This window comes from Kitasatospora sp. NPDC059673 (assembly GCF_042734215.1).
GTDB lineage: Bacteria > Actinomycetota > Actinomycetes > Streptomycetales > Streptomycetaceae > Kitasatospora.
Genome location: NZ_JBHWEN010000003.1, coordinates 57,011 through 114,681, shown reverse-complemented (window position 1 = coordinate 114,681; position 57,671 = coordinate 57,011). Strand labels below are relative to the sequence as shown.

The following is a 57,671-nucleotide window of genomic DNA, read 5'->3' as shown; positions in this document are numbered from 1 at the left end:
CCAGATACGCCAGCACCGCGAGAACCCGCCGGTGATCCTCCTGGCTCGGACCCAAACGCAATTTCTGGAAGATGTTCGACACATGCTTCTCGACCGCACCGTCGGACACCACCAGTTGCTTGGCTATCGCCGCGTTGGTCCGGCCCTCCGCCATCAGCCCCAGCACCTCGCGCTCACGGGGCGTCAGGTTCGCCAGCGTGTCCACCTGCCGGCTGCGGCTCAGCAACTGCTGCACCACCTCCGGGTCCAGCGCCGTACCGCCCTCCGCGACCCGGGTCACCGCATCCACGAACTCCCGCACCTCGGCGACCCGGTCCTTCAGCAGGTACCCCACCCCGCGGGTCGAACCCGCCAGCAGCTCACCCGCGTACTGCTCCTCCACGTGCTGCGACAGCACCAGCACACCCAGCTGCGGGTGCCGCTTGCGCAACTCCACACACGCCCGCACCCCCTCATCGGTGTGCGTCGGCGGCATCCGCACATCCGCCACCACCACATCCGGCAACGAGCCCTCCCCGTGCAGGCCGTCCACCGCCCGCAACAGCGCCTCCCCGTCACCGACCCCCGCCACGACCTCCATCCCCCGGTCCGTCAGCAACCGCGTCAGCCCCTCCCGGAGCAGCACGGAATCCTCGGCGATCACCACACGCAACATGAGACGAACCCTAGCGGGCGCAAAGGCCGGCGGGCGCGAAAGCTGGCGGGTGCGAATCCAGGGGCGCGTGGGGGTACCTCCCGGCCCGCCAGGGCTGGGGGAGAACTGCGCGACAAGCGCCGACGCAACGGTCAGGTCGCGTCCACATGCAAGCCATTGTCCCGCGTCGCGATCTTGCGGTGGGGCGCCTCCCGCTTCGGAGCCGCTACATCGTGCGGATGGCCACCGTGTCGCACAGATCCTGCAACGCCGCCTTCGCCGGCCCGTCCGGCAGCGGGCCCAGCAGCGCCCGTGCCTCCTCGGCGTAGCGCAGCGTCTCGCGGCGGGCCCGCTCCAGCGCCGGGTGCCGGCGCAGCAGGCGCAGCGCTTCCGCGTGGGCGGCGTCGTCGGACGCCAGATCGGTGTCGAGGAGCTCGCGCAGCCGGACGTCCTCGGGGTCGGCCGGGTCTACGGGCATCTGACGCAGCAGCAGGACCGGCAGCGTGGGGACGCCTTCGCGCAGGTCGGTGCCGGGGGTCTTGCCGGACTCGTCGCCGTCGCTGGCGATGTCGAGGACGTCGTCGGCGAGCTGGAACGCGGTGCCGATCCGCTCGCCGTACTGGGTGAGCAGGTCGACGATCCACGGTTCGGCGCCGGCCATCAGCGCGCCGAAGCGGCAGGAGACGGCGATCAGCGAGCCGGTCTTGCCGGACAGCACGTCCAGGTAGTGGCTCAGCGGGTCGTCCTCGGGGCTCGGCCCGACGGTCTCCAGGATCTGGCCGGTGACCAGCCGTTCGAACGCGTCGGCCTGGACCCGGACGGCGTCGGGGCCGAGGCCGGAGAGCACCTGGGAGGCGCGGGAGAACAGGAAGTCGCCGGTGAGGATGGCGACCGAGTTGTCCCAGCGGCTGTTGGCGCTGGGCGCGCCGCGCCGCACGGGGGCCTCGTCCATCACGTCGTCGTGGTACAGCGTCGCGAGGTGGGTCAGTTCGACCACCACCGCGGACGGCACCACCCCGGGCGCGCCGGGGTCGCCGAACTGGGCGGCGAGCATCACCAGCAGCGGCCTGAACCGCTTCCCCCCGGCCTCGATGAGGTGGCTGGCGGTCACCGTGATGAAGGGCACGTCGCACTTGACGGCCTCGATCAGGGCGGCCTCCACGGCCTCCATCCCGGCCTGGACGTCGCGGGTCAGATCGCGGTCCTGCACGCTCAGCCCGAAGGGCCCCACGACGGTCACGCTGACCACTCCTGTCCCTGGTCGATCCAGCGGGCCGGTCCCTCAGCGCCGCCGATGCACATACAAGGCAGCGTATCCGGTCCCGAGTGGATCACTGCACGGGCATGGGCCCTTCCGCCGCTGGTGGCGGGGCCGGGGCGGTGCCGGGCGCAGGGAGCGCAGGTCAGCGCGGAACGATCCGGGTGAGGTCGAGTTCGACCGGGAACGGCACGGCGGTGATCAACTTGCCGTGGTGCACAGCCACTCCCGGCGCGGGGGCGTACACCCCGGTCTCCTCGTCCAGGTGGAACTCGTAGACCACGGGGTCGCCGTCCTCGCCGCGCTCGACCCGCCAGAAGAACGGGATCCCCGCCTCGGCGTACATTCCGGGCTTACGGAAGCGGTCGTCGCTGCGCGAACCGTGGGAGACCACCTCGACGGCCAGCGCGACGGCCGAAACGGGGACGCACTCCAGGGTGAAGAAGTCGAGCCCGCGGCGGTCGAAGACGATCGCGTCGGGCTTGGGCACGTTGTAGGGGTCGACCATGACGCAGCGTTCGGAATTGGCTTCGTACGGATCGTGCCGAGCGAGCTCGAGTGCCACGTACAGCTTGTCCCGCACGGAATCGTGCCACTGCTTGGTCATACCGCGGACCACGATCGCCCCATCCACCAGCTCGAACTCGAAGGGCAGATCGAGGTCCTTGACCTGGTCGTAGGTCCAGCCTCCCGAGGGCGGGGACGTCCAGTCGATCGGTTCGGCAGTCATGGTCACCTCCTGTGCCCAGTTTATGAGCCGACCCTATGGCGGCCAATGGCTGCCGAATCGGTTCACCGTCGCGTCGTTCACCCTCCGAACAGCAGTCCGGCCCCCGCCGGGTGGTGGCGGGGGCCGGATCGCGAAGCGGAAGGTCAGCGGATGAAGACCGAGGCCTTGGTGGCCAGGTCGAGGAAGTACTGCGGGAGCAGGCCCAGGCCCAGGGTGACCAGGACGCCGAAGGCGATGGTGGTGGCGGTGAGGGCGCTGGGGACGGCGACCGCGGGGCCGGAGGGCTGGGGGTCGGAGAAGAACATCAGGACGATGACGCGGATGTAGAAGAAGGCGGCGATCGCGGAGGACAGCACACCGACGATGACCAGCGGGGTGGCTCCGCCACCCGCCGCGGCCTGGAAGACGGCGAACTTGCCGGTGAAGCCGGAGGTGAGCGGGATGCCCGCGAAGGCCAGCAGGAACAGGGCGAACACCGCGGCGAGCAGCGGCGAGCGGCGGCCCAGTCCGGCCCAGTGGGACAGGTGGGTGGCTTCGCCCTTGGAATCGCGCACCAGGGTGACCACGGCGAACGCGCCGAGGGTGACGAAGGAGTAGGCCAGCAGGTAGAAGAGGACGGCCGCGACGCCGCGCCGGTCGGTGGCGATCAGGCCGGTGAGGATGAAGCCGGCGTGCGCGACCGAGGAGTAGGCGAGCAGGCGCTTCACGTCCTGCTGGGTGACGGCCAGGATCGCGCCGACCACCATGGTGAGGATCGCCACGCCCCACAGGACGGGCCGCCAGTCCCAGCGGATGCCGGGGAAGGCGACGTAGAACAGCCGCAGTGTCGCGCCGAACGCGGCGGTCTTGGTGGCGGCGGCCATGAACCCGGTGACGGGGGTGGGCGCGCCCTGGTAGACGTCCGGCGTCCAGGAGTGGAACGGCACCGCGCCGACCTTGAACAGCAGGCCGACGGCGAGCATGGCCAGGCCGATCAGCAGCAGCGCGTCGTTCCGGGTGGTGACGGCGAGTGCGGGGGTGACGGGGGCGACGCCGGAGACCACGTCGGCGATCTCGCCGAGCCGGAGGGTGCCCGCGTAGCCGTACAGCAGGGCGGTGCCGAACAGGAAGAACGCGGAGGCGAAGGCGCCGAGCAGGAAGTACTTGACGGCGGCCTCCTGCGAGAGCAGGCGGCGGCGCCGGGCGATCGCGCACATCAAGTACAGCGGCAGGGACAGCACTTCGAGTGCCACGAACATGGTCAGCAGGTCGTTGGAGGCGGGGAAGAGCAGCATGCCGCCGACCGCGAACAGGGTGAGCGGGTAGATCTCGGTGGTCCGCAGGCCCTCGCGGGTGGCCTCGCGTTCCTGCTCGCCGCCGGGGACGGCGGCGGCCTGCGCGGTGAACGCGTCGATCCGGTGGCCGTTGATGCGTGGCTCCAGGCGGCCCTCGGCGTAGGTGAGGACGGCGAGGACGGCGGTCAGCAGGATGACGCCCTGCAGGAACAGCGCGGGGCCGTCGATGGCGACCGAGCCCATCGCCAACAGCCCGGCCCTGGTGGAGGCGTGGCCCTGGGCGGCGAGCACCACCACGGCGACGAACCCGCCGACCAGGCCGACCAGGGAGATGCCCAGCTGGGCGGAGGCGCGCAGCCGGCGCGGCAGGAACGCCTCGGCCAGGACGCCGGCCAGGGCGGCGCCGAACACCACGAGCATCGGCGAGAGTTGACCGTACTCAATGTGCGGGGCGGGGATGCTCGGACTGTTGCCGCCGGCGGCGGCCAGCGCGTGGGTGGCGATCACTTCTGCTCACCTCCGTTGGTGGCGGCCACCGGGTGGGCGGGCGCGGGATCGATCCGGTGGACCTGGCTGAGGGTGTCGTTGACGGCCGGGTTCACCATCCTGGTGAGCGGCTGCGGGTAGACGCCGAGCAGCAGGGTGAGGGCCACCAGCGGGGCGACGACGGCGAGTTCACGGGCCTTCAGGTCGGGCATGCCCTGCACGGAGTCCTTCACCGGGCCGGTCATGGTGCGCTGGTACAGCATCAACGCGTACAGCGCGGCCAGCACGATGCCGAAGGTGGCGATGATGCCGATCACCGGGTAGCGGGTGAACGTGCCGACCAGGACCAGGAATTCACTGACGAACGGGGCCATCCCGGGCAGTGACAGGGTGGCGAGTCCGCCGATCAGGAACGTCCCGGCCAGCACGGGGGCGACCTTCTGCACGCCGCCGTAGTCGGCGATCAGGCGCGAGCCGCGGCGGGAGATCAGGAAGCCCGCGACCAGCATCCACGCGGCGGTGGAGATGCCGTGGTTGACCATGTAGAGGGTGGCGCCGGACTGGCCCTGGCTGGTCATCGCGAAGATGCCCATGATGATGAACCCGAAGTGCGAGATGGACGCGTAGGCGACCAGCCGCTTGATGTCCTTCTGTGCGATCGCGACCAGCGCGCCGTAGACGATGCCGATCAGCGACAGCACCAGGATCGCCGGGGCGAAGGTCTTCGAGGCGTCCGGGAACAGGCCGAGGCAGAACCGGAGCATCGCGAAGGTGCCGACCTTGTCGACAACTGCCGTGATCAGCACGGCGGTTCCGGCGGTGGACTCTCCCATCGCGTTCGGCAGCCAGGTGTGCAGCGGCCACATCGGGGCCTTCACCGCGAAGGCGAAGAAGAAGCCGAGGAACAGCGCGCGCTGCGCGGTCGGGTCGATCACCAGCTTGCCGGAGGAGATCGCGTCGGTCAGCGCGGGCAGGCTGAACGTCGCCAGCCCCTGGTCCGCGGCCACCACGTACAGGCCGATCACGGCGGCCAGCATGACCAGCCCGCCGAGCAGGTTGTACAGCAGGAACTTGACTGCCGCGTAGGAACGTTGGCGGGCCGACTCCGGTCCGCCGGCCCGGTCGCCGAAGCCGCCGATCAGGAAGTACATCGGGATCAGCATGGCTTCGAAGAACACGTAGAACACGAACACGTCGGTGGCCAGGAAGGACACCAGCACCATCGCCTCGACGGCGAGGATCAGGGCGAAGAAGCCCTGGGTGCGGCGCTTGGACTCGAAGGAGCCCTCGGGCGCCGCCGGGTCCGCGTCGTGCCAGCCGGCCAGCATCACCAGCGGCACCAGCACGGCGGTGAGCAGGGCCAGCACGGTGCCGATGCCGTCCGCGCCGAGCGAGAAGTTGATCCCGAAGGACCTGATCCAGCTGTAGGACTCGGTCAACTGGTAACGGGGGCCGTCGGGTTCGAAGGAGGCGGCGACCGCGATCGCCAGGCCCAGGGTGGCCGCCGAGACGGCGAGCGCGACGGCCTTGGTGGTGCGCCGCCGGGACTCGCTGGTGCCGGCCGGGAGGGCAGCGGTGAGCACTGCTCCGGCGGCCGGGACGGCACAGGTGGCGGAGAGGAGGTAGCTCATCAGACCGACCTCATCAGGAGAGTGGAGGCGACCAGCACCAGCGTGCCGCCGAACATGGAGAGCGCGTACGTCCGGACGTATCCGGTCTGGATCCGGCGCAGCCGGCCGGACAGGCCGCCGATGGCGGCGGCCAGGCCGTTGACGAAGCCGTCCAGGCCCCTGCTGTCGAACCAGACCAGGGTGGCGGCGAGCGCCGAGCCGGGCCGGACCAGGACGGCGTGGTTGAAGTCGTCCTGCAGCAGGTCGCGGCGGGCGGCCCGGGTGAGCAGCGAGCCGACCGGCGGCTGCACCGGGACGGGGCTGCGGCCGTACATCAGCCAGGCCAGGCCGACGCCGGCCAGCATGCACACGGTGGTGAGCGCGGTGACGACGATCGGCGCGAGCGGGGAGTGGCCCTCCTCGTGGCCGGTGACGGGCTCCAGCCAGTGCAGGAAGGAGCTGCCGAAGGCGAACAGCCCGCCGGCGAACACCGAGCCGAAGGCCAGCACGATCATCGGGATGGTCATGGTCTTCGGCGACTCGTGCGGGTGCGGCTCGTTGCCGTCCGCGTCGGGCTGCCAGCGCTTCTCGCCGAAGAAGGTCAGCACCATCACCCGGGTCATGTAGAACGCGGTGACGGCCGCGCCGGTCAGGGCGCACAGGCCGAGGATCCAGCCCTCGGTGCCGCCCTTCGCGAACGCCGCCTCGATGATCTTGTCCTTGGAGAAGAAGCCGGACAGACCGGGGAAGCCGATGATCGCCAGGTAGCCGAGGCCGAAGGTGGCGAAGGTGACCGGCATGTACTTCCGCAGGCCGCCGTAGTGCCGCATGTTCACCTCGTCGTTCATGCCGTGCATGACCGACCCGGCGCCGAGGAACAGCCCGGCCTTGAAGAAGCCGTGGGTGACCAGGTGCATGATCGCGAAGGCGTAGCCGATCGGGCCGAGGCCGGCCGCCATGATCATGTAGCCGATCTGCGACATGGTCGAGCCGGCCAGCGCCTTCTTGATGTCGTCCTTCGCGCAACCGACGATCGCACCGAACAGCAGCGTCACCGCGCCGACCACCACGACGACCAGCTGCGCGTCGGGGGCCAGGTCGAAGATCGCCGCGGAGCGGGTGATCAGGTAGACGCCGGCGGTGACCATGGTGGCGGCGTGGATCAGCGCGGAGACCGGGGTCGGGCCCTCCATCGCGTCGCCCAGCCAGGACTGCAGCGGCACCTGGGCGGACTTGCCGCAGGCGGCGAGCAGCAGCATCAGCGCGATCGCGGTGAGCTTGCCCTGGCTCGCCTCGTCCGCCGCGCCGAACACCGGGCCGAAGGTGAACGAGCCGAACTCCGCGAACATCAGCATGATCGCGATGGACAGGCCCATGTCGCCGACCCGGTTGACGATGAACGCCTTCTTGGCGGCCGTCGCGGCGCTCGGCTTGTGCTGCCAGAACCCGATCAGCAGGTACGACGCGAGACCCACGCCCTCCCAACCGAGGTACAGCAGAAGGTAGTTGTCGGCCAGCACCAGGATCAGCATGGCGGCCAGGAACAGGTTCAGGTAGCCGAAGAACCGGCGGCGGCGCTCGTCGTGCGCCATGTAACCCACCGAGTACAGGTGGATCAGGCTGCCGACGCCGGTGATCAACAGCACGAAGGTGATGGACAGTTGGTCGAGCTGGAAGGCGATGTCGGCCCGGAAGCCGTCCACCGGGATCCAGGTGTACAGCCGCTCGATCACGGCCCGGTGCGCGGTGTCGCGACCGAGCATGTCCGCGAACAGGGCGAGGCCGAAGGCGAAGGACAGCGCCGCGAGTGCGGTCGCGATCCAGTGCCCGAACCGGTCCAGGGCCCGTCCGCCGAGCAGCAGCAGGGCAGCGCCGGCCAGCGGCGCCGCGACCAGCAGCGGAATGAGAGAGTTCACTGAAGGGCCCTCCGCCTACAGCTTCATCAGGTTGCTGTCGTCGACCGAAGCGGAGTGCCTGGTCCGGAAGATGGCGATGATGATGGCGAGGCCGACCACGACCTCGGCCGCCGCGACCACCATGGTGAAGAACGCGAGGATCTGGCCGTCCAGGTTGCCGTGCAGCCGGGAGAAGGTGACCAGCGCCAGGTTCGAGGCGTTCAGCATCAGCTCCACGCACATGAACAGCACGATCGCGTTGCGCCGGATCAGCACGCCGGAGGCGCCGATGGTGAACAGCAGCGCGGCGAGGTACAGGTAGTTGACCGGGTTCACTCCGCCTCCTCCTTGGTCGGGGTCGGCACGGTCTCCAGCGCCTGGCGGGGTCCGGTGACCTTCGGACGGGCGGAGGACGGCCGGCCGAGCCAGTCGGCGGTGCTCTCCTCCAGCTCGGCCATCCGCTCCAGCATCTCCTGGCTGACGTCGCGGATCTGGCCGCGCTCGCGCAGGGTGCCCATCACCGAGTCCTCGGCGACGGTGCCGTCGGGCAGCAGCGCCGGGACGTCCACCGCGTTGTGCCGGGCGTACACGCCGGGGGCGGGCAGCGGCGGCACCTGGATGTTGTCCTTGACGCGCTGCGCGGCGAGTTGACGCTGCGTCAGGCGCTCGCGGATCCTCTCGCGGTGGGTCAGCACCATCGCGCCGATCGCCGCGGTGATCAGCAGCGCGCCCGTCACCTCGAACGCCCAGACGTACTTGGTGAAGATCAGCTTCGCCAGGCCCTGCACGTTGCCCTCGGCGTTCGCCTCGGACAGGCCGGTGAAGTGCGACAGCTTCGCGTTCGCCAGGCCGGCGATCAGCAGCACGCCGAAGCCCACGCCGCACAGCACGGCGGCGATCCGCTGGCCCTTCAGCTGCTCCTTCAACGAGTCCGCCGAGGAGACGCCGACCAGCATCACCACGAACAGGAACAGCATCATGATCGCGCCGGTGTACACCACGATCTGCACCACGCCCAGGAACACCGCGCCCTGCGCCAGGTAGCAGACCGCCAGCGACAGCATGGTGGCGGCCAGGCAGAGCGCCGAATGCACCGCCTTCTTCATCAGCAGCATGCCGAGCGCCCCGCCGACCGCGATCACGGCCAGCACCCAGAACTGCACGGCCTCGCCGGTGGAGGTCATGACTGCGCCTCCTTGTCGCGCGCGTGCTTCTCCTGCTGCACGGTGCCCGGCGCGGCGCCGGTGATCTCGCCCCGGTAGTAGGCGCCCTCGTCGGCGCCGGGGTAGATCGCGTGCGGCGAGTCGACCATGCCCTCGGTCAGCCCGACCAGCAGCTGCTCCTTGGTGAAGATCAGGTCCTGCCGGGTGGAGTCGGCGAGCTCGTACTCGTTGGTCATGGTGAGCGCCCGGGTCGGGCAGGCCTCGATGCACAGCCCGCACAGGATGCAGCGGGCGTAGTTGATCTGGTAGACCGCGCCGTAGCGTTCGCCGGGCGAGTACCGCTCCTCGTCGCGGTTGTCGGCGCCCTCGACGTAGATCGCGTCGGCCGGGCAGGCCCAGGCGCACAGCTCGCAGCCGATGCACTTCTCCAGGCCGTCCGGGTGCCGGTTCAGCTGGTGGCGGCCGTGGAAGCGCGGAGCGGTGGGCTTCTTGTACTCCGGGTACTGCTCGGTGAGCCGCTTCTTGAACATGGCCTTGAAGGTCACGCCGAAGCCGGCGGCCGGCCCGAGGACCGACTTCTCCGAGGATTCGTCAGACATGGTGGGGCTCAGCTCCCTTCGGAATGGTCGGCCCCGTTGAGGGCGTCCTGGAGTTGCGGGTTCCGGCGACGGCGGCGCGGGACGGGCGGCAGTTCCTGACCGGGCAGCGGCGGCACCGGGTAGCCGCCGGCCATCGGGTCGAACGCCTCGGGCGGGGCGGCGGCGGGCGGCTCCGCGGGCTTCCTCCGGACCACGTCCGCCACCAGCGCGATCAGCAGGATCGCCGCCAGCGGGGCGCCCACGTACAGCAGCACCTTGGTGAAGTCGTAGCCCTCGTTGCGCAGCGCCCGCACCGCGGACACCATCACCAGCCACACCAGGGAGACCGGGATCAGCACCTTCCAGCCGAGCCTCATGAATTGGTCGTAGCGCAGCCGGGGCAGCGTGCCGCGCAGCCAGATGAAGAAGAACAGCAGCAGCTGGATCTTCAGCACGATCCACAGCATCGGCCACCAGCCGTGGTTGGCGCCCTCCCAGAAGGTGGAGATCGGCCACGGGGCCCGCCAGCCGCCGAGGAACAGCGTCGAGGCGACCGCCGAGACGGTGACCATGTTGACGTACTCGGCCAGCATGAACATCGCGAACTTCAGCGAGGAGTACTCGGTGTTGAAGCCGCCGACCAGCTCGCCCTCGGCCTCCGGGAGGTCGAACGGGGCGCGGTTGGTCTCGCCGACCATGGCGATGATGTAGACGATGAACGACACCGGCAGCAGCACCGCGAACCAGGTCGGCTGCTGCGAGGAGACGATCTCCGAGGTCGACATCGAGCCCGAGTAGATGAACACCGCCGCGAACGACAGGCCCATCGCGATCTCGTAGCTGATCATCTGGGCGGACGAGCGGATACCGCCGAGCAGCGGGTACGTCGAGCCGGACGACCAGCCCGCCAGCACGATGCCGTAGATGCCCACCGAGGCGGTGGCCAGGATGTACAGCAGCGCGATCGGCAGGTCGGTGAGCTGGAGCGGGGTGCGGGTGCCGAAGATCGACACCTCGTTGCCGGCCGGGCCGAACGGGATCACCGCGAACGCCATGAACGCGGGGATCGCCGCGACGATCGGCGCCAGCAGGTAGACCGCCTTGTCGGCGCCCTTGACCACCAGGTCTTCCTTCAGCGCCAGCTTCACACCGTCGGCCAGCGACTGGAGCAGCCCCCACGGCCCGTGCCGGTTGGGGCCGATCCGCAACTGCATCCAGGCGACGACCTTGCGCTCCCAGACGATCGCGATCAGCACCGTCAGCACCAGGAAGGCGAAGCAGAACACCGCCTTCAGCAGCACCAGCCACCACGGGTCGCGGCCGAAGTAGCCGAGGGTGTCGTACGCGGCAGCGACCATCCTGGGCTGCTCCGCGGCAAGACTCAGCATGATTCCTCCGCCGGGGCGATGGTGACCAGGTGGCCGAGCGTGGTGCCGAGCGTGCGGTGCACGCCGCCGCCGGGCGTCGAGTTGAGCGGCAGCCAGACCGTGCGGTCCGGCATCGCGTCGGTGACCTCCAGCGGCAGGGTCAGCGACCCGGCCGGGCCGGAGATCCGCAGCAGCGCGCCGGTGGCGCCGATCTCGGCGGCGGTGGCGGCGGACAGCCGGGCCACCACCGGGTGCCGGGTGCCGGCCAGGTGCTCGTCGCCGTCCTGCAGCGAGCCGTTGTCGAGCAGCATCCGGTGCCCGGCCAGCACGGCCTGCCCGGTGACGGGGCGGGGCAGCGCGGCGGGGTGCGCGGCGGGCTCGGCCGGGCGGTCGCCCTGCCAGGGGGCGAAACGGTCCAGCTCCAGCCGGGCCGCCCGGACGTCGGGCAGGCCGATCGGCCGCTCCAGCGCGTCCGCGACCATCGACAGCACCCGGACGTCCGCGTGCAGGTGCCGGCCCATCAGCTGGTCGGGCTTGATGGCCGGTTCGAACATCCGCACCCGGCCCTCCCAGTCCAGGAAGGTGCCGGCCTTCTCGGCGACGGCGGCGACCGGCAGCACCACATCGGCGTGCGCCGTCACGGCGGACGGGCGCAGCTCCAGCGAGAGCACGAACTCCGCGCGCTCCAGGGCCTGTTCGGCGAGCGCCGGATCCGGCAGGTCGTCCAGGCCGACGCCGCCGATCACCAGCGCGTCCAGCTCGCCCTCGGCGGCGGCGGCCAGGATCCGGCCGGTGTCCCGGCCGGGGGCGGCGGGCAGCTCGTCGACGCCCCAGTGCGCGGCGGCCTCGGCACGGGCGGCGGGCACCTCGACGGCCCGGCCGCCGGGCAGCAGCCCGGGCAGGACGCCCGACTCGACCGCGCCGCGCTCGCCGGCCCGGCGCGGCACCCAGGCGAGCTTCGCCCCGGTGGTGTGCGCCAGGCGCAGCGCGGCGGTCAGGCCGCCGGCGGTCTGGGCGAGCCGTTCGCCGACCAGGATCACCGCGCCCGGGGAGCGCAGCGCGTCGGCGCAGCGTCCCGCGTCGTCGGCGAGCACCTCGTCGCCCGCGAGCGCGCCGAGCCACTCGGCCTCGGTGCCGGGGGCGGCGGGCAGCAGCGCGCCGTGCAGCTTGGCGAGGCCGCGGCTGGCGTGCGAGGCGATCGAGAACACCCGCAGCCCGCTCGCCCGGTTGGCCTTGCGCAGCCGCAGGAAGACGATCGGCACCTCCTCCTCGGCCTCGAGTCCGGCCAGCAGCACGGCCGGTGCGGCCTCCAGCTCGCGGTACGTCACGCCGCCGCCGTCCACGTCCGTGCCGTGCCCGGCGACGACCGCGGCCAGGAACTCGGCCTCCTCGCCGCTGTGCGGGCGGGCCCGGAAGTCGACGTCGTTGGTGCCGAGCGCGAGCCGCGCGAACTTGCCCCAGCCGTAGGCGTCCTCGACGGTGACCCGGCCACCGGCCAGCGCCGCGGCCCGCTTGCCGCGCAGCCCCTCGGCGGCCTTGGCGAGCGCCTCCGGCCAGGACACGGCGACGAGTTCGCCGTCCTGGCGGACCATCGGCGAGGTGAAACGGTCCCGCTGCTGGGCGTAGCGGAACGCGAACCGGCCCTTGTCGCAGTCCCACTCCTCGTTGACCTCCGGCTCGTTGCCGGCCAGCCGCCGCAGCACCTTGCCGCGCCGGTGGTCGGTGCGCTGCCCGCAGCCCGCCGAGCAGTGCTCGCACACGGACGGGGAGGACACCAGGTCGAACGGGCGGGAGCGGAACCGGTAGGCGGCGGAGGTGAGCGCGCCGACCGGGCAGATCTGGATGGTGTTGCCGGAGAAGTACGAGTCCAGCGGCTGGTCCACGCCGGTGCCGACCTGCTGGAGCGCGCCGCGCTCGACCAGGTCGATGAACGGGTCACCGGCGATCTGCTGCGAGAACCGGGTGCAGCGCGCGCACAGCACGCACCGCTCCCGGTCCAGCAGCACCTGGGTGGAGAGCGGGATCGGCTTCTCGTACGTCCGCTTGACCCCCTCGAACCGGGACTCCGCGTCGCCGGTGGACATCGCCTGGTTCTGCAGCGGGCACTCGCCGCCCTTGTCGCAGACCGGGCAGTCCAGCGGGTGGTTGATCAGCAGCAGTTCCATCACGCCGCGCTGCGCCTTCTCGGCGACCGGCGAGGACAGCTGGGTGCGCACCACCATGCCCTCGGCGACCGGGATGGTGCAGGAGGCGACCGGCTTGCGCTGCCCCTCGACCTCCACGATGCACTGGCGGCACGCCCCGGCGGGGTCGAGCAGCGGGTGGTCGCAGAAGCGCGGGATCTGGGTGCCGATCTGCTCGGCGGCGCGGATCACCAACGTGCCCTTGGGGACGCTGACTTCGACGCCGTCGATGGTGAGCGTGACCAGCTCGGTCCGGGTGGACGAAGGCTCTGTGACCGTCACGCGTGCACCTCCCTCTCGGTGGCGGACTCGTGGACGGAGGCCTGGTCGGCCCAGACGGTGGAGGCCGCCGGGTCGAACGGGCAGCGGTGCTCGTTGATGTGCTGCTCGTACTCGGCGCGGAAGTGCTGCAGCGAGGAGACGATCGGGCTGGCGGCGCCGTCGCCCAGCGCGCAGAAGGACTTGCCGTTGATGTTGTCGGCAATGTCCAGCAGCTTCTCCAGGTCGCCGGGCACGCCCTGACCGGCCTCGATCCGCTTCAGCAGCTGGACCAGCCAGTAGGTGCCCTCCCGGCAGGGGGTGCACTTGCCGCAGGACTCGTGGGCGTAGAACTCGGTCCACCGGGTGACCGCCCGCACCACGCAGGTGGTCTCGTCGAACACCTGCAGGGCCTTGGTGCCGAGCATCGAGCCGGCCGCGCCGACGCCCTCGTAGTCGAGCGGGACGTCGAGGTGCTCGTCGGTGAACATCGGGGTGGACGAGCCGCCCGGCGTCCAGAACTTGAGCCGGTGCCCGGACCGGACGCCGCCGGACATCTCCAGCAGCTGGCGGAGCGTGATGCCGAGCGGGGCCTCGTACTGGCCGGGGTTGGTGACGTGCCCGGACAGCGAGTACAGCGTGAAGCCGGGCGACTTCTCGGTGCCCAGCGACTTGAACCAGTCCTTGCCGCGGGCCAGGATCGGCGGCACCGAGGCGATCGACTCGACGTTGTTGACCACCGTCGGGCAGGCGTACAGGCCGGCGATCGCCGGGAACGGCGGGCGCAGCCGGGGCTGGCCGCGGCGGCCCTCCAGCGAGTCCAGCAGCGCGGTCTCCTCGCCGCAGATGTACGCGCCGGCGCCCGCGTGCACGGTGATGTCCAGGTCGATGCCCTCGCCGAGGGCGTCCTTGCCGAGGAACCCGGCCCGGTACGCCTCGGCGACGGCGGCGTGGAGGCGGCGCAGCACCGGAACGACCTCACCGCGCAGGTAGATGAAGGCGTGGTTGCAGCGGATCGCGTACGAGGCGATCGCCATGCCCTCGATCAGTGCGTGCGGGTTGGCGAACAGCAGCGGGATGTCCTTGCAGGTGCCCGGCTCGGACTCGTCGGCGTTGACCACCAGGTAGTGCGGTTTGCCGTCGTTCTGCGGGATGAACTGCCACTTCATGCCGGTGGGGAAGCCGGCGCCGCCGCGGCCGCGCAGGCCGGAGTCCTTGACCAGGGCGATCACGTCGTCCGGGGCCATCGCCAGGGCGGCCCGCAGGCCGTCGTAGCCGCCGTGCCGGCGGTAGGTTTCGAGCGTCCAGGGGCGGTGGTCGTCCCAGGACGCGGAGAGGACGGGGGAGAGCAGCTTCTCGGCCGGCTCGGCGGAGGTCATCACGCTTCCGTCCCTTCGTGCCGGGGGGAGACCACCTTGGCGCCCGGGGTGCCGGGCAGTGCCTCGCCCTTGGCCAGCCGCAGGCCGGCCAGCGAGGGCGCGCCGCCGGCGCCGGACTCGTCGACCGCGCCCTCGCGTTCGTCGGCGAAGCCGGCCAGGATCCGGGAGGTCTCCTTGAACGAGCAGAGCTTCGCGCCGCGGGTCGGCCGGACTTCCTCGCCCGCGCGCAGCCGGTCCACCAACTCCCGTGCGGATTCCGGGGTTTGGTTGTCGAAGAACTCCCAGTTCACCATCACCACGGGCGCGTAGTCGCAGGCCGCGTTGCACTCGATCCGCTCGATCGAGATCGCGCCGTCCTCGGTGGTGCGGTTGTTCTCGATCTCCAGGTGCTGCTTCAGCTCGTCGAAGATCTGGTCGCCGCCGAGCACCGCGCACAGCGTGTTGGTGCACACCCCGACGTGGTACTCGCCGGCCGGGCGGCGCCGGTACATGGTGTAGAAGGTGGCGACCGCGGTGACCTCGGCGGTGGTGAGGCCCAACTGCTCGGCGCAGAACCGGATTCCGGTCGCCGAGACGTAGCCCTCCTCGGCCTGCACCAGGTGCAGCAGCGGCAGCAGCGCGGAGCGGGAGTGCGGGTAACGGGCGATCAGTTCGGCGGCGTCGGCGGCCAGCCGCTGCTCCACCTCCGGCGGGTAGGGCTTGGCCGGCAGCGCCGGCAGTCCGAGTTCTGTGCTGCTCACCGGTCCACGCCTCCCATCACCGGGTCGATCCCGGCCACTGCCACGATCACGTCGGCCACTTGGCCGCCCTCGCACATCGCCGCCATCGTCTGCAGGTTGGTGAACGACGGGTCGCGGAAGTGCACCCGGTAGGGCCGGGTGCCGCCGTCGCTGACCACGTGCACCCCGAGCTCGCCCTTGGGCGACTCCACGGCCGCGTACGCCTGGCCGACCGGCACCTTGAAGCCCTCGGTGACCAGCTTGAAGTGGTGGATCAGGGCCTCCATCGAGGTGCCCATGATCTTCCGGATGTGGTCCAGCGAGTTGCCCATGCCGTCGGGGCCCACGGCGAGTTGGGCGGGCCAGGCGATCTTCTTGTCGGCGACCATCACCGGTCCGGGCTTCAGCCGGTCCAGGCACTGCTCGACGATCCGCAGCGACTGCTTCATCTCCTCCAGGCGGATGACGAACCGCCCGTAGGAGTCGCAGCTGTCGGCCGTCGCGACGTCGAACTCGTAGTTCTCGTACCCGCAGTACGGGTCGGTCTTGCGCAGGTCGTGCGGCAGCCCGGTGGAGCGCAGGACCGGGCCGGTGGCGCCGAGCGCCAGGCAGCCGGGCAGGTCGAGGAAGCCGACGTCGACCAGGCGGGCCTTGAACACCGGGTTGTCGGTGGCGAGTTTGTCGTACTCGTGCATCCGGGAGCGGAGCAGCTTCACGCCTTCGCGGATCTTGTCGACCGCGCCGGGCGGCAGGTCCTGGGCCAGCCCGCCGGGGCGGACGTAGGCGTGGTTCATCCGCAGGCCGGTGACCAGCTCGAAGATGTCCAGGACGACCTCGCGGTCGCGGAAGCCGTAGATCATCAGGGTGGTGGAGCCGATCTCCATACCGCCGGTGGCGAGCGCCACCAGGTGCGAGGAGATCCGATTCAGCTCCATCATCAACACCCGGATCACGGACGCCCGTTCGGGGACGTCGGCGGTGATCCCGAGGAGCTTCTCCACGGCCAGGCAGTAGGCGGTCTCGTTGTACAGCGGAGTGAGGTAGTCCATCCGCGTCACGAACGTGGTGCCCTGCACCCAGTTGCGGAACTCCATGTTCTTCTCGATGCCGGTGTGCAGGTAACCGATGCCGCAGCGGGCCTCGGTGACCGTCTCACCGTCGATCTCCAGGATCAGCCGCAGCACACCGTGGGTGGACGGGTGCTGCGGGCCCATGTTGACGATGATCCGCTCGTCGTCGGCGCCCGCGACGGCCTCGGCGACCTCGCCCCAGTCGCCACCGGTGACGGTGAACACCCGTCCTTCGGTGGTCTCCCTGGAGCCCGCTTCGTAGTGTGTGCTGCTCATCAGGTGTACGACCTCCGCTGGTCGGGCGCCGGGATCTGGGCGCCCTTGTACTCGACGGGAATGCCTCCGAGCGGGTAGTCCTTGCGCTGCGGGTGCCCCAGCCAGTCGTCCGGCATCATGATCCGGGTGAGCGCCGGGTGGCCCTCGAAGACCAGGCCGAAGAAGTCGTAGGTCTCCCGCTCGTGCCAGTCGTTGGTCGGGTAGACGCTCACCACCGAGGGGATCCGCGGGTCCGCGTCGGGCGCGGTCACCTCGATCCGGATCAGCCGGCCGTGGGTGATCGAACGCAGGTGGTAGACCGCGTGCAGCTCCCGGCCCACCTCGCTCGGGTAGTGCACACCGCTGACACCCAGGCACAGTTCGAACCGCAGCGCCGGGTCGTCGCGCAGGATCCGCACCGCCTTCAGCAGGTACTCGCGGGCGACGTGGAAGGTCAGTTCGCCGCGGTCCACGACGGTCTTCTCGATCACCTCGTCCACGTCGAGGCCCTGCTCCTCCAGCGCGCCCTCGAACTCGTCCGCCACCTCGTCGAAGTAGCCTCCGTACGGGCGCTCGCTCGGGCCGGGCAGCACGATCGGGGCGTTCAGCCCGCCGAAACCCGAGGTGTCGCCGGTGCCGTGCGCACCGAACATCCCCTGCCGGGTGCCGACCACCTCGACCGGGATCTCCCGCCTGGTCGCCGGGACCTCGGGCTTCTCGTTCTCGGACTTCTCGTTCTCGGCCTTCTCGTTCTCGGCCTTCTCGTTCTCGGCCTTGCCCTGCTCGCTCATCGCAGCAGCCCCCGCATCTCACTGGTCGGGGTGGCCTGCAGCGCGAGGCGCTCGGCCTCCTCCTCGGCCCGGCGGCGGTTCACGCCGAGCTTCTCGTGCTGGATCTTGTCGTGCAGCTTGAGGATCGCGTCCAGCAGCATCTCCGGACGGGGCGGGCAGCCCGGCAGGTAGATGTCCACGGGGACGATGTGATCGACGCCCTGGACGATCGCGTAGTTGTTGAACATGCCGCCGGAGGAGGCGCACACGCCCATCGAGATGACCCACTTGGGGTTCGGCATCTGGTCGTACACCTGGCGCAGCACCGGGGCCATCTTCTGGCTGACCCGGCCGGCCACGATCATCAGGTCGGCCTGCCGCGGCGAACCGCGGAACACCTCCATGCCGAACCGGGCCAGGTCGTAACGGCCCGCGCCGGTGGTCATCATCTCGATCGCGCAGCAGGCGAGCCCGAAGGTGGCCGGGAAGACCGAAGCCTTCCGCACCCAGCCCGCGGCGGCCTCCACGCTGGTGAGCAGAAAGCCGCTCGGCAGCTTCTCCTCGATACCCATCAGTTCCCTCTCAATGCCTTCGAGTCCGGTGGCTTGTCCGCCAGTTCACAAGCGACGCAGCACAAACGGGGTCGGGGGTCAGTCCCACTCCAGGCCGCCGCGGCGCCACACGTAGGCGTAGGCGACGAACACGGTGGCGATGAACAGGAGCATCTCGACCAGCCCGAAGATCCCCAGGGCGTCGAAGCTGACCGCCCACGGGTAGAGGAAGACGATCTCGATGTCGAAGACGATGAACAGCATCGCCGTCAGGTAGTACTTGATCGGGAACCGACCGCCGCCCACGGGCTGCGGGGTCGGTTCGATGCCGCACTCGTACGCCTCCAACTTGGCCCGGTTGTAGCGCTTCGGGCCGGTGAGCGAGGCCATCACGACGGAGCCGACCGCGAACGCCGCGGCGATGGCACCGAGTACGAGGATCGGCGCGTAGGCATTCATAGCCCCCGCTCCCTCCGTCCAGTCGTCCTTGACTGCAGATCGGAACCACCAGGTCACCAGCGGTGAACCGATGATCCACTTCGTGAGATCCGGCTCCATGTGAGGCAGTTCACAAAGCCAGGTAGGAGCGCATCCTATGCCTGTCCGCTTGTGATCTGCGACACGCAGTTCCCGACGATCTTTGTGATCTTCGCCACCCGACGAACCCGCACGGAGCAGGATGGGGCACCACTGTTCGACCCAGAGCAGGCAATTGGCCACATACAGTCGCAACCTACCGCGAAGCGACCGCTGTTTGACCACGGCCTATATCAATTCTGCGGCGGAACAAGCAAATTTCGGAGTGATCGCGTTTACGTGATAGAGGACCTCACCCGCCAGGTGGACCCCGCACGGCACCCGCTTGACCCTTCATTCACAAGCTCCCGAGCACCCCCGCCCCCCGACGGCGCCAGCAGCCCCCCGGCACGCGAAACGGCGGCGGGCAGGCGATCTCCGCCTGCCCGCCGCCGTTGTTCGGCAGCCTCCCGGATCAGGCCCGGGGTGCGACCTTCGCGAGGCCGTTGATGATGCGGTCGGCGGCGTCGCCGCCGGTGGGGTCGGTGAGGTTGGCGAGGAGCTTGAGGACGAACTTCATCAGGACCGGGTGGGTGAGGCCCCGCTCGGCGGCAATGCGCATGACGCGGTCGTTGCCGATGAGCTTCACGAAGGCGCGGCCGAGGGTGTAGTAGCCGCCGTAGGTGTCCTTGAGGATCTGCGGGTAGCGGGCCAGCGCCCGCTCGCGGCCCTCGGGGGTGATGCGGGCCATGGCCTGGACGATGACGCCGGCGGCGAGCTGGCCGGATTCCATCGCATAGGCGATGCCCTCGCCGTTGAACGGGTTGACCATGCCGCCGGCGTCGCCGACCAGCAGCAGGCCCCGGGTGTAGTGCGGCTGGCGGTTGAAGGCCATCGGCAGGGCCGCGCCGCGGATCGGCTCGGTCATGTTCTCCGGCGTGTAGCCCCACTCCTCGGGCATGCCGGCGCACCAGCTCTTCAGCACCTCGCGCCAGTTCAGGTCACCGAACGCCGGCGAGGAGTTGAGGATGCCGAGGCCGACGTTGGAGGTGCCGTCGCCCATGCCGAAGATCCAGCCGTAGCCGGGCAGCAGCTTCTTCTGCCCGCCGCGGGTGTCCCACAGCTCCAGCCAGGACTCCAGGTAGTCGTCGTCGTGCCGGGGCGAGGTGAAGTACGTCCGGTAGGCGACGCCCATCGGCCGGGACTCGATCCGGTGCAGGCCCATGGCCAGCGACAGCCGGGTGGAGTTGCCGTCGGCGGCGACCACCAGCGGGGCGTGGAAGGCGACTTCACGCTTCTCCGGGCCGAGCTTGGCGGTGACGCCGGTGATTCGGCCGGTGCGGTCCTGGATCGGGCCGCTGACGTTGCAGTTCTCGTACAGCCGGGCGCCGGCCTTCTGCGCCTGACGGGCCAGCAGTTCGTCGAAGTCGGCGCGCTTGCGGACCAGTCCGTAGTCGGGGAACGAGGCCAGCTCCGGCCAGTCCAGCTCCAGCCGGACGCCGCCGCCGATGATCCGCAGGCCCTTGTTGCGCAGCCAGCCGTTCTCGGCGGACACGTCGATGCCCATGTCCACCAGCTGCTTGACGGCGCGCGGCGTCAGGCCGTCACCGCACACCTTCTCGCGCGGGAACTCGGTCTTCTCCAGCAGCAGCACGTCCAGGCCCGCCTGGGCCAGCCAGTACGCGGTGGTGGAGCCGGCCGGACCGGCCCCGACCACGATGACGTCGGCGGTGGACTCCACGGCGGTCTCGGTCATTCGGCTCTCTCCTGAGCGCGTCGGGGTCACGGATGGTCGGGTCCGGACCCTCCGTCAACGGAAACGGAAACGGAGTCGGAGCGCCGAACCCTCGCAGTCTACGGGGCCTTGAAGCCGCGGTGGAGGGCCACGATGCCGCCGGTCAGGTTGCGCCAGGCCACCTTCGTCCAGCCGACCTGCTGCAACTCGGCGGCCAGCGACGGCTGGTCGGGCCAGGACCGGATCGACTCGGCGAGGTAGACGTACGCCTCCGGGTTCGAGGACACCTTGGTGGCCACCGGCGGCAGCGCCCGCATCAGGTACTCGGTGTACACGGTGCGGAACGGCGTCCAGGTCGGGGTGGAGAACTCGCAGATCACCAGCTTGCCACCGGGCTTGGTGACCCGGAGCATCTCGCGCATCGCGCCCTGGTGGTCCTGCACGTTGCGCAGCGCGAAGGAGATCGTCACCGCGTCGAACGACTCGTCCGCGAACGGCAGCCGGGTCGCGTCGCCCGCGGTCAGCGCCAGTTCGGGGTGGCGGCTCTTGCCCTCGGTCAGCATCCCGATCGAGAAGTCGCACGGCACGACGTCCGCACCGGCCTCCAGGAACGGCAGCGAGGAGGTACCGGTGCCCGCACCGAGGTCCAGGATGCGCTGGCCCGCCACGGCCTCCACCGCATCGGCCACCGCGCGGCGCCACAGCCGGGCCTGGCCCAGCGAGAGCACGTCGTTGGTGCGGTCGTACTTGGCCGCGACGTCGTCGAACATGGCGGCGACGTCGTGCGGCTGCTTGTCCAGATGGGCTCGGGTCACGCCCCCATTCTTAACCCAGCCCCCGGACGACCGTCACCCGGGCTCACCGCAGCGCGCGGCGGCCCCCCTTGCGGCGCCGACGCGAGCGCTTGCCCTGGGTCAACGCGGGCATCCCCTCCGCCGCGAACGCCACCGTGAACCCGGCCGCCTCGCCCCGCCCGTCCGCCGGGTACGCCCGCTTCAGCCGCCGGATCCGGTACAGGCACAGCAGGCACAGCAGCACCGCCACCGGCACACTCGTCTGCGCCAACCCGACACCCACCGGCTGCGGATAGCGCTTCCCGCACACCCGCACCGCACCCGCGTCGTCCGCCGCCCGCTCCAGGCAGATCGAATCGCCGAGCTTCGCGTCCTCCGGCAGCCACAGGTCCGCGGCGGTCAGCTTCCGCCCGTCCGCGAGATAACTCACCTGGCTGTACGTCCCGCTGCCGCCCGGCAGTTGGGTCACCGTGCCCTCGACCCGCACCGGATGCGCGTTGATCCGGTCCGCCTGGTCCGCCTGTCGCCACCCCAGCAGACACATCGTGACGGCCACCACCGCGCTCAGCACCGCCCCCACGTACCACCCCCGGCCGGACCTGGTCCGCGGACGATCGGAGGTGGCGGGTCGCATGCGTCCTGTTCCTGGCTCGGCGAAGTACTGAACCGGGATCGTAGCCGCTGGTGGGCCATCAGGTCACGATGCGTCAGGATTTGCGACCGACAACCAGGGAAATGCTTCACCGCCTGCGGTGGAGCAGCCGCCCGCCCAGCACCGTCGCCAGACACCTCGTCCCCGACTCCACACCCTCGACGGTGCGGGCGTCGAACACCGCGAAGTCCGCCGCCCCACCCACCGCCAACGGCCGGTGCACCGCCGCCGCCAGCGACTGCCCCGCCAGCGGCGACAGCTCCCCCGGCGCCCCGTCACCCGCGATCTCGTGCAAGCCGGACCGCGCCACCGCGATCCGCACCGACGGCCGGTCGAACGGGCCCGTCAGGGCTGTCGCCCCGAACCCGAGCATCCGCTGGAGCCCACGACGGGCACTCCCGCCCCACCGTTCCTCGCTCAGCTCCCCGGACGGCAGCAGCGGCCGGTCCCCCAACTCCTCGCGCGGGTCCGGATGGTAGGCGCTCTCCAGCAGCCAGCGACCGTGCCGGTTGACCATCCCGGGCACCAGCACGCCGTCCCACTCACGGACCCGCGCCGGCCCCTGGGCCAGCTCGGCGAACGGCCCGATCGCGGCCACGGTCGTCCCGTCGACCAGCACCGCCCCGTCCAGGATCGGCGGGGCGGTGGGATCGGCCAGCACCAGACCGGCCCGATGCAGCGTCAGCACGGAGTGGTCAGTTCGTGGCCAGGATGGTCAGCTCGGGGTGCGCCGTCCCGCCCTCGATCGCGGTGGAGGCGATGTGCGAGGCGACCCGCGGGTCCACCGGGTCGTTGGCCGGGTCGTCGAGGACGCGCAGGTGCTGGTAGGTGGTGGAGCGCTGGGCGGGCACCCGGCCGGCCGTCCGGATCAGGTGGATCAGCTCGTGCAGGTTGGAGCGGTGCTTGGCGCCGGCCGCGGAGACCACGTTCTCCTCCAGCATCACCGAGCCGAGGTCGTCCGCGCCGTAGTGCAGCGACAGCTGGCCGGCCTCCTTGCCGGTGGTCAGCCAGGAGCCCTGGATGTGGGCGACGTTGTCGAGGAACAGGCGGGCGATGGCGATCATCCGCAGGTACTCGAACACCGTGGCCTGGGTCGAGCCCTTCAGGTGGTTGTTCTGCGGCTGGTAGGTGTAGGGGATGAAGGCCCGGAAGCCGCCGGTGCGGTCCTGCACGTCGCGGATCATCCGCAGGTGCTCGATCCGCTCGGCGTTGGTCTCGCCGGTGCCCATCAGCATGGTGGAGGTGGACTCGACACCGAGGCGGTGCGCGGTCTCCATGATCTCCAGCCAGCGCTCGCCGGACTCCTTCAACGGGGCGATCGCCTTGCGCGGCCGCTCCGGCAGCAGCTCGGCGCCGGCGCCCGCGAACGAGTCCAGGCCGGCCGCGTGGATCCGGGTGATCGCCTCCTCGATGGAGACGCCGGAGATCTTCGCCATGTGCTCGACCTCGGAGGCGCCCAGCGAGTGGATCACCAGCTCCGGGAAGCGCTCCTTGATCGCGGAGAAGTTCTTCTCGTAGTACTCGACGCCGTACTCGGGGTGGTGCCCGCCCTGGAACATGATCTGGGTGCCGCCCAGCTCGACGGTCTCCGCGCAGCGGCGCAGCACCTCGTCGAGCTCCCGCGACCAGCCCTTGTCGCTCTTCGGCGGGACGTAGAACGCGCAGAACTTGCACGCCGTCACACAGACGTTGGTGTAGTTGATGTTCCGTTCGATGATGTACGTGGCGATGTGCTCCACGCCCGCGTACCGCCGCCGGCGCACCGCGTCGGCGGCCGCGCCGAGCGCGTGCAGCGGGGCCGAACGGTACAGCTCCAGCGCCTCTTCGGCGGTGATCCGACCGCCCTCGGCCGCACGGTCCAGAACGGCCTGCAGCTGGGCGGCGGAAAGGTTCTGCTCGGACACCTGGCGGGCCTGCTTTCATCGTCGAAGGGGCGTCCCGCTCAGCCTACGCCAGGGCATTTCCGCCCCTTCCCAGCCCCGCTACTGCTTCAGCAGGTCCCCTTCCGGGTCGCTGCCGAGCTGCGCCCCGGTGACCGTCAGGCGCAGGCCCGCGCCGTTGTCCAGCACGGTGTACGTCTGCTTCTCCGACACCACGCCGCACCCGGACTGCGGACCGTCCAGCCGCTCCTGCAAGGTGATCGTCCGGGCCTCGACGGTCACCAGGGTCAGCACCCCGCGGCAGACCGTACTGCTGAACGCCGAGGCGTTGCTGGTCCGCCCGACGTCCTCACCGACCTTCCCGGCGGTGAACGTGGCGGTGAAGGTGGACGGCAGCGGAACGACCTTGGTGGTGATGGTGCCCTTCCAGGTGCCGAGGAACGCGTCCGGAAGCGTCTTCCCGTCGGTGCGCGCGTCCTGCGCGGAACCCCTGTCGGACTGCCAGGGCAGCTTCCCGCTCACGGCCAGAGCGCCGTACAGCGCCCCCAGCAGCACCGCCCCGGCCGCCACCGCCGCCCACACCCGGCGCCGGCCGGGCGTCACCACCCTCGTCACGGCGTCCGGCCCGCCGTCCAGCGCGGTGGGCACCCGATCCGCGACGGCGGGCATCGCGGGCCCGCCGCCGGGCGCGCCGTCGGCCTCCAGGTCGAGCAGTTCGACGGCCGCGCGGCCGACCGCGGCGGCCAGCGGGCCGGGCAGCCAGGTCTCGGGGCCGACGGCGGCGGCGCCGGGGGCGAGCCGGGCGCGCAGTTCGGCGGGGGTGGGCCGGCGGTCCGGGTCCTTGGCCAGGCAGGCGGTCACGATCTCGCGCAACTCTCCGTCCAGGCCGCGCAGCTCCGGTTCCTCGTGGAGCACCCGGTAGAGCAGGACGGCGGCGCTGACGCCCTCGCCGAACGGGGCGGTGCCGGTGGCGGCGAAGGCGAGCAGGGCGCCCAGCGAGAAGATGTCGCCGGCCGGTCCGACCGGCGAACCGGCGGCCTGCTCGGGCGACATGAAGCCGGGCGAGCCGACCACGTACCCGCTGTGGGTGAGCGAGGCGGCGGCGTCCAGCGCCCGGGCCACGCCGAAGTCGATCAGCCGGGGTCCGTCCAGGGTGAGCAGGACGTTGGACGGTTTGACGTCCCGGTGCACCAGGCCCAGCGCGTGCACCTGTTCCAGGGCTTCGGCCAGCCAGGCGCCGAGGGCGTGCACGGAGGCGGTCGGCAGCGGGCCGCCGGTGTGCACGGCGGCGCCGAGCGAGGGGCCGGCGATGTAGCCGGTGGCGACCCAGGGGCGGGGGCCTTCGGTGTCGGCGTCCAGGACGGGCGCGGTCCACCGGCCGCCGACCCGGCGGGCGGCGGCCACCTCCTGGCGGAACCTGGCCCGGAACTCCGGGTCGTCGGCCAGTTCGGGGCGGACGGCCTTGACCGCCACCGTCCGCCCGCCCGCCGTCCGGCCCAGGTACACCCGCCCCATGCCGCCGGCGCCGAGCCGCCGCAGCAGCCGGTGGTCGCCGATCGTCAACGGGTCGTCAGCCGTCAGCAGCTCCATGACCGTTCCCCCTCCGGCACCGGCCGCCGCCCCTCGACGCGCCCCGCCCGAACCGGTCCGATCATCCCAAAATGATGGGCGGTCCGGGGCGCCAATTCTCAGGCGGGCACGGCAGGTTGTGCCACCGCCGGTTCCAGCAGCCGGATCGCCACGTCCGGCGCGAAGCCGCTGTCGTGCGCGACCCGGCGGGCGAACTCGGCCAGGCCCGCCAACTGGCGCTCGCCCAGCGAGAAGTCCAGCGCCTCGCTGAAGTACCGCTCCAGCAGCGGCGCGTCGAACTCCTCCCAGCGGGCGGCCTGTTCGGCCACCTTGGCGGCCTCGGTCAGCGAGAGGTCGCGGGACTCCAGGAACGCCCGGTGCACGGCGGCGGTCAGCTCCGGATGCCGTTCGGCGTACTCGCGGCGGGCGGCCCAGACCGCGAAGACGAAGGGCAGGCCGGTCCACTCCTTCCACATCGCGCCGAGGTCGTGCACGGCCAGCCCCCGCCGGGGGGCCTGCTCCAGCGAGGCGCGCAACGCGGGGTCGCCGATCAGCACGGCGGCGTCGGCCTCGGCGAGCATCGCGTCCAGGTCGGGCGGGCAGCTGAAGTACTCGGGGCGCACCCCTTCGCGCTCCTCCAGCAGCAGCCGGGCCAGCCGGACGGAGGTGCGGCTGGTCGAGCCGAGCGCGACCCTGCGGCCACCCAACTGGTCCAACGGGAGCTTGCTGACGATCACGCAGGACATCACCGGCCCGTCGCTGCCCACCGCGATGTCGGGGAGGACCACCAGCCGGTCGGCGTTGCGCAGGTACTCCACGCAGGTGATCGGGCCGAGGTCGAGTTCGCCGGCCACCAGCCGGTCGCTCAGCTTCTCCGGGGTGTCCTTGGTGAGGTCGAGGTCGAGCAGGTTCCCCGTGCGCGCCAGCCCCCAGTAGAGGGGGAGACAGTTGAGGAACTGAATGTGTCCGACCCGCGGCCTGACCGCGGCCACCGGCCGTTCGGCGTCCCGACTGCTCACCGTGTACTCCCTTGCCGTTGGTGCTCTCCCGGCAGGGTATGCCCGCCGCTCAGAGGGGCCCGCACCCGGTGCCCGACACACCGTTCGGGGGCCCTCCGACACGCTCTCCGACACCGTCCTTGGCCCCTGGTCGGGGCCGCCACCGCGTGCTACCGTTCACACCAGTTGCAGTTTGATTCCCCTTGCAGTACTTGGAGCCTGCGGAGCATGTAACCGCAGGCTTTTTGTAATTTTTCAGCAGTATCAGGCATCAATTGAGCATTGATTGAGCACTGTGCGAAAAACTCCGGGCTCGTCCGGAGGCAGGGCGATCAGCGCAGCGGACCCGGGCGCCACAAGGTGTGGTGTCCACTACGTCCCTTGCAAGGAGAACGGTATGGCGACCGGAACCGTCAAGTGGTTCAACGCCGAGAAGGGCTTCGGCTTCATCGCCCAGGAGGGCGGCGGCCCCGACGTCTTCGTCCACTACTCCGCCATCAACGCGACCGGCTTCCGCTCGCTGGAGGAGAACCAGGCGGTCAGCTTCGACGTCACCCAGGGCCCGAAGGGCCCGCAGGCCGAGAACGTCGTCGCTATCTGACATCTCTGCACTTCTGATCGCTCACGGCCCCTCGGGTCCGTATGAGTAGAAGTCCCCAAGGGGGCCCGCCCACCGGCGGGCCCCCTGCCTTTTACCCTCGCGCATTTCCCCGGCCGGCCGTTCCGTCCGCATTCCGGACGCATTTCCGGAAAACCTCCCGGCCGTCAAGGCACGGCCCCCACCCCCGTGTGCCGCACCGCGGCCCGGCGGAGGGATCATCGAGACATGCACCACCTCCGATCCGCCCACCGGGCCCTCGACCGCGCGCTGCGCCGGATCGGCATCGACACCTACCTCCTGCTGCTGCTCGGCACCGTCCTGCTGGCCACCGTGCTGCCCGCCCGGGGCGCCGCCGCGAGCACCGTCTCCGGCGCCGTGCACCTCGCCGTCGGCCTGCTGTTCTTCCTGTACGGCGCCCGGCTCTCCCCGCAGGAGGCGCTGGCCGGCGCCCGGCACTGGCGGCTGCACCTGCTGATCCTCGGCTGCACCTTCGTGCTGTTCCCGCTGCTCGGCGAGGCCACCCGGCTGCTGCCCGACGCGGTGCTGCCGCCGGAGCTGTTCACCGGCGTCCTGTTCCTCACCCTGCTGCCGTCCACCGTGCAGTCCTCGATCGCGTTCACCTCGATCGCCGGCGGCAACGTGGCCGCCGCGATCTGCGCCGCGACCTTCTCCAGCCTGCTGGGCATCGTGCTGACCCCGCTGCTCGCCGCCTGGCTGCTCTCCGGCGCGTCGGGCGTCACGGTGGACGGCAGCCAGGTGCTGGACGTGGTGCTGCAACTGCTGGTCCCGTTCGCCGCCGGCCAGCTGCTGCGCCGCTGGGTCGGGCCGTGGATCGTCCGGCACCGGCTGGTGACGCGGCTGGTGGACCGGGGTTCGATCCTGCTGATCGTCTACAGCGCGTTCGGCGAGGGCGTCCGCGAGGGCATCTGGGGCCGGGTCACGGTGGGGCAGCTGCTGGCACTGGTGGCACTGTCGTCGGTGCTGCTGGCCACCGTCCTCGGCTTCACCCGCGTGGCCTCCCGGCGGCTCGGCTTCTCCCGCCCGGACCGGATCACCATCCAGTTCTGCGGCTCCAAGAAGTCCCTGGCCAACGGCCTGCCGCTGGCCGTCATCCTGTTCCCGGCCGGCTCGGTCGGGCTGACGGTGCTGCCACTGATGCTGTTCCACCAGATCCAGCTGATGGTCTGCACCGTGCTCGCCCAGCGCTGGGCCCGGCATATCCCTGACACACCGTCAGCGACTACGCTGCACGGGTGACTTCACTGCCCGACTCCCCGCAGACCCGGGTCGGCGCCGCCGAACGGGACGCCGCCGCCGAACGCCTCCAGCAGGCGTACGCCGAGGAGCGGATCACCCACGAGGAGATGGAGCAGCGCCTGCAGCAGGCGCTCACCGCCACCACCCGCGCCGAACTCGACCTGGTCACCGCGGACCTGCCTGCGGACCGGCCGGCCGCCGCCGACACCGCCACCCTCACCGCCGGCGGCGGCCGGATCGTCCGCCGCGGCGCCTGGCGGGTGCCCCGCTTCCTGAAAGTCGCCTCCGCCTTCGGCAAGATCCGGCTCGACCTGTCGCACGCGATCATCGAGCACCCGGTGATCGACATCGAGCTCGGCCTGGGCTTCGGCCGCGCCACCATCACCGTCCCGCACCACGCCACCGTCGACCTGGACGGCGTCCAGGGCGGCTGGAAGGGAACCCGCTACCGCCCGCCGCGCCACGCCACCCCGGGCGGCCCGCACATCCGCATCACCGGCACCTCCGGCTTCGGCCGTCTGCGCGTCCGCCACGCCCGCCGCCGCTGACCGACCGCGGCGGGCCGCTCAGAGCCGGCCGCGCTGCGCCGCCTTGATGCCCGCCGCGAACCGGCTGGCGGCGTTCAGCCGCTCCGTGCGGGCCGTCGTACGGTCGACCTCACGCTACTGACCGGTCCGCCGTACCCCAAGCGCTCTCACTCCAACGAGCGACGGCCCGCACCCCCCGAGAAGGGGTGCGGGCCGTCGGGCAGAAAGCCGCGTCAGGCGGCGGCCGGAACCGCGGTCGGGTGGTCCTCGGCGAGGAGGTCACCGGTGGGGCGGTTGTAGGCGGTGAGGTCGAGGGTCTTCTCGCGGGCCGAGACCAGGATCGGGACGACGACCTGACCGGCCACGTTGGTGGCGGTGCGCATCATGTCGAGGATCGGGTCGATGGCCAGCAGCAGGCCGACGCCCTCCAGCGGGAGGCCCAGGGTGGAGAGGGTCAGGGTGAGCATCACGATCGCGCCGGTCAGGCCGGCGGTGGCCGCCGAGCCGATCACCGAGACGAAGGCGATCAGCAGGTAGTCCTTGATGCCGAGGTCGATGCCGTACACCTGGGCCACGAAGATCGCGGCGAGCGACGGGTAGATCGCGGCGCAGCCGTCCATTTTGGTGGTGGCGCCGAACGGCGCGGCGAACGAGGCGTACTCGGACGGAACGCCGAGGCGCTCGGTGACGCGGCGGGTGACCGGCAGGGTGCCGACGGAGGAGCGGGAGACGAAGGCCAGCTGGATCGCGGGCCAGGCGCCCTTGAAGAAGTTCAGCGGGTTGAGGCCGCCGACGAAGCGCAGCAGCAGCGAGTAGACGCCGAACATGACGATCGCGCAGCCGACGTAGACGTCGATGGTCAGGGTGGTGAAGGGCTTGAGCAGGTCCCAGCCGTAGAGCGCGACGGCCTTGCCGATCAGGCCGATGGTGCCGAGCGGGGCGAGCCGGATGACCCACCACAGGGCGGTCTGGACGAGTTCGAGCACGGTCTCGGAGAGCTGGCGGACCGGGGCGGCCTTGTCGCCGAGCTTGAGGATGGCCGCGCCGACGACCACGCCGAGGAAGACGATCTGGAGGACGTTCACCTTCAGGAAGGCGTCGGCGATGTTGGTCGGGATGATGCCGGTCAGGAAGTCGATCCAGCTGCCGCCCTTCTCCACGCCCTTGACGCCGGCGGTGGAGATGTTCGCGCCCTTGCCGGGGTCGGTGAGCAGGCCGAGGCCGAGGCCGACGGCGACCGCGATCAGCGAGGTGGCGAGGAACCAGAACAGCGTGCGGGCGGCCAGCCGGGCGGCGTTGGTGACGTTCCGCAGGTTGGCGACCGAGACGATGATCGCGGTGAAGACCAGCGGCGGGACGGCCAGCTTGAGCAGCTGGACGAAGGTCTTGCCGACGGTGTCGAGGGTGGTCTTCAGCCACGATATGTCGCCGGACCGGGCGATCCAGCCGAGCAGCAGGCCGAGGACGAGGCCGCCGACGATCTGGACCCAGAACGGGGTGCGTCGGATGCGTCCCAGCAGGCTGGGCGCGGGCGCGGGCGCGGTGGACATGGGTGTGCGACTCCGGTGAGGTGCGGGGGTTCGGGGTGGGGGGCGGAGGCGGCGGCACGCCGGACGCGGGCCGGGTGGGGAGACCCGGGGAGCCGACAGCGGAGCTGTCGGCGCGTCAGGAGCGGCGTGCCGCCCGCATACAGCCGCCGGAGCGACAGCGGCACGGGCCGTCCACGGCGCCGGGCAGACGCGGGCAGCGGGACATGAGCGGGGTGCTCGTCCCGGTCTGGCGCGCGGCGTCTGCGGTGGTCATGCCCCGTAGATTAGCAACAAACCTTTGAGATGTTCAAAGTACTTGTTTGAGATCGTTCCCGAACCATCCGCCCCTGACGGACCATCAGCCCGAACGCCCCACACCGGGCAGCTTTGACGCCCTTCCAGTTATACGTATAACTTGAGGCTTCACCGAGACCCCGCGAGAAGGACGCCCATGGGCTACGCCGCACTGCTCCGCGCCCCGTACGTCACCCGGCTGCTGGTCGGCACCCTGATCGGGCGGCTGCCCGCCGGCATGACCGCGCTGGTGATCGCCCTCGCCCTGCGCGAGGCCGGCACCCCGTACAGCCGGATCGGCCTGGCCACCGCCGCGTACGCGATCGCCGCCGCGATCGGCGGCCCCGTCCTCGGCCGGATCGTCGACCTCACCGGCCAGCCCCGCGTCCTGCTCGCCTCCGCCACCCTGGCCGGCGGCGGCTACGCGCTGCTCGCACTCGCCCCGGGCTCCCCCGTCGCCGCCCCGCTCGGCGCCGCGATCGCCGGCCTGTGCATGCCCCCGCTGGAACCCTGCCTGCGCTCGCTGTGGCCCGACGTCGTCGAGGAGGACCAGCTCGACACCGCCTACGCCTTCGACTCCGCCTCCCAGCAGGTGCTGTACGTGGCCGGGCCGCTCGCCGTCGCCGGGCTCGCCGCCGCGTTCTCGCCGTCCACAGCCCTGTGGACGGCCGCCGTACTCGGCCTGCTCGGCTCGCTGGTGGTCGCCACCACCGCCCCCGCCCGCCACTGGCAGGCCCCGCCGCGCGCCGCGTCCGCCGGACTGCTCGGTCCGCTGCGCTCCCCCGGGCTGGTCCTGCTGCTGCTCGGCCTGGCCGGCACCGGCTGGGCGGTCGGCGCGCAGAACGTGCTGTTCATCGCCTACGCCGAACGGCACCCGGGCGCCCTGCCCGGCGGCGCCGGCACCCTGCTGGCACTGGCCGCACTGGCCGGCCTGCTCGGTGCGCTCGGCTACGGCGCGGCCACCTGGAAGGCCGACACCGCCACCCGCACCTGGGTGCTCGCCCTCGGCATGGCGCTCGGCTACCTGCCGCTGCTGCTCCTGCCCGGCCCGCTGCCGATGGCCGCGCTCGCCTTCCTCTCCGGCCTCGGCCTGGCCCCGCTGCTGGCCGCCGCGTTCGTCCTGGTCGCCGAACTCGCCCCGGCCGGCACCGTCACCGAGGCGTTCGCCTGGCTGATCACCCTGTTCGCCACCGGCAACGCGGCCGGCTACGCGGTCTCCGGCGCACTGGTCGACACCTCGCTGCACACCGTCGCGCTCTGCGCCGTGGCCGGCTCCGCCCTCGGCGGCCTGCTGCTGCTCGCCACCCGCTCCCGGCTGCGGGCCCCGCTCGCCCTGGCCGCCTAAGGACCGAAACCGCTGGCCCGCCCCGCCCGCGGACTGCTTGGATGCGCTATGACGCGCATCCAGCTGCCCGCGGGCTACACGGTCTCCACCGATCCGGCACTCCTCGACCGGGAGGCGGTGCACCGATGGCTCTCCGAGGACTCCTACTGGGCGCTCGGACGGCCCCGCGAGAAGCAGGACCGGGCGATCGAGCACTCGCTCAACTTCGGCCTGTACGAGGACGCCACCGGCACCCAGCTGGGGTACGCCCGGGTGGTCACCGACCACGCCACCTTCGCCTGGCTGTGCGACGTGTACATCGCCCCGCCGGCCCGCGGCCTGGGCCTTGGCACCGCGCTCACCGCCGCCGTCCGCGACGAGCTGGCCGGACTCGGTCTGCGCCGCCTGCTGCTGGCCACCCGGGACGCCCACGAGGTGTACGCCAAGGTCGGGTTCGCCCCGCTCGCCCTGCCGGAGAAGTGGATGCTGCTCGGCGAGCAGTGACCGGGCTCAGGCCGGGGCGGTGGACCGCCGCACCACCAGCGAGGTCGCCAACGGCGCGGCCGGCGGCGGCAGTTCACCGCCCAGCAGGGCCACCAGGGTGGCCAGGCCGGTCCGGCCGAGCTGCTCCCCCGGCAGGTCGACGGTGGTCAGCGGCGGGCTGAGCAGCTCCGCGACCGGAATGTTGTCCATGCCGACCACCGACAGGTCGCCGGGAATCCGCAGCCCCAGCTCGTCGGCCGCCTGGTACAGCCCGGACGCCACCACGTCGTCGTCGCACACCACGGCACGCGGCCGGTCCGGCCCGGCCAGCAGCTCCCGGGCCGCCCGCGCCGCCTCCCGGCTGCCCTCGTTCAGACTGACCGCGCGCTCCTGCACGGCCAACTCCGCGGCCGCCGCCGCGAACGCCGCCTGCCGGACCCGGAAGGTGTACGCGGAGTGCACCGACCGCAGGTAGCCGATCCGCCGGTGGCCCAGCGCCGCCAGGTGATCGACTGCGGCCCGCATGCCCGCGGTCAGGTCCAGCTCGACGGTGGGACGGCCGGGGTTGGCCGCCGGGTCGGCGTCCAGGAACACCGCCGCGGTGTCGGCGGGCAGAGCGCCGAGTTGCTTGTCGTCCGGGGAACAGATCAGCAGACCGTCGAAACGGCCCGCGGCGGCGGCCTCGGCGAGCGTCGCCGCGTCCCAACCGCTGGAGACCACCACCGAGAGGCCGTGCCGGGCCGCCTCCTCGTGCACACCGGTCAGCACCCGGCCGAAGAACGGACCGAGCAGGTTCGGCACCGCCAGCAGCACCATCCCGCTGCGGCCCAACCGCAACTGCCGGCCGGCCGCCTGCGGGCGATAGCCCAGCTCCCGGGCAGCATCGGTGATCCGCTGCCGGGTGGCGTCCGAGACCCGGTGCCCCGCGCTGCCGGAGAACACCAGCGAGACCGTCGCCTGCGACACCCCCGCCAGCCGGGCCACGTCCCGCCCGGTCGGCCGCCGCCGCGCCCCCTCGCCGGACCCCGAGTCCGACACGCCCGTCAGCCGGCCTGCGCCTGCCGGGCGGCAGCGGCCCGGGCCGCTTCGTCCGCGTCGTCCTCGGCAGCGTCCCGGGCGACCGAGCGGGCCTTGCGGCTCTCGATCCGGTTGGCGATCTGCGCCGACATCTCGTCCCGCTGCTTGCTCAGCACCACATAACTGATCGCCGACGACGCCACCATCGCCATGGCGACCAGCAGGATCAGCCCGAGGTCGCCGACCACCGGAACCACCCCGAAATGCGCCAGCAGCAGCCCCACCAGCAAGCACGCCAGAAAGATGCTCGCCCGCAGCGAGGTGTAGCGGAGCGTCGCGTTGATCTTGCTGCTCACCGGGGATCGTCCTTCACTGCCGGGTCGCGCCGGGAAGCGCGAGGGGGTAATGGCCCTCCCAGTGAAGCACGACCTCACACCCTCGAGGTTCCAGGGGAGCCCCGCAGGAGCACGCAGCACCCCACCGCCACCGCACACAGCCCGCCCGCCGCGTACCAGGTCGCGTCGTAGTTCCCGAAGCTGTCGCGGGCCAGGCCCGCCAACCCGGCCACCATCGCCGCGCCGATCTGGTGCGCCGCCAGCACCCACCCGAAAACGATCGGCGCATCCGCCCCGAAGTACCGGCGGCACAGCGCAACGGTCGGCGGCACGGTCGCCACCCAGTCGAGGCCGTAGAAGACGACGAAGGCGAGTATCGGCGGCCGCAGGCTCTCCCCGAACAGCGAGGGCAGCAGCACCAGCGACAGACCCCGCAGACCGTAGTAGGCAATCAGCAGCCGGGTCGAGTCGAACCGGTCGGTGAACCACCCGCTGGCAATCGTCCCGACCACGTCGAAGATCCCGATCAGGGCGAGCAGCGAGGCCCCGGTGGTGACGGGCATGCCGTGGTCGTGGGCGGCGGGGATGAAGTGGGTACCGACCAGACCGGCGGTGGTCGCACCGCAGATCGCGAAGGACGCCGCGAGCAGCCAGAACGCCCGGCTGCGGGTGGCCTCGCGCAGCACCCGCAGCGAGCGGGCGATCGCCGAGCCGTCGACCACCGGCGGTGCGGGCGCCTCGGTGGCCCCGTACGGCAGCAGGCCGAGATCCGCGGGGCGTTCGCGCATCAGCACCAGGACGGGGACGGCGACGGCAGTGGCGGCGAGCGAGATGACCACCACCGCGGTCCGCCAGCCCTGGTGTTCGACCAACGCGGCCAGTACCGGCATGAAGATCAGGTTGCCCGCCGCGCCGGCGGCGGTGAGCACGCCGGTGACCAGGCCCTGCCTGGCCTGGAACCAGCGTCCGGAGATGGTGGTGGCGAACGCGCCCGCCATCGAGCCGCTGCCGAGGCCGACCAGGACGCCCCAGCAGAGGATCAGTTGCCAGGCCGCGGTCATCAGGACGGTGAGCCCGGCGCCGACCGAGATCGTCAGCAGCGCACAGACCACCACCAGGCGGACGCCGAAGCGGTCCATCAGGGCGGCGGCGAAGGGGGCGGTGAGGCCGTAGAGGGTGAGGTTGACGGAGACGGCGCTGGAGATGGTGGCGTGCGACCAGCCGAACTCGTTGTGCAGGGCGTCCATCATCAGGCCGGGCGCGGAGCGGAATCCGGCGGAGCCGACCAGGACGACCAGCGAGACGGCGGCGACGATCCAGCCGTAGTGCAGGCGCGGGGCGGGCCGTGGCGGGGCCGGGTCGGCGACGGGTGTGGTGGTGAGTTCGTTCACCCGCCGAGTCTGCGGTTCCGGGCCCCGCCGCCACGACGGGGTTTGCTGCCATCTCCCGTCGAGATCCTGACGCGTCAGTGGCCGCCGGCGACCGGTCCGGCGTCGGGGACCCGGCGCAGGCCGCGGATGGGCGGGCTGAGCAGCAGCGCGGCGGCGGTCAGCACGGTGACCACGCCGCCGACCACCAGGACGTGCTGTGCGCCGAAGGCCTGCATGGCGGGTCCGGCCAGGGCGGAACCGAGCGGGAACATGCAGACGGAGCCGGCCACTTCGTACGCGTGGATGCGGTTGAGCACCTCGCCGGGCACCTGGGTCTGCACGCTGGTGGCCCACATGACGCCCCAGAAGCTGATGCCGATGCCGGAGATCAGCTGGGCCGTGCCGATGGCCGGCCAGGGCAGGTCGAAGGCGAGCGCGAACTGCTGGAGCGGGAAGACCAGGAGGGCGAGCGCGCCGGCCGCGAGCGGGCGGGCGGGCTTGAGCCGGATCGCGATCAGGCCGCCGATCACGGTGCCGGCGCCGAACATGCCGTTCAGGATGCCGAACACGGTGGCGCCGTGGACGGGCACCATCAGCGAGCCGAGCAGCGGGGTGAGCGGGCCCCAGGAGAGCACCGTGAAGATCATCCAGATCAGGATGACGCCCCACATCCAGCTGCGGGAGCGGAATTCGTGCCAGCCCTCGACCAGGTTCCGCCACAGGCTGTCGCCGGGCGGCGGGGCGGGGACGGGGCCGAGCCGCAGGGCCAGCAGCGAGCCGGCGCTGATCGCGTACATCAGGCCGGCGATGACCATCACCCAGCCGGTGGAGGCGGCGGCGAGCAGGCCGGCCAGCGGCGGCCCGGCCAGGGTGGTGAGCGCCTCGGAGATGCGCAGGATGCCGTTGGCGCCCTGCACGTCGCGGGCCACCAGCGGGACGGTGGAGGCGGCGCCGGGCTGGAACATGGCGGCGGCGGTGCCGGCCAGCGCGAGCAGCAGGTACAGCTGCCAGATCTCGTCGATGCCGCGGAAGAACAGCACCGCGAGCAGCGCCCGGGTGGTGAGGTTGAGCAGGTCGGCGAAGATCATCAGCCGGCGGGCGGTGAACCGGTCCGCGAGGACGCCGCCGACCAGCACCAGGCCGGCGAACGGGGCGAGCAGGAAGGCCATCGCGTAGCCGACCGTGGAGGGCGAGTGGCCGGTGGTGAGGAGTCCGGTGGTGACGGCCACGGGGAGCATCGCGTCGCTCAGCAGGCCGGCCGAGCGGGCGGTGAAGTAGAGCCGGAAATTGCCCGACCAGATGGCGGGCCCGGTGGGGGTACTGACGCGCAGGGTGGGGGCGGCGTCGAGTTCTGGTGCGGTCACGACCCACAGTTTTGGTGTAGACCACCGCCGGTTTCCAGTGCTTTTGGATCACGATGCGGCGTCCGAGCGGCAACTGACCGGACGACAGCTCGCCGCGCGCGCCCCGAGCACGGCACGGCGGGCTGTCGTCCGGGTCTGCGTCCGGGCCCTGAAGCCGTGACGCCCGGCGTCCCGATCTCGCCGAGGTTCCGGGCGGATGCGGCCAACGACCCCCTGAGTGTCGGCACCGCCCGGGCTCCCTCGGCGTCCCCTCGCAACGGAACGCCGCACCCAAGAGTGATCAGTCGGATACGTCACGTCAATGGGTTGTCCGAAATTCAGATGGATCACCGGGAGCGCGGACAGCGCACGCGTGGCGCGCCCGGACCCGCCGTCAGGCGTTCAGCGCGCCGTGACGACCGGCTGCTCCGCCCGCTCGGACACCGCGGCCACCGGGCCGATCTCGCACCACACCCGCTTGCCTGAGCCGTCCGGGTACCAGCCCCAGCGCTCGCACAGCAGTTCCACCAGCTCCAGGCCGCGCCCGTTGGTGGCCTCCGCGTCGGCCCCGGCGTGCCGGGGGGCGGGGGCGGCGCAGCTGGCGTCCGCGACCTCCACCCGGACCCCCGGCGGGGCGTCCGGGCCGGCCGGCATCAACAGGCGCAGCACCGCCGGACAGCCGGTGTGCACCACCGCGTTGGTGACCAGTTCGGAGACCACCAGCACCAGTGTCTCGGCGACCGGCGAGTCCGGGTCGAGCCCCCCGGCCTCCAACCGGGCGCGCACCCAGCGCCGGGCCCGTGAGACCTCCGCCGGGTCCGCCTGGACCGCCAGCTGTACCTGAAGTACCTGCACCGTTCCACCACCCGCACTCGGTATTCGGCCCGCTTGATCCCGCCGGTCCGGTCGGCCGCGCCTCACGGAGGCCGCCGATCCGTACTGCCCATGGCATCGACACGAATACGCCCCAGAATGATTCCGGGACCAGGTCGCAGCAAGCGCTTCGGGCATATTCCAGCGTTCGGGGGATGTCTCGGTGCATACTGTCCCGCTCACCCTGCCGGGGTTCGCACGACCGGTCGGCGGCACCGCCGCCGCGGGTAACCCCGACCGTACTCCCCACGCCCCGTCACCACCGGGCCGCCACGAGCGAACCACCCTTCCTACAAATGTCCAGCGCTCCTCGAACGCCGGGCATGTCGTCAGGCGAACACCACGGTCCGGGTGCCGTTCAGCAGCACCCGCCGCTCGCTGTGCCACTTCACCGCGCGGGCCAGCGCCTGGCACTCGACGTCCCGGCCGAGCGCCACCAGCTGCTCCGGCGTCACGTCGTGGGTGACCCGGGCGACCTCCTGCTCGATGATCGGGCCCTCGTCCAGGTCGGCGGTGACGTAGTGCGCGGTCGCACCGATCAGCTTCACGCCTCGGGCGTGCGCCTGGTGGTAGGGGCGCGCGCCCTTGAAGCTCGGCAGGAACGAGTGGTGGATGTTGATCACCCGGCCGGACAGTTCCTTGCACAGCCCGTCCGACAGCACCTGCATGTAGCGGGCCAGCACCACCAGTTCGACCCGCTCCCGCTCGACCAGGTCGAGCAGCTGCTGCTCGGCCTGCGCCTTGGTGTCCTTGGTGACCGGTACGTAGTGGAACGGGACACCGTAGGACTCGGTCAGCGCCCGGAAGTCGGTGTGGTTGGACACCACACCGACGATGTCCACCGGCAGCGCCCCGATCCGGGTCCGGAACAGCAGGTCGTTCAGGCAGTGCCCGAACTTCGAGACCAGCAGCAGCACCCGCATCCGCTCCGCGGACTCGTGGATCTGCCAGTCCATCCGGAACGAGGCGCCGACCGCCGCGAACGACGCCCGCAGCTTCTCCGCCGTCACCGGCTGCTCGGCCGTGAAGTGCACCCGCATGAAGAACAGCCCGGTACCGGCGTCGCCGAACTGCTGGCTGTCGATGATGTTGCAGCCCGTCATGAACAGATAGCTGGAGACCGCGTGCACGATGCCCTGCTTGTCGGGACAGGACAGCGTGAGAACGTACTGGGAGTGGGCAGTCTCTTCCATGTCGCGGGGTCCCGTTTCTCGGCTCTGGTGCGGACGGATCGCCCAGCCTGGCACAAATCCGCCCGCCGCGCGGCCACCGCCCGCCACCCGAGACCGCGCGGCACCCCCCACCGCTCAGCGGTGCGCGGTCAGTTGCCGCACCTCGGCCGGCGTGGACGGCGGCAGGTCCGGATCCGTACCGTCGTTGACGGCCAGCCGGTGGTGCGCCTCACGCGCCGCCCGCACCGCCTCCGGCCAGTCCGGGTGCCCGAGGTAGACGGCCGCCGGGGCGTCCTCGCCGACCTGGTGCACGATCCGCAGCACCCGCAGCACCGCCGCGTCCACCGCGACCGCCTCCGCGGAATCCCGGAACACCGAACCCACGTACTTCTCCGCCGACCAGCGATCCAGCCAGCTGTCCTCGACCAGCCGGTACACCGCGTCGCCGGGATCCCCGTAGTCGCCCTGTCCGTCCAGCCAGGCCGACTGCTGGAAGCCGGGGTCGGAGAGCATGTGCAACGCCGAACGGATCCGGGCGCGCCAGCGCCACCAAGGCAGGTCAGTCAGGGGCATGACGCCCATCGTGCTGGAGCGGCCGCCCGTTCGAGAAGAGTTTCGGGCAGAACGGTACGGAGAATCCACGCTGTCGGACACGGGAGATGATCGTACGTTCCCAGGCCGGTCGGCCTCCACACGCGTCGTCATCACACCCGCGCACTCCGTGTTCCTCCCCCGTTGGCGGACCGTTCACATCGCGTCCCTCTCACCGTGCGCGGGCCGCACCACCCTGGACCCGCCGAACCTGCGCAACGAAGCACGGGTCAGTCCCCGCAGCATGTCCAGGGAGGAACAGAGCACCATGACGCGGACCGGAACCCCCCACCCGAGACCCGCCGTCAGCGGCCGCCACCACCACCGCACCACCGGCGCCCTCGCCGCCGGCCTGGTGCTGCCCGCCCTGCTCTCCGCCACCGCGTGCGGCGGCCCGGCCGCAGCCGACGCCACCGACCGGGACGTCACTGTGATGACCTTCGCCCCGTCCGGCACCGGCGCCGCCGACCGGCCCGGCATGACGGCCCTCGCCGAAGCCATCGGCCGCGACCTGAACGCGCACGGCGGCCTGAACGGCCGCAAGGTCCACATCCTCACCTGCAACGAACACGACACCACCGAGGGCGCCACCGCCTGCGCCAACCAGGCCGCCGACGCGCACGCCGTCGCCGTGGTCGGCTCCGCCAGCCAGTACGGCGGCAACTTCATCCCCGTCCTGGAAGCCGCCGGCATCCCCTTCATCGGCGGCTACGGCCTCTCCACCCCCGAGTTCAGCAGCCCGCTGTCCTACCCCGTCAACGGCGGCACCCCCGCCCTGGTCGCGGGCAGCGGCCGCCAGCTGATCGAGGCCGGCTGCAAGCAGATCGCCCTGATCCGCCCCGACAGCCGGGCCGGTGACGCCCTGGTCAACTACCTCGGCACCGCCGTCAAGCAGACCGGCATCAAAATCACCGACGTCAAGGCCCCCGAGAAGTCCAACGACTACTCCCCCTACGCCCGGCGGGCCATCGGCGACGACCGGCCCGGCAACTGCGTGCTCTCCGCGCTCGGCGCCGAACCCACCGCCAACCTGCTCGACCCCTACCGCCGGGCCAACCCGAAGAACACCCAACTCGCCTCGGTCATCGGCTCGTTCCAGCAGTCCGTGGTCGACTCCACCGGCGGCGACAACGGCCCGCTGCGCGGCGCGTACGCCACCGGCTGGTTCCCCGCCGAGAGTTCCCCCGTCTGGGACAACCTGCGCGCCACCGCCCGCACCTACGGCAACGGCACCACCATCGACGTCACCGACCCCGGCGTCCAGACCACCTGGGTCGCCTACACCGTCCTGCGCCAGGCCGCCGGCCGCATCGACCCCTCCCGGCCACTCACCGCGAAGGCCCTCCAGACCGTCCTCGACAGCGGCGACCCCATCGACACCGGCGGCACCACCCCACCCCTCAGCTGGGGCGTCACCAGCATGCTCCCCACCGCCGACTCCCCCCGCCTGGTGAACACCTCCGTCACCTTCCAACAGGTCCAGAACGGCCGCCTGGTCGAAAAGCACCAGGGCTTCACCAACGTCCGCACCATCCTCGCGGGCTGACGGCTGAGGGCTGAGGGGTACGAAGACAGGGGCGCGTGGGGGTACCTCCCGGCCCGCCAGGGCTGGGGGAGAACTGCGCGAAGGGGAACGCACCCGTCGGAAAGATCGCGACGCAGGACAATGACCTGCACGTGCTCGCGACCAGCTGACGCGCGCCCCTGTCTTCGCTCGCGCTACAGCTCCGTCGCGCCCTTCTCCGGCAGCCCCGTCTTCGACGCGATCGCGCTCCACAGCTTCGACGCCTGCTCCTTCGCCGTCGTCGCGGAGCCACTCGCGGTGTTGCCGTTGCGGTAGTGGTCGTTGTCCTTCGCCTTGCCCCCGTCGCAACCCGCGACCATGTCCCCGGCCCACAGGGCGTATTCGGAGTCGGCGGTGGAGGACGCCTGCCACGCCTTCTGCAGTTGCTCCACCAGCTTGCCGCCGTCGGTGAGCTGGTCCACCTTCAGGTCGCCGAGCTTCTTCAGCAGGTCCTGCCGCTGCGCGGCGGCCGCCGTCAGCGCGGCCTGCGCGTCCGGCAGACCCTGGCACTTGCCCACGGCCGTCACCGCGTTGACCACCGAGGTGCGGCTGGCACTCGCGGTGCCGAGCAGGTCGGACATCGCCTGCGCCTGCGCCTTCACCTCCGGCCCGACCGCGCCGTCCCCGCCGCCGCCACCACCGGCCGGCGCGGACGCCGACTGGCTGCTCGAACTCTTGGCCTTGGCCTGGTTCTTCTTGGAGTCGTCGCCGCCGCCACCGCCGCTGGCGAACACACCGATCAGCACCGCGATCACCGCGACACCGGCCACGCCCGCACCGATCAGCACCTTGGTGTTGGGCTTGCGGCCGCCCCCGTTCGCCGACCCGCCGCGCCCCGGCTCCGGCGCCGCCTGGTACGGCTGCTGCGCCTGCGGCTGCTGCGGGACCGCACCGTACGCGCCGCCGTAGCTCGGCTGCGCGGGGGCGGGCGCCGGGTACTGCTGCTGCCCGCCGAACGTCCCTCCGGCGTAGCCCTGTTGCGGGAATCCGATCTGGGTCGGCGCGTTCGGCGCGGCCGCCACGGACGGGTCGCCCGTCGGGTAGGGCGGCAGGTACTGGGTGGCCCCGGCGTCGCCCTGCGGAGCACCCGGCGCGGAGGGGGCGGCCTGCTGCGGCGCGCCCCAGTACTCGGGGCTGCCGCTCTGCCCCAGCGGCGGGACGGACTGCTGCTGCGGAACGGGGCTCGGCGGCTGCGGCTGGGCATACGGGGGCTGCGAGGCGGCCTGCACCGGGGTACCGGTGCCCTGACCGTCCGTGGCGGGCTCCGGCCGGAACAGGTCGTCCAGATTGAAGTCGCCGGATTTCGGATACGAGCGGCGCTGGCTCAACGCGATTACCTCACCTGTGCACGGCACCGGGATCCCGGGCCTTTCGGTTGCCCCGCCGGGTTGCTGACGACGGACCACAACTGCGAGGCCACGCTACCGGTTCACCGGCACAGGTGACTACGTGGGCTGCTGTTCTGTGCTATTGCTTCACGAAGCCCAGTCGCCTCACCTGTACCGGCCCGCCCCGCCCACCTGCTACGCGGCCTCCCCGTCCATCCGGGCGTGGAACTCGCGGACCGCCCGGTGGCTCCGGTACGGCTCCAGTCGGCTGCGGAAGTCGTCCAGGTACTCCACGCCCCGGTTCGAGCGCAGCCCGCTGAGCAGCCGGACCGCCTCGGTGCCGGTCTCGCAGGCGCGTTCCAGGTCGCGCTGCTGGAGCTGGGCGGTGGCGAGCAGCACCAGGTCGACGGCGCGCCGGCGGACCCGGTGCGCGGGGTGCAGTTCGAGCGCGGTGCGGGCGTAGTGCTCGGCCCGCTCGCCCTGCTGGAGGTCCCGGTGGCAGTGCGCCAACTCGTCGGCCAGGTAGGCCTCGTCGAAGTGCACGATCCAGTCCGGGTCGTCGGCGGGGTTGCGGCGCTCCATCGCGGCGAGCGCCTTCGCGGCGACCGCCTCGCAGGCGTACGCGTCGCCGAGCAGGGCGTGGCCGCGGGCCTCGGCGGCGTAGAACATCGCCATCGCGGTGGGGGTGGCCACCGTGCGGGCGCCTTCCTGGGCGGCGCGGGCGAGTTGGGCGATCTCCCGGGGGTTGCCGAGGGTCGCGGCGAGGTGGCTCATCGAAGCGGCCAGCACGTAGCCGCCGTAGCCGCGGTCGTCGGCGGCCTGGGCGAGGCGCAGCGCCTGGATGTAGTAGCGCTGGGCGAGGCCGGACTGGCCGGTGTCGACCGCCATGTAGCCGGCCAGTTCGGTCAGCCGGGCTACGGCGCCGAAGAGTTGACGGCCCGTCTCGTCGCGGTAGGAGCCGCCGAGGAAGCCGGAGACCACGCTGTTGAGGTAGTGCACCACGACGGGGCGGACGTGGCCGCTGCCGAACCGGTGGTCGAGGTCGACCAGCATCTGGGTGGTGGCGCGGATCGCCGCCACGTCGGCCAGGCCGACCCGGGTGCCGCCGGTGCGGGCGACCACCGGGTCGGGCGGGGTGATCAGCCAGTCCCGGCTGGGTTCGACCAGGGCGGAGGCGGCGACGGTGGTGCCGGCCAGGAAGTCGCGCTTGCCGACGTCGCTGCGCCACAGCTCACAGATCTGCTCCAGCGCGGTGGCCAGGCTGGGCGCGAACTGGAGTCCGACGGCGGAGCTGAGGCTCTTGCCGTCGGCCATGCCGATCTCGTCCACGGTGACGCCGCGGCCGAGCTTGCGGCCGAGGGCCTCGGCGATGACGGCGGGCGCCTGCCCGCGTGGTTGTTGCCCGCGCAGCCAGCGGGCGACGGACGTCTTGTCGTATCGCAGGTCGAGCCCGTGTTCGGCTCCGCAGAGGTTGACCCGGCGGGCCAGGCCCGCGTTGGAGCAGCCTGCCTCCTGGATCAGCTGCTGCAGACGCTCGTTCGGCTCTCGTGCGACGAGTGGTCTCGCGGCCATGGGATTTTTCCGCCTCCCCAACGCCGTCCGGACCCGACCGGAGGGCGACGACTGTGCAACACCATGCGGAATACCCACGGTGACGTACCCACTCCCCACGCGCCCTGCTGAATGCCCCTGTGCGCCCCCACTGCGCCCGTTACCGCCCCTCTCGCAACGGGGGGTTCCGACCAGGATCACCGTCCCGGGTGACAACGCGCGCCCCGTTCGAATCGTTCGTCGGCGGCCCGTAACCCCCACTCACGGACGGTAGTTGTGCTCCACGTGGACAACGCCTCCCAAGCCCCCGAACCCGACCCGACGTCACTGCTGGCCGAAGCCGTCCGCTGTGCCGAGGTCCGCCACTGGGAGGTGGTCCCCGGGGCATGGCTGGTCGACGACGGTCGCACCCGCTGCTCCTGCGGCGATCCGCGCTGCGCACTCCCCGGCGCACACCCCGTCGGCGCGGACTGGGGGCTGCTGGCCAGTGTCGGGTCGGCGGTGGTCCGCGGGTGGTGGACGGAGCAGCCGCAGGCGTCGATCCTGCTGCCCACCGGCCGGGCGTTCGACGTGCTGGACGTGCCGGAGGTGGCGGGCTGCCTGGCGCTGGCCCGGATGGAGCGGATGGGGCTGCAGCTCGGTCCGGTGGTCTCGGTGCCGGCCGCGGCGGGGCGGCGCGGCCGGCGGCTGCACTTCCTGGTGCTGCCCGGCGCGGTCGCCAAGCTGCCGGAGCTGCTGCGGCAGATCGGCTGCACCCCGGACGGACTGGACCTGGTGGCGCGCGGCGAGGGCGATTGGGTGGTGGCCCCGCCGTCCCGGTTCGGCGGGCACGCGTCCGCGCTGTGGGCCAGGCCGCCGACGGCGCAGAACCGGTGGCTGCCGGACGCGGTGGAGCTGGTCAGCCCGCTGGCGTACGCCTGCCGGCGCGACCCGTCGGCCCCGCGCCCCGTCCTGCGGGAGGCCGCCGCGGTGCACTGAGCGGGCCCGCGGTGAGCCCGGGTGCCGCGCCGCCGGGCGTTCGGAGCGCGATCTTCCGGAAATGAGTCGTCATACCCGCAGGTCAGCGGGACAAGCCAACCGATCGGGTGACAGCGCTCAAGGATTGGCCGCGGCGACCGAGGGGATCATCCTCAGCGTCGGCACGGGGTCGATGGAGCGGAAGGAGCGGGCGGGCCGAGAGCGTGGGGGACTGCCGGGAGGGCGTTCGGTCGGGGAAGCCGAGTGCGGCAGCGGGAGGGAACCGGAGGGGATCAGGGAGGGAGTCGGGGGAGGGAGGGCGCGAGGGGCCCGGTGCGGGGACACCGGGCCCCGAAGCGTGCGCCGAGGCCCCGGGAGCGGCGCCCGTCGGCTACGGCTGGGCGACGAACACGTGCGCGGCGATCTCCTTGCCGAGCTCGGCCGCGCCGTCGCCGGTGCCGACCACCACACCACCGGCCGCCGGGGCGACCCGCACCGTCGCGCCGGGGCGGACGCCCGCGCGGCGCAGGGTGCGCATCAGCTCGCCGTCGGTCTGGATCGGCTCGCCGATCCGCCGCACCACCACGTCCGCGCCGTCCTTGCCGGCCACCGACTCCAGCGTCACCAGCCCGGCGTCGAAGCCCTCGCCCTCGGCCTTGGTGTCGCCGAGCTCGTCCAGGCCCGGGATCGGGTTGCCGTACGGGGACTGGGTGGGGTGGCCGAGCATGGCGAGCACCTTGCGCTCGACCGTCTCGCTCATCACGTGCTCCCAGCGGCAGGCCTCCTCGTGAACCTGCTCCCACTCCAGGCCGATCACGTCCACCAGCAGGCACTCGGCGATGCGGTGCTTGCGCATCACCCGCACCGCCAGCCGACGGCCCTCCACGGTCAGTTCGAGGTGCCGGTCCTCGGCGACCTGGAGCAGGCCGTCGCGTTCCATCCGGCCCACCGTCTGGCTCACCGTCGGGCCGGACTGCTCCAGCCGCTCGGCGATCCGGGCACGCATCGGGGTGATGCCTTCTTCCTCCAGCTCCAGGATGGTGCGGAGGTACATCTCAGTGGTGTCGATCAGCCCTGACATCGCCCCTGGCTCCGTTCTTCGGTGTCCTCACCGCCAATTCTGACGTACGGAGATGACAACCCGGTGCGCTGCGCGGTTGTGCCCGGGCCTGCGCGGGCCCGGTGCAGGCACCGGAGCGCCCCGCCCGACGGTTGACAGCCGGGCGCGGCAGGGGCCACCGTGCACGCCGTAGCTTTCCCCACGCGGCCCGGCCCCCGGACCGCCCGCGCGCTCGGACGGAGCACGAGATGACCGAACTGGTCGGCCGTTACCTGGACGCCGCCGTGGCCCACCTGGAGCGGATCCGCGCCGAGGAGGGCGAGAACATCGACGCCGCCGCCGAGCTGCTGGCCGAGGCGGTCGAGCACGGCCGGCGGATCTTCACCTTCGGCGCCGGGCACTCCTCGCTGGCCGCCCAGGACGTGGTCTACCGGGCCGGCGGCCTGGTGGTGATGAACCTCCTCAACGTGCCCGGCATGACCGGCGTGAACGTGATGCCCGCACACCTGGGCAGCGCGCTGGAGCGGGTCTCCGGGCTGGCCACCACCACCCTCGACCTGACGCCCGCGCGCAGCGGCGACCTGCTGTTCCTGATCTCGCTCTCCGGCCGCCAGGTGATGCCGGTCGAACTCGCCCGGCACGCCCGCGACCGCGGCCTGAAGGTGATCGGCGTGACCTCCCTGGCGTATCCCGCCGCAGTGAGCTCCAACCACCCGTCCGGCACCTACCTCAAGGACAACTGCGACCTGGTGCTGGACAGCAAGATCGCCCCCGGCGACGGCGAACTCGACCACCCCGGCGCGGGCGCCCCGTTCGGCTCGGTCTCCACCATCGTCACCAGCGCGCTGATGCAGTCCGTGATGGCCGCCGCCACCGCCAAGCTCGCCGACCGCGGCATCACCCCGCCGCTGTTCCGCTCCGGCAACGTGGACGGCGGCACCGAATGGAACAACAAGGTGATCGCCGACAACGCGGAGCGCGTCCTCTACGCCTGGTGACCGCCCGCCGGACCGCCCCGCGCCCCCGGCGCAACCCCGCGCATTCGGCCAACTCCGGTGCTGGTCGCGTAAGTTCGACCGACACTGGGAAGGACTCCCGAGACCGGTGAGACGGCGCTGCGGGGGCAAACATGGCAACTGGAGCGGGGCGTTCGATCGGCTTCGTACGGGAGCAGGACCTGCTGCCGCGGCTGTTCTGGGCCGCCGACGGCGCGTCCCTCCAGGGGCAGGCCCGGGCAGTGGCGCTGTCCCGCTGGGAGCTGCTGCTACTGGTCGGCGCGGCCTTCGCCGGCTCCGCCGACGGCCCGCTGTGGGCCTGGCTCGCCGCCGTCGCCTACCTCGGCGCGCTGTTCATCGCCGTCACCGTCGCCTGGCAGAACCCGCAGCGGCTCTGGTACGACGGCCGGGCGGTCGCCGAGTCGGTGAAAACCCTGGTGTGGAAGTACGCGGTGCGCGCCGACTCCTACCAGCCGCCACCACGCAAACTCCCCGACGCCGAACGCCTCTACGACATCCAACTCGCGGGCATCCTCAGCGAGTTCGACACCAACCGGGTCACCCCGGGAGTCGCCGAGGAACTGCGCACCTGGCGCGCCCCGGCCCGGCACCCGCAGATCACCGAAACCATGGAACGGCTGCGCGACCAGCCACTGACCGTCCGCCGCGAGATCTACCTGCGCGAACGGGTGCACAGCCAGCGCGAGTGGTACCAGGCCAAGGCCATCCAGTGCCGCAACGCCACCCGCCGGGTCGGCCGACTCGCCATCGTGCTGCCCGCCGCCGGCCTGCTGCTCGCCGTCCTGCGCGCACTCGGCCAATTCAGCTTCGACGCACTCGGCGCGATCTCCGCCGTCGCCGCCTCCATCTCGGCCTGGGCCCAGCTGCGCCAGTATCGCCCACAGGCCGCCGCCTACACCCTCGCCGCCGCCGAACTCTCCAAGGTCGAAGCCCAGTTGGCGGCCGTCGACCTGTCCGCCCCGGACGCCGAGGAGAACTGGGCGAGGCTCGCCCGGGACGCCGAGGACGCCATCTCCCGGGAACACACCACCTGGCAGGCGCGCCGCGAAGTGCGCAGCCTGGACATCCCCAGCTGACCTGGAGGCACCGCGTGGCCACCCGCAGGATCGACACACCGGACGGGGGCATCCTCGCGGTGGAGATGTCCGGAGACCCCTCCGGCAGGCCGGTGTTCCTGCTCCACGGCACCCCCGGCAGCCGGGTCGGCCCCGCCCCGCGCAGCGCCGTCCTGGCCCGAATGCGGGTCCGGCTGATCTCCTTCGACCGCCCCGGCTACGGCGAGTCCACCCGACTGCCCGGCCGCCGGGTCCGCGCCGCCGCCGACGACGTCACCACCATCGCCGACGCCCTCGGCCTCGACCACTTCGCCGTGGTCGGCCGCTCCGGCGGCGGCCCGCACGCGCTCGCCTGCGCCGCCCTGCTCCCCGACCGCGTGGTCCGGGCCGCCACCCAGGTCTCCCTCGCCCCCCGCGACGCGGACGGCCTGGACTGGTTCGCCGGCATGACCCCCTCCAACGAACGCGCCTACCGCCAGGCCGAGTTGGGCCAACCCCGGATCGCCGGCCCGTTCCAGGTCCGCTCCCAGGTGATCCGCCGCGACCCCGCCCAACTCATCCGCAACCTGGTCCCCGAACTCACCCCACCGGACCGCACCGTCGTCGCCGACATCGGCATCCGCCGGATGCTCCAGTCCACCTACCGCCAGGCCTTCCGCTACGGCGCCGACGGCTGGATCGACGACGTCCTCGCCTTCATCACCGACTGGGGCTTCGCCGTCGACTCCATCCGCATCCCGGTCCGCATCTGGCACGGCGCGGACGACAAGTTCTCCCCGGTCGGCCACTCCGGCTGGCTCGCCGACCACATCCCGGGCGCACAGCTCTACCTGGAGCCGGGCGCGGCACACTTCGGGTCCCTGAAAGAGATGACGGACGCGATCCGCTGGGCGGCGAGCAGCTAAACAGAGATGCGCTGACAGGGGCGCGGGGAACTGCGCGCAGCGGAAGGCACCCACCCGCAAGATCGCGACGCAGGACAATGACCTGCACGTGATCGCGACCTTGCGGACGTGGTGAGCGCTTGTCGCGCAGTTCCCCGCGCCCCTGTTTTCGCGCCCACCACCGTTCGCGCCCACCTGTTTTCGCGCCCCTCGGCTTGCGCAGCCTAGAGCGGTTGCGGCTCCAGGTCCCGGTTGCTGCGCTGCCAGCTGCGGGCCGCGACGACGGACGGGTGCTCCTCGCCGAAGAGTTCGACGAGCGCCGCGACCGCCTGCATCCGCAGGCTCTCCGCCTCGCTGCGCCGTCCGGCCGCGCGGAGGGTGATGGCGAGGTTGGCCTGGCAGATCAGGGTGTCGGGGTGGGTGGCCCCGTAGCGGGCGGCGAGGCCGTCGTACGCGCTGCGGCCGAGCTGTTCGGCCTCGTCGAGCTGCCGGTTCTCGGCGAGCGCGTTGGCGAAGTTGATGACGGCGTTGAGGGTGAAGGGGTGGTCGGCGCCGAGCACCCGGCTGAGTCCGTCGACGGCGGAGCGGCCGTGCTGGACGGCGCCCTCGGTGTCGCCGGAGCCGCGCAGGTAGATGCCGAGGTTGTTCTCGCAGGCGAAGGTGAAGGGGTGTTCGTCGCCGAGCAGCCGCCGGTGGCCCTCGTAGGCGTCGGTGGCGATGTCGCGGGCGGTCTCCTTGTCGCCGGCGGCGCTGAAGTCCGCGGCGAGGTTGAGCCGGCAGGCGAGTGCGTCGGGGAATTCGGGGCCGTACAGGTCGACGTACCGTTCGTAGGTGCGTTCGGTGAGTTCGCGGGCTTCGGCGTACTGTCCGGCGCGGCGCAGTGAGACGGCGAGCGACTTCGCGTTGCGCAGTTCTTCGGGCAGGCCGGAGGCATCGACCGCGGCGAAGGTCTCGGTGACTTCGCGGAGCAGTTCCGCGGAGCCCTTGTAGTCGCCCATTTCGCGCAGGTCGCGGGCCAGGTTGGACTTGGAGCTGAGGGTGTAGGGGTGGCGGGCGCCGAGGACTGCGGAGCGGCGTTCGACGGTGTCCTGGTCGAGGTCGCGGGCGGCGACGCTGTTGCCGACCAGGCGGTGGTCGATGGCGAGGTTGTTGGCGACGGAGAGGGTGCGCGGGTCGTCCTCGCCGAAGAGTTCGATGAACTGGTTGTAGGTGTCCTGGTCGAGGATGAGGGCTTCCTGGAAGCGGTTGAGGTACCGCAGGTCGGCGGCCATCGAGTTGGCGGTCATCAGGGCGTACGGGTGGTGTTCGCCGAGGAGTTCGCGCTGGCCGTCCAGGGTTTCCTGGTTGAGTGCCAGGGAGTCGTTGTAGAAGCCCTGGGAGCGCAGCACGTTGGCGACCTGGAAGCGCAGGCTGTAGATCTGCCGCCGCCACAGGCGCTGTTCGCCGGCGTCGGTCTCGGCCTCGGCCCGGGCGGTCCAGCTGATGTCGAGCTGGCGGCCGAGTTGCAGGGCCTGGTCGAGGTCGACGCGCTTCCACAGGTAGCGGACGCGGTCGATGAGCATCTCGCGGACGTCCTTCTCGTCGCAGTCCTGTGCGCGGGACGGCGAGAGGTGCGGCCAGATGGCTTCCAGGGTGGGCCAGTTGGCGGGGTCGTCGGTGTCGCCGCGGGAGGGGCGGGCGTTGACCAGGATGCGGTGCACCTGGTGCATGGCGAGGTTGCGCTCGGCCTCGTTCATGCCGCTGCGGACGACGGCCTGGACCAGCCGGTGGACCTGGAAGGAGTCGGAGCCGGCGTCGGTCTTGGCGAGGGCGTAGCGGCTGACGGCGCGCAGCACCTTGCCGAGCAGGAAGGTGTCGGTGAGTTCCTCGTCGTAGGGGTAGAGCGCGAGGCGCATCTGCTCGGAGAAGAAGAACTGCTTGAGCGAGATCGGCTCGGGGGCGAAGAACGCGCACAGCTCCAGCAGCCGGACGGCGGCGGGGGACTGTTCGCGCAGCCGGGTGATGGAGACGTTCCAGGTGAGGCCGACGGGCGTGGGGTAGTCGACGGGGGTCTCGCCGGCGGCGAGCACCTTGGTGGCCTCGGCCTTGAGCTGGTTGACGTAGGTGTCGACGGGGGTGCGGGTGGTCTCCAGCCAGGCGGCGGCGACCTCGACGGCGAGCGGGAGGTCGCCGACGGCCTCGGCGACCCGGTCGGCGTCGGCGCGGGTCAGGCCGCGGACCCGTCGGGTGAGGTGGTCGACGGACTCGGTGCGGTCGAAGACGTCGACGTTGAGCACGCCGGCCTGCCCGGACCAGCCCTGGTTGCGGGAGGTGACCAGGATGTGGCCGGGACCGTCGGGGAAGAACCGGCGGATCTCGCCGGGCTCGTCGGCGTTGTCGAAGATCAGCAGCCAGTTGGGTGTGGGCAGCCCCTGGCGGAGCGCGTCACGCGCGGACTGGGCGGCCTCGTTGACGTTCTCACCGACCCGCAGGCCGAGTCGGCCCGCGAGTTCGGCGAGGCCGACGGCGACGTTCTCGCTCTGCTCCGCGTCGATCCACCACACCAGGTCGTAGTGCGACATGTAGCGGTGCGCGTACTCCAGCGCGACCTGGGTCTTGCCGACGCCGCCGAGGCCGTACAGGGTCTGCGGCGGCGGAAGCACGGCGGTCGTGCCACCGGCGAGTTGGGCGCGCAGGTCGTCCAGAACCTTGACCCGGCCGGTGAACGAGTGGTTGCGCTGCGGTACTTCCCAGTAGGTGGGCTTGGTGCCGGGGAATCGGGGCGCGCCGGGGGTGCGGTCGGGCAGCTCGGTCTCGCTGCGGCCGAGGGCGCGCAGCAGGACAGTGGCGGCAGCCTGTTCGTCACGCCCGATCAGATCCACCGGATTGCGGCTGTTGTAGGGCGCGTTGAGCCGCACGTCCGAGACCCGGACGGGGATGAGCTGGCGGCGGGCGCCGGCCGGGTCGGCGAGCACGGTGCGGTCCCACAGCGCCTGGGCCTGCGGCGACTGCAGGTAGGCGGCGGACAGCAGGGCGACGGTGCGGTACGCGGAGTCGATGCCGCGGCCGGTGGCCTCGCGCGGGTTGGCGCCGGCGCCGAGGTCGCGCGGCACGACGCGGTAGCCGGCGTCGGTGAGCAGCGCGGAGATCCAGTCCGCCCAGGCGCGGTCCTCGGGCACGTAGCTGAGGTACAGGTCGGCGGGGGCGGTGGGGCGGCGGCGGGCGAAGCCGTCGAGGTGGCGCAGCCGCAGGTCCTCGGGCATCGGCGGGAGTCCGGCGACCCGGCCCTGGGTGATCTCCCGGGTGAGGCGTTCGTTGGCGGCGAGCATGGAGCCGGGCAGGCCGGGCTGGTCGCCGAACGGGGCGAGGATCTCCTCGTACGCGTAGAACGGCCGGTAGGGGATCTCGACGCCGGCCCAGTAGCGGGCCAGGTCGGGTTCGCCGAAGCCGGCGGGCAGTCCGCCGAACTTGATCCGGGCGAGCGCCCGGCCCGCGTCGGCCTTCTCCTTCTCGCCCTCGTCGATGCGCATCGGTACGGGCAGGATGCGGATGTCGCGGTCGCCGTAGCGGTCCTCGATGACCCGGGCGATCCGGGAGGAGCCGTCGATGGACTGGTCGCTGAGGGTGAAGCAGACCACCAGGTCGTCGGGCATCTCGACGGTGCAGATGTCGGCGGTGTCGGTGAGTCCGGTGCGGCTGTCGATCAGCACGTAGTCGTACCGGCGCTTCATGTCGGCGCGCAGCGACTGGATGAAGCGCCGGCCCTGGTAACGCTCGTAGAGCAGATCCCAGTCGAGGCGGGTGACGGAGTAGTCGCGGTTCTGCTGGCCGGCCGGGACGAGGTCGATGCGGCCGCCGCCGGGGAAGTGCGGCCAGGCGAGGGAGAGCGCGTGCGGGTGGATCCGGGCGAAGTCCTCGATCCAGTCGGGGTCGCGTTCGACCGGGCGCCGGGCCTCTTCGAGGTAGTCGGCGAACAGGTCCATGATGCCGGTGGTGGCGCCGACGATCTCGGGGTTGAGGAACGGCCGGAAGAACTGGCTCAGCCCGGGGGCTTCCAGGTCCCAGTCGACGACCAGCACCCGGTAGCCGTTGGCGGCCATGATCCAGGCGGTGTTGGCCAGCGCCATGGTGCGGCCGGTGCCGCCCTTGTACGAGTAGAAGGTGACGATCCGTCCGTGGCGGTTCTCCACGGTGGCGTCGCGGCGGCGCGCCTGGATCTGCGGGCCCTTCGCCGGCCTCTCGGTCATGACGTTCCCTCCCCCGGGCCCTTGGTGCCCGTCGTGGTTCCCGCACGCCGTGCCGCCGAACGGAGTTCCGACCGTCCGGCGTCCTGCTGTCGCCCGCTCCCGCTCCGGGGGCGGCCTATGGTCCGATGCTGGGTCTGCGGTCCGTGGGCCCGTCGTCGTCGGGCCGGTCGCGGTAGTGCTGTTCGTGGGCGGTGCAGGCGCGCATGACGGCGCGTTCCATCTCGCCGCGGAACTCCTCCAGGCTGCCGGGGGCGCCGGCCGCGGCGTCGTCGCGCAGGCTGGGCTTCTGCAGGGCGCCGCGGCTGACGGCCAGCACGCTGTCGCCGAGTTCGTTGAGCATCCGTTCGTGGTCGCGGCTCTGCTGGTCCTCGCGGTTCCAGGGTTCGATGATGGCCACCGAGCCGAGGTTGCGCCGGTCCAGCCGGCGCACCGCCTCGACCCGCCGCCCGTCCAGGAACGCCCACCGGTCGACCAGCAGCACGCACGGCGCGGACGGGCGTTCGCCGGTCAGCAGTTGCTCCGATTCCTCCTCGAACTCCCGTACGGTGGGCTGGAATCCCATGTTCCTGGCGACGTCCGCGGCGTCCTGCGCGAGTGGCCGGGTGGAGTCCGGCCGGAACGGCTGCCAGTCGGTGCGCTGTTCGCCGTACCAGGCGCCGGAGCGGTTGGGCGGCAGTTCGGGCTGGTTGTAGGAGAACACCGAGATCCGGACCTTGTCGGCGACGTCCGGCGGATCGAAGGCGGACGGCTGGGACTCGAAGTCGAAGACCTGCCCGGCCGGGATGACGGTCTGTTCGGCGACGTCGACGATCCGCTGGGCGAGCCGCCACACCGCCGTGTGGTACTGCGAACTGAACGTGGTGATCTTCATCAGCGCGTACAGCCCCTCGGCGGCGTAGTCGTCGCCGAAACTGTCGTGGTTGAACTGCAGTTCGCCGGCCACCCGGGGCAGCGGATAGTGGTCCATCGGCACCCACAGCGCCGGCACTATCCCGGTCATCCGCTCGGCCGTCGGGCGGCGCTGGTAGACCGACCTGCGGGTGAACAGGTGCCACTCCCGGCCGCACGCCTCGGACTTGAAGTAGCGCGGTGAGTACAGGGGCACGAACACCCGGCAGCTGGCGAGCTCCCGCGACAGCCGCTCGGCCCACTTCTGCCCCTGGTGCATGGACCGGTCCATGAACCCGATCGGATGCCCGGCCGGCAGGTCGGTGATCTGAAGTATCGCCTCGCACAGGTCCTGATAGAGCTTCGCCACCCAGAGGTTCGGATCCGCCGCACCTCTGGAGTTCACCCGCGGGGTGTGCGCGTAGCTGAGGAAGAAGTACGGCCTCGGTGCTTCCTTCCCCCGGCCCGCTGGGCTGTTCACACGCGCCTCCCCCGAGCCCGCCTGCCACCTGTTCCCCGAAAGGGACTCAAGTGTAGGAACGGCGGCCGTCCAAATGGAATAGGGCCTTGATCCGATGCCCCGTCAACTCCGCCCGCTCCTGAACCAGTTGTCCGCGAGATCGACCGCTTCGCGGATCGGCATCAGGTAGCAGTGCGCGTCGCCGAGCGGCCCGGACTCCAGCACCCCGCCGAGCCCGCCGGCCAGCACCCGGCCCATCGCCGGGAAGTGCTCGTCCTGCAGCCGAAGTCCGGTGAAGGTCCGCCAGCGCCGCTCACCGGACGGGGTGCGCACCACGCACCGGTACTGCTGCGACTGCCGGCCCGGCTGCCAGTACTCGAGCAGGTGAAGCGGGGTGCAGCACCACACCGGGACGCCGATCATCAGGCACCGCGCACCGCCCCGATAGAGCCGGCCGGCGGGCGAGTCCTCGCCGAGGTGACTGCGCCACAGGTGCCGTTCCGTCAGCTGCCGGGCGCGCGGACCGATCGCGGCGAAGGAGGTCTGGGGGTGCCGGCTGCGCAGCGCCCCGGGCAGCAGCCGCACCTCCTCGGCGAGGCGCCCCATGGTGGGCGAGGCGGGGGTGGTGACGGCATCCCAGGCGGGCATGGCGGCATGGTATTTGCGCAGTTCGGCGGGGGTGAGACCGGCGGTGGCGGCCCGGTAGTAGGAGGAGGTGCGGGAGTTCTCGGGTGTAGCGGTGTACACGACCAGCGTGCCGTCCGCCCCGAGCGCCTCCCGGAGCGCCCGTACCACCCCGGATGCGCCCTCCGCGACCTGGCCGACCGACCGTAGCGAGGCCTGCACCAGCAGCGTCTCCCCCGGCCGGATGCCGAGTTTGTCGAGGTCCCCGACGAGTTCGGCAACGGAGTACAACGGAACCTCCCACAGCCACGGGTCGAAGCCGCCAACCCTATCGGCCGGGTCGGCCGAATCCCGGTCCGGGATTCGCCGTTCGACGTCCGGTGGTGCGCCGGTTCCCGGATTTTGACGATGAGTTCACTCGGCCGGAGCCGGTTCAGTGCGGCCCCGCGACCGCCGCGCGGGCCTGCCACTGGGCCAGGTTCTCGGCGGCGGCCTCCCGGGCCGCAGTCTCGGCGGCGGCGCCGACGGGGACGACGAGCCAGGGCTCCACGGCGGTCCGCATCCGGTCGGTGAAGCGGGTGCCGAGGGGGGTGAGGGCTCCGGAGTCGGCGAGAGTGGCGATCGAGGCGGCGGTGTGTGCCCGCCAGGTCGCGAGTTGGACCCGGGCGTGCTGGGCGGGGCCGTTGCGCAGCCCCTCGTAGGCCCGCACCCGGGTGACCCAGAACTCGGTCACCGCGAGGTGCGCGTACGTGCCCTGGAACAGGCCCTCCAGCGGGCGCGGATCGGGCCGCCACGGGGCGTGGAACAGCCGCTCGTCGGTCCGGTCGTAGAGGTCGTGGAAGTCCAGCACCGCGCCCAGTTTGACGTGCTGGAACTCGTGCGCGATCAGCAGCGCGAGGGTGGGGGCGGTGGCGGGCCGGGCGATGCCGACCGCGCCGAACGCCTGCCGGGCGGCGGCGGACACGTCGCGGCCCGCCGGGCCGGGCCGCAGCGGGGTGAGGGTGGACAGGCCGACCCGGATGCCGGGCGCGTAGCCGGGCAGGTCGCGGCCGATCAGTTCCCAGGCCTCGCGCAGCGCCCCGGCCCAGGCCAGGTACTCGGCGTCCGGCAGCCGGTCCTCGACCGGCCACTGGTGGCTGTCGCGCTGCGGATCGATGTCCTCCAGCACCGGCGTCCAGCCGTCGGCGAGCGCGATCCGCCGCACCGGCTGCCAGTGCGCGTCGGCGGGGGTGTCCGGGCCGATCCGGCGGCCGCCGACGGTGAATCCCTCCGCATCACCGGTCACGACGCTCTCGCCCGCGCCGCCGACCAGCGCCCGCCCGAGGGTGGGCAGGTGGACGGCTCCGCCGCGCACCGGCAGCGGCAGCTCGAAGGCCCGCCCGGCACGCACCGCGGCGGCGGCGGCCACCTCGGCCATCCCGCCGAGGTCGGCGCGCGCGGCGTCGCCCTGCAGGCAGCGCACCGCCCAGGCCCGGGTGTACGGGTGGGCGAGCACCGCGTCCAGCGCCGGGGTGTCGCCGGCGTCCAGCGAGGTGACCAGCGCCCAGGCCGGGGAGGCCGCCCCGACGGCGGCCACCAGCCGCCGGGTGAGGCCGAGTTGGGCGCGGGCCAGGGCCCGGACGGTGTCGGCGCCGCCGTACCCGGCGGCGAGTTCGTCGAGCTGGCCGTCGGTCAGCGTGGCGCCGGGCGTGTCCTGGACGGGGAGGACAACGGCGGGGGCCATCCGGTCGCGGATGGTGGTGATCAGTCGCATCAGGTCACCGCAGTAGACGGAGGGATTACGGAAGCCGGAGCCGTCGCCCCGGTAGCGGTGGGCGTACAGGCCGCCGCCGCACGAGCGGACCACGGGGCAACCGCGGCACTGCTCGGCGAGCCCGGCCAGCCCGGACTGCCGTTCGACCATGCCGGGGTGCGCGGCGACCTGGTCCAGGGTGTGCTCGAACACCGTGAACCCGGTCTCCGGGGCCCCGTCGTAGGCGGTCTTCAGGCTGTCGGCCTGCTCGAAGCTGCCGTCGGTCTCCACCACCACCAGGTCGGCGGGGTCGAGGCCGAGCGACTCGGTGAGGCTGGAACGGCCGCGCAGCGTGCGGTGCACCGAGTCGAAGGTGCGCACCGGAACGGGTCGGCCGAGTTCCTCCCAGCGCCGGTAGACCGCCAACAACCAGTCGGCGTAAGGGGTTTCGCCGAGTCCGTCGGGGCGTTTCGGCGGCTGGTCCCAGGTGGCGTGCGGGAGGAGGAAGTCCACCCGGGGCGGTTCCAGGGCGACCAGCGCGTCCAGCACCGCGACGGGGTCGTTCTCCACGTCGATGGTGCACAGCAGGCCGGCGTACAGGTGCCGGTAGGCGGGGCGGCGCAGCAGTTCGACGGCGGCGAGCACCTTGGCGTGGCTGCTGCGGCCGTCGGCGAAGCGACGGTGCCGGTCATTGGCGGCCTTGTCGCCGTCCAGCGAGATGCCGACCTTGATGCCGTGGGTGGCGAACAGGTCGAGGAAGCGGGGGGAGAGCAGCACGCCGTTGGTGTGGATGCGCAGGTCGAGGACGCAGTCGGCGGGCAGGGCGGCGCGCAGCAGTTCGGCGGCGCGGCCGAGCAGGGCGGGCCCGGCGAGCAGCGGTTCGCCGCCGTGCAGCACCACGTGGACGGCGGGGAGCCGGTGGGTGCGGGCGTGTTCGGCGATCCGCTCGGCAGTGCGTGCGAGCACTGTCTCGTTGGTGGCGCGGGCCTTGCCGCGCCAACTGGTATCGGCGTGTTCGTACACATAGCAGTGGTCGCAGGCAAGATCACAACGGGCGTGCATCTTGATCACGTACTGCGAGAACGGCACCAGCGGGCGCGGCACGGGAATCGGGGTGACGTCGCGTCGTCTGCGCTCGGTCGACCGGTTCAGATGGAGGAGTTGAAGGCGGCGACGGCCACCTGGCCGGACTCACCGCCAGGGAGGGCGCGATAGAGCTCGGCGGTGAGCTCTTCGACACCGATGGAGGCCAGAGCTGCCAGCGAGGGAGCAGACTCCTCGACGCG

50 protein-coding genes (2 of these 50 running past the window's edge) are annotated in these 57,671 nt (G+C 71.7%); 10 read left to right on the top strand and 40 right to left on the bottom strand.

The features are described from left to right. The 24 genes from ACFV18_RS05250 to ACFV18_RS05135 all read right to left on the bottom strand — a co-directional run. Positions 1-652: the 5' portion of a response regulator gene (locus tag ACFV18_RS05250; protein ID WP_380479866.1), read on the bottom strand. Its footprint begins 8 nt before the window's first position; 652 of the gene's 660 nt are visible here — the first part of the coding sequence; it begins with the start codon at positions 650-652; the stop codon falls past the left edge of the window. 208 nt (positions 653-860) lie between these two features. Continuing rightward, the gene (locus ACFV18_RS05245) at positions 861-1,874 is read right to left on the bottom strand and encodes a polyprenyl synthetase family protein (RefSeq protein ID WP_380479475.1); all 1,014 of its coding nucleotides are present in this window, start codon (positions 1,872-1,874) and stop codon (positions 861-863) included. Positions 1,875-2,037: 163 nt separating this feature from the next. Continuing rightward, positions 2,038-2,622, bottom strand: a complete 585-nt coding sequence (locus ACFV18_RS05240) for a Uma2 family endonuclease (protein ID WP_380479474.1) — start codon at positions 2,620-2,622, stop codon at positions 2,038-2,040. A gap of 143 nt (positions 2,623-2,765) precedes the next feature. Continuing rightward, a complete protein-coding gene (gene nuoN / locus ACFV18_RS05235; RefSeq protein WP_380479471.1) occupies positions 2,766-4,403 on the bottom strand; it encodes an NADH-quinone oxidoreductase subunit NuoN in 1,638 nt (545 codons plus the stop codon). After that, on the bottom strand, positions 4,400-6,013 hold the full coding sequence (locus ACFV18_RS05230) for an NADH-quinone oxidoreductase subunit M (RefSeq protein WP_380479468.1): 1,614 nt from the start codon (positions 6,011-6,013) through the stop codon (positions 4,400-4,402). Before ACFV18_RS05230 ends, nuoN begins: the two co-directional genes overlap by 4 nt. Beyond that, positions 6,013-7,908 (bottom strand): NADH-quinone oxidoreductase subunit L, encoded by a 1,896-nt coding sequence (gene nuoL / locus ACFV18_RS05225; RefSeq protein WP_380479466.1) that lies wholly within the window; start codon positions 7,906-7,908, stop codon positions 6,013-6,015. The genes ACFV18_RS05230 and nuoL overlap by 1 nt, the downstream gene beginning before the upstream one ends. Positions 7,909-7,923: 15 nt before the next feature. Beyond that, positions 7,924-8,223, bottom strand: a complete 300-nt coding sequence (nuoK, locus tag ACFV18_RS05220) for an NADH-quinone oxidoreductase subunit NuoK (RefSeq protein WP_380479464.1) — start codon at positions 8,221-8,223, stop codon at positions 7,924-7,926. Next, positions 8,220-9,071, bottom strand: coding sequence for an NADH-quinone oxidoreductase subunit J (locus tag ACFV18_RS05215; RefSeq protein WP_380479462.1), 852 nt, complete (start codon positions 9,069-9,071; stop codon positions 8,220-8,222). Before ACFV18_RS05215 ends, nuoK begins: the two co-directional genes overlap by 4 nt. Then, entirely contained in the window at positions 9,068-9,649 is a 582-nt protein-coding gene (nuoI, locus tag ACFV18_RS05210) for an NADH-quinone oxidoreductase subunit NuoI (protein ID WP_380479460.1), read from the bottom strand. The genes ACFV18_RS05215 and nuoI overlap by 4 nt, the downstream gene beginning before the upstream one ends. A gap of 8 nt (positions 9,650-9,657) precedes the next feature. After that, a complete protein-coding gene (nuoH, locus tag ACFV18_RS05205) occupies positions 9,658-11,016 on the bottom strand; it encodes an NADH-quinone oxidoreductase subunit NuoH (protein ID WP_380479458.1) in 1,359 nt (452 codons plus the stop codon). Continuing rightward, positions 11,010-13,460 (bottom strand): NADH-quinone oxidoreductase subunit G, encoded by a 2,451-nt coding sequence (locus ACFV18_RS05200; protein ID WP_380479456.1) that lies wholly within the window; start codon positions 13,458-13,460, stop codon positions 11,010-11,012. The genes nuoH and ACFV18_RS05200 overlap by 7 nt, the downstream gene beginning before the upstream one ends. After that, entirely contained in the window at positions 13,457-14,815 is a 1,359-nt protein-coding gene (gene nuoF / locus ACFV18_RS05195; protein WP_380479455.1) for an NADH-quinone oxidoreductase subunit NuoF, read from the bottom strand. The genes ACFV18_RS05200 and nuoF overlap by 4 nt, the downstream gene beginning before the upstream one ends. Further along, positions 14,815-15,555, bottom strand: a complete 741-nt coding sequence (nuoE, locus tag ACFV18_RS05190; RefSeq protein ID WP_380479452.1) for an NADH-quinone oxidoreductase subunit NuoE — start codon at positions 15,553-15,555, stop codon at positions 14,815-14,817. Before nuoE ends, nuoF begins: the two co-directional genes overlap by 1 nt. Then, positions 15,552-16,880, bottom strand: coding sequence for an NADH-quinone oxidoreductase subunit D (locus ACFV18_RS05185; protein ID WP_380479450.1), 1,329 nt, complete (start codon positions 16,878-16,880; stop codon positions 15,552-15,554). The genes nuoE and ACFV18_RS05185 overlap by 4 nt, the downstream gene beginning before the upstream one ends. Next, positions 16,880-17,650, bottom strand: coding sequence for an NADH-quinone oxidoreductase subunit C (locus ACFV18_RS05180; RefSeq protein ID WP_380479448.1), 771 nt, complete (start codon positions 17,648-17,650; stop codon positions 16,880-16,882). The genes ACFV18_RS05185 and ACFV18_RS05180 overlap by 1 nt, the downstream gene beginning before the upstream one ends. Further along, a complete protein-coding gene (locus tag ACFV18_RS05175) occupies positions 17,647-18,201 on the bottom strand; it encodes an NADH-quinone oxidoreductase subunit B family protein (RefSeq protein WP_035865125.1) in 555 nt (184 codons plus the stop codon). Before ACFV18_RS05175 ends, ACFV18_RS05180 begins: the two co-directional genes overlap by 4 nt. A gap of 78 nt (positions 18,202-18,279) precedes the next feature. Then, on the bottom strand, positions 18,280-18,639 hold the full coding sequence (locus ACFV18_RS05170; RefSeq protein WP_014137597.1) for an NADH-quinone oxidoreductase subunit A: 360 nt from the start codon (positions 18,637-18,639) through the stop codon (positions 18,280-18,282). 532 nt (positions 18,640-19,171) lie between these two features. Further along, entirely contained in the window at positions 19,172-20,452 is a 1,281-nt protein-coding gene (locus ACFV18_RS05165) for a geranylgeranyl reductase family protein (protein ID WP_380479446.1), read from the bottom strand. Between the two features lie 98 nt (positions 20,453-20,550). Next, positions 20,551-21,246 carry a demethylmenaquinone methyltransferase gene (locus ACFV18_RS05160; protein ID WP_380479444.1) on the bottom strand — a complete coding sequence of 232 codons (696 nt, stop codon included), beginning with the start codon at positions 21,244-21,246 and terminating at the stop codon, positions 20,551-20,553. Positions 21,247-21,289: 43 nt separating this feature from the next. Continuing rightward, positions 21,290-21,859 carry a hypothetical protein gene (locus ACFV18_RS05155; RefSeq protein ID WP_380479442.1) on the bottom strand — a complete coding sequence of 190 codons (570 nt, stop codon included), beginning with the start codon at positions 21,857-21,859 and terminating at the stop codon, positions 21,290-21,292. 106 nt (positions 21,860-21,965) lie between these two features. After that, positions 21,966-22,565 (bottom strand): hypothetical protein, encoded by a 600-nt coding sequence (locus tag ACFV18_RS05150; protein WP_380479439.1) that lies wholly within the window; start codon positions 22,563-22,565, stop codon positions 21,966-21,968. A gap of 7 nt (positions 22,566-22,572) precedes the next feature. Next, positions 22,573-23,781, bottom strand: coding sequence for a cyclic dehypoxanthinyl futalosine synthase (gene mqnC, locus ACFV18_RS05145; protein ID WP_380479436.1), 1,209 nt, complete (start codon positions 23,779-23,781; stop codon positions 22,573-22,575). 78 nt (positions 23,782-23,859) lie between these two features. Continuing rightward, positions 23,860-25,347 (bottom strand): serine/threonine-protein kinase, encoded by a 1,488-nt coding sequence (locus tag ACFV18_RS05140; protein ID WP_380479434.1) that lies wholly within the window; start codon positions 25,345-25,347, stop codon positions 23,860-23,862. A 98-nt stretch (positions 25,348-25,445) separates the two neighbouring features. Continuing rightward, on the bottom strand, positions 25,446-26,345 hold the full coding sequence (locus tag ACFV18_RS05135; protein WP_380479431.1) for a menaquinone biosynthetic enzyme MqnA/MqnD family protein: 900 nt from the start codon (positions 26,343-26,345) through the stop codon (positions 25,446-25,448). Between the two features lie 376 nt (positions 26,346-26,721). Here ACFV18_RS05135 and ACFV18_RS05130 point away from each other — a divergent pair, with 376 nt between their 5' ends. From ACFV18_RS05130 to ACFV18_RS05120, 3 genes are all read left to right on the top strand, one after another. Then, a complete protein-coding gene (locus tag ACFV18_RS05130; RefSeq protein WP_043915662.1) occupies positions 26,722-26,925 on the top strand; it encodes a cold-shock protein in 204 nt (67 codons plus the stop codon). Between the two features lie 225 nt (positions 26,926-27,150). Continuing rightward, positions 27,151-28,182 carry a bile acid:sodium symporter family protein gene (locus ACFV18_RS05125; RefSeq protein ID WP_380479430.1) on the top strand — a complete coding sequence of 344 codons (1,032 nt, stop codon included), beginning with the start codon at positions 27,151-27,153 and terminating at the stop codon, positions 28,180-28,182. Next, complete coding sequence (locus ACFV18_RS05120) at positions 28,179-28,730, top strand: DUF1707 domain-containing protein (protein WP_380479427.1); 552 nt, start codon at positions 28,179-28,181, stop codon at positions 28,728-28,730. Before ACFV18_RS05125 ends, ACFV18_RS05120 begins: the two co-directional genes overlap by 4 nt. 212 nt (positions 28,731-28,942) lie before the next feature. Here ACFV18_RS05120 and ACFV18_RS05115 read toward each other — a convergent pair whose 3' ends face one another. Beyond that, the gene (locus ACFV18_RS05115; protein WP_380479425.1) at positions 28,943-30,259 is read right to left on the bottom strand and encodes a dicarboxylate/amino acid:cation symporter; all 1,317 of its coding nucleotides are present in this window, start codon (positions 30,257-30,259) and stop codon (positions 28,943-28,945) included. A 430-nt stretch (positions 30,260-30,689) separates the two neighbouring features. Here ACFV18_RS05115 and ACFV18_RS05110 point away from each other — a divergent pair, with 430 nt between their 5' ends. Both ACFV18_RS05110 and ACFV18_RS05105 read left to right on the top strand, forming a co-directional pair. Further along, positions 30,690-31,877 (top strand): MFS transporter, encoded by a 1,188-nt coding sequence (locus ACFV18_RS05110; protein ID WP_380479422.1) that lies wholly within the window; start codon positions 30,690-30,692, stop codon positions 31,875-31,877. 48 nt (positions 31,878-31,925) lie between these two features. Continuing rightward, the gene (locus ACFV18_RS05105) at positions 31,926-32,360 is read left to right on the top strand and encodes a GNAT family N-acetyltransferase (protein ID WP_380479420.1); all 435 of its coding nucleotides are present in this window, start codon (positions 31,926-31,928) and stop codon (positions 32,358-32,360) included. 6 nt (positions 32,361-32,366) lie between these two features. On the opposite strand, the gene ACFV18_RS05100 is transcribed toward ACFV18_RS05105, so the two are convergent. From ACFV18_RS05100 to ACFV18_RS05070, 7 genes are all read right to left on the bottom strand, one after another. After that, positions 32,367-33,377 carry a LacI family DNA-binding transcriptional regulator gene (locus tag ACFV18_RS05100; RefSeq protein ID WP_380479418.1) on the bottom strand — a complete coding sequence of 337 codons (1,011 nt, stop codon included), beginning with the start codon at positions 33,375-33,377 and terminating at the stop codon, positions 32,367-32,369. Positions 33,378-33,382: 5 nt separating this feature from the next. Then, positions 33,383-33,712, bottom strand: coding sequence for a DUF4229 domain-containing protein (locus ACFV18_RS05095; protein WP_380479416.1), 330 nt, complete (start codon positions 33,710-33,712; stop codon positions 33,383-33,385). A gap of 74 nt (positions 33,713-33,786) precedes the next feature. Then, positions 33,787-35,082 carry an MFS transporter gene (locus ACFV18_RS05090; protein ID WP_380479414.1) on the bottom strand — a complete coding sequence of 432 codons (1,296 nt, stop codon included), beginning with the start codon at positions 35,080-35,082 and terminating at the stop codon, positions 33,787-33,789. 74 nt (positions 35,083-35,156) lie between these two features. Then, entirely contained in the window at positions 35,157-36,425 is a 1,269-nt protein-coding gene (locus ACFV18_RS05085; RefSeq protein WP_380479412.1) for an MFS transporter, read from the bottom strand. A 381-nt stretch (positions 36,426-36,806) separates the two neighbouring features. After that, entirely contained in the window at positions 36,807-37,259 is a 453-nt protein-coding gene (locus ACFV18_RS05080) for an ATP-binding protein (RefSeq protein WP_380479410.1), read from the bottom strand. 347 nt (positions 37,260-37,606) lie between these two features. Next, entirely contained in the window at positions 37,607-38,470 is an 864-nt protein-coding gene (gene purU / locus ACFV18_RS05075) for a formyltetrahydrofolate deformylase (protein WP_380479408.1), read from the bottom strand. A gap of 114 nt (positions 38,471-38,584) precedes the next feature. Continuing rightward, positions 38,585-39,022, bottom strand: coding sequence for a hypothetical protein (locus ACFV18_RS05070; RefSeq protein WP_380479406.1), 438 nt, complete (start codon positions 39,020-39,022; stop codon positions 38,585-38,587). Positions 39,023-39,308: 286 nt separating this feature from the next. On the opposite strand from ACFV18_RS05070, the gene ACFV18_RS05065 reads away from it, so the two are divergent. Further along, positions 39,309-40,586, top strand: a complete 1,278-nt coding sequence (locus ACFV18_RS05065) for an ABC transporter substrate-binding protein (RefSeq protein WP_380479403.1) — start codon at positions 39,309-39,311, stop codon at positions 40,584-40,586. Positions 40,587-40,759: 173 nt separating this feature from the next. On the opposite strand, the gene ACFV18_RS05060 is transcribed toward ACFV18_RS05065, so the two are convergent. Both ACFV18_RS05060 and ACFV18_RS05055 read right to left on the bottom strand, forming a co-directional pair. Next, entirely contained in the window at positions 40,760-41,932 is a 1,173-nt protein-coding gene (locus tag ACFV18_RS05060; protein WP_380479400.1) for a hypothetical protein, read from the bottom strand. A gap of 195 nt (positions 41,933-42,127) precedes the next feature. Then, on the bottom strand, positions 42,128-43,504 hold the full coding sequence (locus tag ACFV18_RS05055) for a transcriptional regulator (protein ID WP_380479398.1): 1,377 nt from the start codon (positions 43,502-43,504) through the stop codon (positions 42,128-42,130). Between the two features lie 255 nt (positions 43,505-43,759). Between ACFV18_RS05055 and ACFV18_RS05050 the strand changes: the two genes are divergently transcribed. Beyond that, on the top strand, positions 43,760-44,461 hold the full coding sequence (locus tag ACFV18_RS05050; RefSeq protein ID WP_380479396.1) for a bifunctional DNA primase/polymerase: 702 nt from the start codon (positions 43,760-43,762) through the stop codon (positions 44,459-44,461). Positions 44,462-44,831: 370 nt separating this feature from the next. Here ACFV18_RS05050 and ACFV18_RS05045 read toward each other — a convergent pair whose 3' ends face one another. After that, positions 44,832-45,521, bottom strand: a complete 690-nt coding sequence (locus ACFV18_RS05045; protein ID WP_380479394.1) for a metal-dependent transcriptional regulator — start codon at positions 45,519-45,521, stop codon at positions 44,832-44,834. A 227-nt stretch (positions 45,522-45,748) separates the two neighbouring features. Here ACFV18_RS05045 and ACFV18_RS05040 point away from each other — a divergent pair, with 227 nt between their 5' ends. The 3 genes from ACFV18_RS05040 to ACFV18_RS05030 all read left to right on the top strand — a co-directional run bounded on the left by ACFV18_RS05040 (position 45,749) and on the right by ACFV18_RS05030 (position 48,476). After that, a complete protein-coding gene (locus ACFV18_RS05040) occupies positions 45,749-46,498 on the top strand; it encodes a sugar isomerase domain-containing protein (RefSeq protein WP_380479392.1) in 750 nt (249 codons plus the stop codon). Positions 46,499-46,629: 131 nt separating this feature from the next. Beyond that, a complete protein-coding gene (locus ACFV18_RS05035; protein ID WP_380479390.1) occupies positions 46,630-47,592 on the top strand; it encodes a DUF4231 domain-containing protein in 963 nt (320 codons plus the stop codon). Positions 47,593-47,657: 65 nt separating this feature from the next. Further along, positions 47,658-48,476: an alpha/beta fold hydrolase gene (locus ACFV18_RS05030; RefSeq protein ID WP_380479864.1), complete on the top strand. Its 819-nt coding sequence runs from the start codon at positions 47,658-47,660 to the stop codon at positions 48,474-48,476. A 203-nt stretch (positions 48,477-48,679) separates the two neighbouring features. Here ACFV18_RS05030 and fxsT read toward each other — a convergent pair whose 3' ends face one another. The 5 genes from fxsT to ACFV18_RS05005 form a co-directional block, all read right to left on the bottom strand. Then, the gene (fxsT, locus tag ACFV18_RS05025) at positions 48,680-52,681 is read right to left on the bottom strand and encodes an FxSxx-COOH system tetratricopeptide repeat protein (RefSeq protein ID WP_380479388.1); all 4,002 of its coding nucleotides are present in this window, start codon (positions 52,679-52,681) and stop codon (positions 48,680-48,682) included. Between the two features lie 115 nt (positions 52,682-52,796). After that, the gene (locus tag ACFV18_RS05020) at positions 52,797-54,050 is read right to left on the bottom strand and encodes a TIR-like protein FxsC (RefSeq protein ID WP_380479385.1); all 1,254 of its coding nucleotides are present in this window, start codon (positions 54,048-54,050) and stop codon (positions 52,797-52,799) included. 102 nt (positions 54,051-54,152) lie between these two features. Continuing rightward, positions 54,153-54,944: an aminoglycoside N(3)-acetyltransferase gene (locus tag ACFV18_RS05015; protein WP_380479382.1), complete on the bottom strand. Its 792-nt coding sequence runs from the start codon at positions 54,942-54,944 to the stop codon at positions 54,153-54,155. A 142-nt stretch (positions 54,945-55,086) separates the two neighbouring features. Further along, complete coding sequence (locus tag ACFV18_RS05010; RefSeq protein WP_380479862.1) at positions 55,087-57,447, bottom strand: FxsB family cyclophane-forming radical SAM/SPASM peptide maturase; 2,361 nt, start codon at positions 57,445-57,447, stop codon at positions 55,087-55,089. 86 nt (positions 57,448-57,533) lie between these two features. Then, positions 57,534-57,671, bottom strand: the 3' portion of a protein-coding gene (locus ACFV18_RS05005; protein ID WP_380479380.1) for a hypothetical protein. Its footprint extends 33 nt past the window's final position; only the last 138 of its 171 coding nucleotides appear in the window; the start codon falls outside the window, past its right edge; it ends in the stop codon at positions 57,534-57,536.

What these genes read in the sequence shown, in the direction of transcription:
- fxsT (WP_380479388.1), bottom strand. Translation starts at nt 52,681, where the DNA reads ATGACCGAGAGGCCGGCGAAGGGCCCGCAGATCCAGGCGCGCCGCCGC.
- ACFV18_RS05170 (WP_014137597.1), bottom strand. Translation starts at nt 18,639, where the DNA reads ATGAATGCCTACGCGCCGATCCTCGTACTCGGTGCCATCGCCGCGGCG.
- ACFV18_RS05035 (WP_380479390.1), top strand. Translation starts at nt 46,630, where the DNA reads ATGGCAACTGGAGCGGGGCGTTCGATCGGCTTCGTACGGGAGCAGGAC.
- ACFV18_RS05165 (WP_380479446.1), bottom strand. Translation starts at nt 20,452, where the DNA reads ATGACCGAGACCGCCGTGGAGTCCACCGCCGACGTCATCGTGGTCGGG.
- ACFV18_RS05230 (WP_380479468.1), bottom strand. Translation starts at nt 6,013, where the DNA reads ATGAGCTACCTCCTCTCCGCCACCTGTGCCGTCCCGGCCGCCGGAGCA.
- ACFV18_RS05140 (WP_380479434.1), bottom strand. Translation starts at nt 25,347, where the DNA reads ATGGAGCTGCTGACGGCTGACGACCCGTTGACGATCGGCGACCACCGG.
- ACFV18_RS05045 (WP_380479394.1), bottom strand. Translation starts at nt 45,521, where the DNA reads ATGTCAGGGCTGATCGACACCACTGAGATGTACCTCCGCACCATCCTG.
- ACFV18_RS05155 (WP_380479442.1), bottom strand. Translation starts at nt 21,859, where the DNA reads ATGCGACCCGCCACCTCCGATCGTCCGCGGACCAGGTCCGGCCGGGGG.
- ACFV18_RS05010 (WP_380479862.1), bottom strand. Translation starts at nt 57,447, where the DNA reads ATGCACGCCCGTTGTGATCTTGCCTGCGACCACTGCTATGTGTACGAA.
- ACFV18_RS05065 (WP_380479403.1), top strand. Translation starts at nt 39,309, where the DNA reads ATGACGCGGACCGGAACCCCCCACCCGAGACCCGCCGTCAGCGGCCGC.
- ACFV18_RS05180 (WP_380479448.1), bottom strand. Translation starts at nt 17,650, where the DNA reads ATGAGCGAGCAGGGCAAGGCCGAGAACGAGAAGGCCGAGAACGAGAAG.
- ACFV18_RS05055 (WP_380479398.1), bottom strand. Translation starts at nt 43,504, where the DNA reads ATGGCCGCGAGACCACTCGTCGCACGAGAGCCGAACGAGCGTCTGCAG.
- ACFV18_RS05185 (WP_380479450.1), bottom strand. Translation starts at nt 16,880, where the DNA reads ATGAGCAGCACACACTACGAAGCGGGCTCCAGGGAGACCACCGAAGGA.
- ACFV18_RS05175 (WP_035865125.1), bottom strand. Translation starts at nt 18,201, where the DNA reads ATGGGTATCGAGGAGAAGCTGCCGAGCGGCTTTCTGCTCACCAGCGTG.
- purU (WP_380479408.1), bottom strand. Translation starts at nt 38,470, where the DNA reads ATGGAAGAGACTGCCCACTCCCAGTACGTTCTCACGCTGTCCTGTCCC.
- ACFV18_RS05110 (WP_380479422.1), top strand. Translation starts at nt 30,690, where the DNA reads ATGGGCTACGCCGCACTGCTCCGCGCCCCGTACGTCACCCGGCTGCTG.
- ACFV18_RS05125 (WP_380479430.1), top strand. Translation starts at nt 27,151, where the DNA reads ATGCACCACCTCCGATCCGCCCACCGGGCCCTCGACCGCGCGCTGCGC.
- ACFV18_RS05040 (WP_380479392.1), top strand. Translation starts at nt 45,749, where the DNA reads ATGACCGAACTGGTCGGCCGTTACCTGGACGCCGCCGTGGCCCACCTG.
- nuoF (WP_380479455.1), bottom strand. Translation starts at nt 14,815, where the DNA reads ATGACCTCCGCCGAGCCGGCCGAGAAGCTGCTCTCCCCCGTCCTCTCC.
- ACFV18_RS05105 (WP_380479420.1), top strand. Translation starts at nt 31,926, where the DNA reads ATGACGCGCATCCAGCTGCCCGCGGGCTACACGGTCTCCACCGATCCG.
- ACFV18_RS05070 (WP_380479406.1), bottom strand. Translation starts at nt 39,022, where the DNA reads ATGCCCCTGACTGACCTGCCTTGGTGGCGCTGGCGCGCCCGGATCCGT.
- ACFV18_RS05115 (WP_380479425.1), bottom strand. Translation starts at nt 30,259, where the DNA reads ATGTCCACCGCGCCCGCGCCCGCGCCCAGCCTGCTGGGACGCATCCGA.
- nuoH (WP_380479458.1), bottom strand. Translation starts at nt 11,016, where the DNA reads ATGCTGAGTCTTGCCGCGGAGCAGCCCAGGATGGTCGCTGCCGCGTAC.
- ACFV18_RS05130 (WP_043915662.1), top strand. Translation starts at nt 26,722, where the DNA reads ATGGCGACCGGAACCGTCAAGTGGTTCAACGCCGAGAAGGGCTTCGGC.
- ACFV18_RS05030 (WP_380479864.1), top strand. Translation starts at nt 47,658, where the DNA reads ATGTCCGGAGACCCCTCCGGCAGGCCGGTGTTCCTGCTCCACGGCACC.
- nuoI (WP_380479460.1), bottom strand. Translation starts at nt 9,649, where the DNA reads ATGTCTGACGAATCCTCGGAGAAGTCGGTCCTCGGGCCGGCCGCCGGC.
- ACFV18_RS05215 (WP_380479462.1), bottom strand. Translation starts at nt 9,071, where the DNA reads ATGACCTCCACCGGCGAGGCCGTGCAGTTCTGGGTGCTGGCCGTGATC.
- ACFV18_RS05240 (WP_380479474.1), bottom strand. Translation starts at nt 2,622, where the DNA reads ATGACTGCCGAACCGATCGACTGGACGTCCCCGCCCTCGGGAGGCTGG.